Source organism: bacterium (genome assembly GCA_024226335.1).
Classification (GTDB): domain Bacteria; phylum Myxococcota_A; class UBA9160; order SZUA-336; family SZUA-336; genus JAAELY01.
Map to the genome: position 1 here is coordinate 1 of JAAELY010000259.1, position 57,671 is coordinate 57,671.

54 protein-coding genes and 1 pseudogene (1 of these 55 running past the window's edge) are annotated in these 57,671 nt (G+C 60.4%); 29 read left to right on the plus strand and 26 right to left on the minus strand.

Annotated elements, in window-relative coordinates; genetic code table 11:
* Positions 1 to 202: 202 nt before the first annotated feature.
* Together GY725_13165 and GY725_13170 are read right to left on the minus strand one after the other, a co-directional pair.
* Positions 203 to 580 carry a hypothetical protein gene (locus GY725_13165; GenBank protein ID MCP4005138.1) on the minus strand — a complete coding sequence of 126 codons (378 nt, stop codon included), beginning with the start codon at positions 578 to 580 and terminating at the stop codon, positions 203 to 205.
* A 10-nt stretch (positions 581 to 590) separates the two neighbouring features.
* Complete coding sequence (locus GY725_13170; GenBank protein MCP4005139.1) at positions 591 to 1,328, minus strand: HAD family hydrolase; 738 nt, start codon at positions 1,326 to 1,328, stop codon at positions 591 to 593.
* A gap of 66 nt (positions 1,329 to 1,394) precedes the next feature.
* Between GY725_13170 and GY725_13175 the strand changes: the two genes are divergently transcribed.
* Positions 1,395 to 2,669 carry a hypothetical protein gene (locus GY725_13175; protein MCP4005140.1) on the plus strand — a complete coding sequence of 425 codons (1,275 nt, stop codon included), beginning with the start codon at positions 1,395 to 1,397 and terminating at the stop codon, positions 2,667 to 2,669.
* Between the two features lie 12 nt (positions 2,670 to 2,681).
* Here GY725_13175 and GY725_13180 read toward each other — a convergent pair whose 3' ends face one another.
* From GY725_13180 to GY725_13195, 4 genes are all read right to left on the minus strand, one after another.
* Positions 2,682 to 4,793 (minus strand): M3 family metallopeptidase, encoded by a 2,112-nt coding sequence (locus tag GY725_13180; GenBank protein ID MCP4005141.1) that lies wholly within the window; start codon positions 4,791 to 4,793, stop codon positions 2,682 to 2,684.
* A gap of 15 nt (positions 4,794 to 4,808) precedes the next feature.
* Positions 4,809 to 6,395: a hypothetical protein gene (locus GY725_13185; protein MCP4005142.1), complete on the minus strand. Its 1,587-nt coding sequence runs from the start codon at positions 6,393 to 6,395 to the stop codon at positions 4,809 to 4,811.
* 101 nt (positions 6,396 to 6,496) lie between these two features.
* The gene (locus GY725_13190; GenBank protein ID MCP4005143.1) at positions 6,497 to 7,414 is read right to left on the minus strand and encodes an NAD-dependent epimerase/dehydratase family protein; all 918 of its coding nucleotides are present in this window, start codon (positions 7,412 to 7,414) and stop codon (positions 6,497 to 6,499) included.
* A gap of 27 nt (positions 7,415 to 7,441) precedes the next feature.
* Positions 7,442 to 7,819, minus strand: a complete 378-nt coding sequence (locus tag GY725_13195) for a hypothetical protein (GenBank protein ID MCP4005144.1) — start codon at positions 7,817 to 7,819, stop codon at positions 7,442 to 7,444.
* Between the two features lie 26 nt (positions 7,820 to 7,845).
* Here GY725_13195 and GY725_13200 point away from each other — a divergent pair, with 26 nt between their 5' ends.
* The 5 genes from GY725_13200 to GY725_13220 all read left to right on the plus strand — a co-directional run bounded on the left by GY725_13200 (position 7,846) and on the right by GY725_13220 (position 11,741).
* Positions 7,846 to 8,550, plus strand: a complete 705-nt coding sequence (locus GY725_13200; GenBank protein ID MCP4005145.1) for a hypothetical protein — start codon at positions 7,846 to 7,848, stop codon at positions 8,548 to 8,550.
* 128 nt (positions 8,551 to 8,678) lie between these two features.
* Positions 8,679 to 9,062: a hypothetical protein gene (locus tag GY725_13205; GenBank protein ID MCP4005146.1), complete on the plus strand. Its 384-nt coding sequence runs from the start codon at positions 8,679 to 8,681 to the stop codon at positions 9,060 to 9,062.
* 61 nt (positions 9,063 to 9,123) lie between these two features.
* Positions 9,124 to 9,807 (plus strand): MBL fold metallo-hydrolase, encoded by a 684-nt coding sequence (locus tag GY725_13210; GenBank protein MCP4005147.1) that lies wholly within the window; start codon positions 9,124 to 9,126, stop codon positions 9,805 to 9,807.
* A 169-nt stretch (positions 9,808 to 9,976) separates the two neighbouring features.
* Complete coding sequence (locus GY725_13215) at positions 9,977 to 10,753, plus strand: electron transfer flavoprotein subunit beta/FixA family protein (GenBank protein MCP4005148.1); 777 nt, start codon at positions 9,977 to 9,979, stop codon at positions 10,751 to 10,753.
* A gap of 28 nt (positions 10,754 to 10,781) precedes the next feature.
* A complete protein-coding gene (locus GY725_13220) occupies positions 10,782 to 11,741 on the plus strand; it encodes an electron transfer flavoprotein subunit alpha/FixB family protein (GenBank protein ID MCP4005149.1) in 960 nt (319 codons plus the stop codon).
* Positions 11,742 to 11,762: 21 nt separating this feature from the next.
* Here GY725_13220 and GY725_13225 read toward each other — a convergent pair whose 3' ends face one another.
* The 3 genes from GY725_13225 to GY725_13235 all read right to left on the minus strand — a co-directional run bounded on the left by GY725_13225 (position 11,763) and on the right by GY725_13235 (position 14,950).
* Positions 11,763 to 12,656, minus strand: coding sequence for a metallophosphoesterase (locus GY725_13225; GenBank protein MCP4005150.1), 894 nt, complete (start codon positions 12,654 to 12,656; stop codon positions 11,763 to 11,765).
* A 2-nt stretch (positions 12,657 to 12,658) separates the two neighbouring features.
* Positions 12,659 to 13,582 (minus strand): alcohol dehydrogenase catalytic domain-containing protein, encoded by a 924-nt coding sequence (locus GY725_13230; protein MCP4005151.1) that lies wholly within the window; start codon positions 13,580 to 13,582, stop codon positions 12,659 to 12,661.
* Between the two features lie 81 nt (positions 13,583 to 13,663).
* The gene (locus tag GY725_13235; protein MCP4005152.1) at positions 13,664 to 14,950 is read right to left on the minus strand and encodes a citrate synthase; all 1,287 of its coding nucleotides are present in this window, start codon (positions 14,948 to 14,950) and stop codon (positions 13,664 to 13,666) included.
* A 553-nt stretch (positions 14,951 to 15,503) separates the two neighbouring features.
* Between GY725_13235 and GY725_13240 the strand changes: the two are divergent.
* From GY725_13240 to GY725_13260, 5 genes and pseudogenes are all read left to right on the plus strand, one after another.
* Positions 15,504 to 18,131, plus strand: a pseudogene (locus GY725_13240) (hypothetical protein).
* 441 nt (positions 18,132 to 18,572) lie between these two features.
* Positions 18,573 to 18,947 carry a glutaredoxin family protein gene (locus GY725_13245; protein ID MCP4005153.1) on the plus strand — a complete coding sequence of 125 codons (375 nt, stop codon included), beginning with the start codon at positions 18,573 to 18,575 and terminating at the stop codon, positions 18,945 to 18,947.
* A 191-nt stretch (positions 18,948 to 19,138) separates the two neighbouring features.
* Positions 19,139 to 20,947, plus strand: coding sequence for a type II/IV secretion system protein (locus GY725_13250; GenBank protein ID MCP4005154.1), 1,809 nt, complete (start codon positions 19,139 to 19,141; stop codon positions 20,945 to 20,947).
* Between the two features lie 16 nt (positions 20,948 to 20,963).
* Positions 20,964 to 22,424 carry an AAA family ATPase gene (locus GY725_13255; protein ID MCP4005155.1) on the plus strand — a complete coding sequence of 487 codons (1,461 nt, stop codon included), beginning with the start codon at positions 20,964 to 20,966 and terminating at the stop codon, positions 22,422 to 22,424.
* A 7-nt stretch (positions 22,425 to 22,431) separates the two neighbouring features.
* Complete coding sequence (locus GY725_13260) at positions 22,432 to 22,923, plus strand: hypothetical protein (protein ID MCP4005156.1); 492 nt, start codon at positions 22,432 to 22,434, stop codon at positions 22,921 to 22,923.
* On the opposite strand, the gene GY725_13265 is transcribed toward GY725_13260, so the two are convergent.
* From GY725_13265 to GY725_13295, 7 genes are all read right to left on the minus strand, one after another.
* Positions 22,882 to 23,361: a pyridoxamine 5'-phosphate oxidase family protein gene (locus GY725_13265; protein MCP4005157.1), complete on the minus strand. Its 480-nt coding sequence runs from the start codon at positions 23,359 to 23,361 to the stop codon at positions 22,882 to 22,884. The two genes, GY725_13260 and GY725_13265, sit on opposite strands and share 42 nt — an antisense overlap.
* Positions 23,362 to 23,421: 60 nt before the next feature.
* A complete protein-coding gene (locus tag GY725_13270; GenBank protein ID MCP4005158.1) occupies positions 23,422 to 23,952 on the minus strand; it encodes a hypothetical protein in 531 nt (176 codons plus the stop codon).
* An 18-nt stretch (positions 23,953 to 23,970) separates the two neighbouring features.
* Positions 23,971 to 24,489, minus strand: a complete 519-nt coding sequence (locus GY725_13275) for a signal peptidase II (protein MCP4005159.1) — start codon at positions 24,487 to 24,489, stop codon at positions 23,971 to 23,973.
* Between the two features lie 21 nt (positions 24,490 to 24,510).
* Positions 24,511 to 25,155 (minus strand): glutathione S-transferase, encoded by a 645-nt coding sequence (locus GY725_13280; protein MCP4005160.1) that lies wholly within the window; start codon positions 25,153 to 25,155, stop codon positions 24,511 to 24,513.
* Between the two features lie 108 nt (positions 25,156 to 25,263).
* Complete coding sequence (locus GY725_13285) at positions 25,264 to 26,421, minus strand: hypothetical protein (GenBank protein MCP4005161.1); 1,158 nt, start codon at positions 26,419 to 26,421, stop codon at positions 25,264 to 25,266.
* Positions 26,393 to 26,737, minus strand: coding sequence for a hypothetical protein (locus GY725_13290; protein ID MCP4005162.1), 345 nt, complete (start codon positions 26,735 to 26,737; stop codon positions 26,393 to 26,395). The genes GY725_13285 and GY725_13290 overlap by 29 nt, the downstream gene beginning before the upstream one ends.
* A 9-nt stretch (positions 26,738 to 26,746) precedes the next feature.
* Complete coding sequence (locus GY725_13295; protein ID MCP4005163.1) at positions 26,747 to 27,403, minus strand: HAD family hydrolase; 657 nt, start codon at positions 27,401 to 27,403, stop codon at positions 26,747 to 26,749.
* 409 nt (positions 27,404 to 27,812) lie between these two features.
* Between GY725_13295 and GY725_13300 the strand changes: the two genes are divergently transcribed.
* Positions 27,813 to 29,381 carry an amidohydrolase gene (locus GY725_13300; protein ID MCP4005164.1) on the plus strand — a complete coding sequence of 523 codons (1,569 nt, stop codon included), beginning with the start codon at positions 27,813 to 27,815 and terminating at the stop codon, positions 29,379 to 29,381.
* Between the two features lie 103 nt (positions 29,382 to 29,484).
* Here GY725_13300 and GY725_13305 read toward each other — a convergent pair whose 3' ends face one another.
* Both GY725_13305 and GY725_13310 read right to left on the minus strand, forming a co-directional pair.
* Positions 29,485 to 31,383 carry a sodium:proton antiporter gene (locus GY725_13305; GenBank protein ID MCP4005165.1) on the minus strand — a complete coding sequence of 633 codons (1,899 nt, stop codon included), beginning with the start codon at positions 31,381 to 31,383 and terminating at the stop codon, positions 29,485 to 29,487.
* A 6-nt stretch (positions 31,384 to 31,389) separates the two neighbouring features.
* Complete coding sequence (locus GY725_13310) at positions 31,390 to 32,091, minus strand: glycosyltransferase family 2 protein (GenBank protein MCP4005166.1); 702 nt, start codon at positions 32,089 to 32,091, stop codon at positions 31,390 to 31,392.
* 61 nt (positions 32,092 to 32,152) lie between these two features.
* Between GY725_13310 and GY725_13315 the strand changes: the two genes are divergently transcribed.
* On the plus strand, positions 32,153 to 32,845 hold the full coding sequence (locus tag GY725_13315; protein ID MCP4005167.1) for a gamma-glutamyl-gamma-aminobutyrate hydrolase family protein: 693 nt from the start codon (positions 32,153 to 32,155) through the stop codon (positions 32,843 to 32,845).
* A 66-nt stretch (positions 32,846 to 32,911) separates the two neighbouring features.
* On the opposite strand, the gene GY725_13320 is transcribed toward GY725_13315, so the two are convergent.
* The 3 genes from GY725_13320 to GY725_13330 all read right to left on the minus strand — a co-directional run bounded on the left by GY725_13320 (position 32,912) and on the right by GY725_13330 (position 35,253).
* The gene (locus GY725_13320) at positions 32,912 to 33,874 is read right to left on the minus strand and encodes a hypothetical protein (protein MCP4005168.1); all 963 of its coding nucleotides are present in this window, start codon (positions 33,872 to 33,874) and stop codon (positions 32,912 to 32,914) included.
* 18 nt (positions 33,875 to 33,892) lie between these two features.
* Positions 33,893 to 34,888: a protein-methionine-sulfoxide reductase catalytic subunit MsrP gene (gene msrP, locus GY725_13325; protein ID MCP4005169.1), complete on the minus strand. Its 996-nt coding sequence runs from the start codon at positions 34,886 to 34,888 to the stop codon at positions 33,893 to 33,895.
* Positions 34,889 to 35,058: 170 nt separating this feature from the next.
* The gene (locus GY725_13330) at positions 35,059 to 35,253 is read right to left on the minus strand and encodes a hypothetical protein (protein ID MCP4005170.1); all 195 of its coding nucleotides are present in this window, start codon (positions 35,251 to 35,253) and stop codon (positions 35,059 to 35,061) included.
* A 117-nt stretch (positions 35,254 to 35,370) separates the two neighbouring features.
* On the opposite strand from GY725_13330, the gene GY725_13335 reads away from it, so the two are divergent.
* From GY725_13335 to GY725_13410, 16 genes are all read left to right on the plus strand, one after another.
* Positions 35,371 to 36,423: a hypothetical protein gene (locus GY725_13335; protein MCP4005171.1), complete on the plus strand. Its 1,053-nt coding sequence runs from the start codon at positions 35,371 to 35,373 to the stop codon at positions 36,421 to 36,423.
* Entirely contained in the window at positions 36,423 to 37,025 is a 603-nt protein-coding gene (locus tag GY725_13340) for a PilN domain-containing protein (protein ID MCP4005172.1), read from the plus strand. The genes GY725_13335 and GY725_13340 overlap by 1 nt, the downstream gene beginning before the upstream one ends.
* On the plus strand, positions 37,022 to 37,687 hold the full coding sequence (locus GY725_13345) for a hypothetical protein (protein ID MCP4005173.1): 666 nt from the start codon (positions 37,022 to 37,024) through the stop codon (positions 37,685 to 37,687). The genes GY725_13340 and GY725_13345 overlap by 4 nt, the downstream gene beginning before the upstream one ends.
* A complete protein-coding gene (locus tag GY725_13350) occupies positions 37,680 to 38,054 on the plus strand; it encodes a general secretion pathway protein GspB (protein ID MCP4005174.1) in 375 nt (124 codons plus the stop codon). The genes GY725_13345 and GY725_13350 overlap by 8 nt, the downstream gene beginning before the upstream one ends.
* Positions 38,051 to 39,802: a pilus (MSHA type) biogenesis protein MshL gene (mshL, locus tag GY725_13355; GenBank protein ID MCP4005175.1), complete on the plus strand. Its 1,752-nt coding sequence runs from the start codon at positions 38,051 to 38,053 to the stop codon at positions 39,800 to 39,802. Before GY725_13350 ends, mshL begins: the two co-directional genes overlap by 4 nt.
* A 25-nt stretch (positions 39,803 to 39,827) precedes the next feature.
* Entirely contained in the window at positions 39,828 to 40,685 is an 858-nt protein-coding gene (locus GY725_13360; GenBank protein MCP4005176.1) for an AAA family ATPase, read from the plus strand.
* Positions 40,682 to 42,169 (plus strand): hypothetical protein, encoded by a 1,488-nt coding sequence (locus GY725_13365; GenBank protein MCP4005177.1) that lies wholly within the window; start codon positions 40,682 to 40,684, stop codon positions 42,167 to 42,169. Before GY725_13360 ends, GY725_13365 begins: the two co-directional genes overlap by 4 nt.
* Positions 42,169 to 43,962 carry a type II/IV secretion system protein gene (locus GY725_13370; GenBank protein MCP4005178.1) on the plus strand — a complete coding sequence of 598 codons (1,794 nt, stop codon included), beginning with the start codon at positions 42,169 to 42,171 and terminating at the stop codon, positions 43,960 to 43,962. Before GY725_13365 ends, GY725_13370 begins: the two co-directional genes overlap by 1 nt.
* A gap of 5 nt (positions 43,963 to 43,967) precedes the next feature.
* Positions 43,968 to 45,197 (plus strand): type II secretion system F family protein, encoded by a 1,230-nt coding sequence (locus GY725_13375; GenBank protein MCP4005179.1) that lies wholly within the window; start codon positions 43,968 to 43,970, stop codon positions 45,195 to 45,197.
* A 205-nt stretch (positions 45,198 to 45,402) separates the two neighbouring features.
* Complete coding sequence (locus GY725_13380) at positions 45,403 to 45,858, plus strand: prepilin-type N-terminal cleavage/methylation domain-containing protein (GenBank protein ID MCP4005180.1); 456 nt, start codon at positions 45,403 to 45,405, stop codon at positions 45,856 to 45,858.
* 25 nt (positions 45,859 to 45,883) lie between these two features.
* Entirely contained in the window at positions 45,884 to 46,396 is a 513-nt protein-coding gene (locus GY725_13385; protein ID MCP4005181.1) for a prepilin-type cleavage/methylation domain-containing protein, read from the plus strand.
* Positions 46,380 to 46,889, plus strand: coding sequence for a type II secretion system protein (locus GY725_13390; GenBank protein MCP4005182.1), 510 nt, complete (start codon positions 46,380 to 46,382; stop codon positions 46,887 to 46,889). The genes GY725_13385 and GY725_13390 overlap by 17 nt, the downstream gene beginning before the upstream one ends.
* Entirely contained in the window at positions 46,889 to 47,791 is a 903-nt protein-coding gene (locus tag GY725_13395; GenBank protein ID MCP4005183.1) for a prepilin-type N-terminal cleavage/methylation domain-containing protein, read from the plus strand. The genes GY725_13390 and GY725_13395 overlap by 1 nt, the downstream gene beginning before the upstream one ends.
* Positions 47,788 to 48,198 carry a pilus assembly protein MshP gene (locus GY725_13400; GenBank protein ID MCP4005184.1) on the plus strand — a complete coding sequence of 137 codons (411 nt, stop codon included), beginning with the start codon at positions 47,788 to 47,790 and terminating at the stop codon, positions 48,196 to 48,198. The genes GY725_13395 and GY725_13400 overlap by 4 nt, the downstream gene beginning before the upstream one ends.
* Positions 48,188 to 52,516 (plus strand): DUF2341 domain-containing protein, encoded by a 4,329-nt coding sequence (locus GY725_13405; GenBank protein ID MCP4005185.1) that lies wholly within the window; start codon positions 48,188 to 48,190, stop codon positions 52,514 to 52,516. The genes GY725_13400 and GY725_13405 overlap by 11 nt, the downstream gene beginning before the upstream one ends.
* A gap of 83 nt (positions 52,517 to 52,599) precedes the next feature.
* Positions 52,600 to 53,730, plus strand: coding sequence for an MBL fold metallo-hydrolase (locus GY725_13410; GenBank protein ID MCP4005186.1), 1,131 nt, complete (start codon positions 52,600 to 52,602; stop codon positions 53,728 to 53,730).
* Here GY725_13410 and msrB read toward each other — a convergent pair.
* From msrB to GY725_13435, 5 genes are all read right to left on the minus strand, one after another.
* Positions 53,727 to 54,125, minus strand: a complete 399-nt coding sequence (msrB, locus tag GY725_13415; GenBank protein MCP4005187.1) for a peptide-methionine (R)-S-oxide reductase MsrB — start codon at positions 54,123 to 54,125, stop codon at positions 53,727 to 53,729. The genes GY725_13410 and msrB overlap by 4 nt on opposite strands.
* A gap of 51 nt (positions 54,126 to 54,176) precedes the next feature.
* The gene (locus GY725_13420; GenBank protein ID MCP4005188.1) at positions 54,177 to 54,875 is read right to left on the minus strand and encodes an FKBP-type peptidyl-prolyl cis-trans isomerase; all 699 of its coding nucleotides are present in this window, start codon (positions 54,873 to 54,875) and stop codon (positions 54,177 to 54,179) included.
* A gap of 21 nt (positions 54,876 to 54,896) precedes the next feature.
* Positions 54,897 to 55,781, minus strand: coding sequence for an MBL fold metallo-hydrolase (locus tag GY725_13425; protein ID MCP4005189.1), 885 nt, complete (start codon positions 55,779 to 55,781; stop codon positions 54,897 to 54,899).
* A gap of 9 nt (positions 55,782 to 55,790) precedes the next feature.
* Entirely contained in the window at positions 55,791 to 56,984 is a 1,194-nt protein-coding gene (locus GY725_13430) for a CoA transferase (GenBank protein MCP4005190.1), read from the minus strand.
* A 215-nt stretch (positions 56,985 to 57,199) separates the two neighbouring features.
* Positions 57,200 to 57,671 carry the 3' portion of a hypothetical protein gene (locus GY725_13435; protein ID MCP4005191.1) on the minus strand. Its footprint extends 425 nt past the window's final position, so 472 of the gene's 897 nt are visible here — the last part of the coding sequence; the start codon falls outside the window, past its right edge; it ends in the stop codon at positions 57,200 to 57,202.

Genomic DNA, 57,671 nt, shown 5'->3' on the forward strand with positions numbered 1-57,671 from the left:
GAGGATTCGAGCGAGAAGCGGGAGTCGCCGCCTGAGCAAGAAGCGTGATCCGATCGCAGATCCGTAGATCTGCAGAGGGTCGCGCGACGCAGCGCAGGCGGATGCATCGAGCTTCGCAGCCGCAGCCTCCCTGTGCAGAGGTTCCCTAGCCCGATACTGGAGCAACCATGCGGACCCATCGTCCGGCCGAAACCCAGAGGGCTTAGCCGCCCGTAGCCTCGATTTTCAGAAACTCGGCGCAGGCCGGACAGCGCAGGGTCACAGGCAGGCTCAGCTCCGCGTCGGCGGGAAAACTCTGCTCTTTCTGGCACGCCGGGCATTCGCCGGTCAGCGAATCCACACTTTCGTGCTGGCGAAGCCGCCGAATGCTGAAAAAGACGGACGCGGCCAGGAAGCCGGGTATACCGAGTACATGACCGATGGCGGGAATGAAAAGGCTGATGAAAGCCCCGCCCAGTAACGGCAACCCGATCCGCGCGGCCCGACCGATACGCTCGCCGCGCTCGTATTCGATCACCCGCAAGAGGATCCGCGTGGGTTCCTTGCCGTAGGTAGAGGCATTCAAGATACGTTCAGCCACGGACGTTCCCTCAGCTTTCGAGAATCGAAAGGATCTCCCCGAGCGCCTCGATCACGTGATGGGGCTCGGCGCTGTCTCCCACACCGTGACCCGGAGGACTCGCACCGGCTTCGCGAATCAATGCGGTCCGCATGCCGACACCCAGCGCTCCGGCGATGTCCTGTTCCGGTGAGTCGCCGACGAAGAGCACCTGATCCGCCGTACAGCCCGCCTTCTCGCACGCGTAGTGATAGAAACCGGGATCGGGCTTGCAGGAGCGTGCCTCTTCAGAACTGGACCAGTGGTCCAGGAATTTTCCCAGCCCGGCCCGCTCGATCATCGGAATCAGATAGTCGTCATCGATGTTGGAGACGATCGAAAGCACCCGACCGCGCTCCCGCAGCGCTTTCAGCGTCGCCAGACAGTCCTCGCGCAGCTCGAAAGTCGTGGTCACCAGTTCGCGCTGGGCTTCGTGGAACCAGTCCAGAAGCTCCGGGGTCACGACGCCGCCGAGCGCCTGCGCGTAGCGCCGAAAAGTGTCCTCGAAAAGGTCGCGATGCAGGAAATAGGGTCGTGGCAGGATTGCGGAATACGCGTCCTTGCTCGCGCGACGATATTGGAGCCCGATCTCCCTGGGCGCAGCCTCGATGCCCAGACGACGAGCGGCCTCGAGCAGGAGATTGAAGGTACCGCCGCCAATATCGTTGTAGCTGAACAGCGTCCCCCCGAAATCGAAGAACACGTGCGAGATTTCAGCTGATGCTCCCATGGGCGCGCAGGCTATGAGAACCGCCTCGGTGTGTCAAAAGCTGAAGCTGCGGTAGAATCGGCCTCGATGGCTGAAGACAGAGTTTTCGCAGTGGCGATCGTCGGGGGTGCTACGGCAGGGGCCGAAGCAGCCGATATCTTCGCCGGTCACGGCATTCTCACGGTGGTGTTCGAACAGAACCCGCGCCCGTACGGGAAAGTCGAAGACGGACTGCCCAGATGGCACGTTGGATTGCGACGCAAGGAATACGATTCCATCGACCGCAAACTGAACCAGGAAGATATCCGCTTCGTACCGTTGACGGCATTGAGCCGCGACGTGTCGCTTCCCGAACTCGCCAATGAATGGGGTTTTCACGCGGTCGTGCTGGCTCACGGTGCCTGGCGCGACCGCCCGTTGCCGATTGAAGGGGCAGACGAGTTCGTCCGCAAAGGCCTCGTCTATCAGAACCCGTTCATCCTGTGGTTCAACCACCGCCACGAGAAAAACTTCGCGGGTGAGGTTTTCGAAGCCTTGAACGACACGATCGTGGTCGGCGGTGGATTGGCCTCGATCGACGTGGCCAAGGCCTTGAACCTGGAACTCACGCTCGCCGCGCTACGCGAACGCGGCATCGAAGAAGACCTGGTAGAACTCGAAGTGAAGGGCATTCCCAGGGTCCTGGAAAGCCACGACCTGACATGGAAGGAGCTGGGCATCCAGCCCGCCACGATCTTCTATCGCAGACGCCCCGAAGACATGCCCTTGGTGAACATGCCGGACGGAGCCGATGACAAGATGCGCGAGAAGATCGAGAAGAGTCGCGCGCGCGTCCTCGCCAAGTCACAGGAAAAGTACCTGTTCGAGATTGAGCCCTTGCGCGCACCCGTCGATCTGATCGTCGAGAACGAACGGCTCACCGGACTCGTATTCGCAAGGACCCGACTCGAGGCAGGCCGTGTCTTGATCAGCGACGAAACCGTCGAGGTGCGCGGTTCGCAGATCATCAGTTCCATCGGCAGTATTCCGGAAGAGATCGCGGACATTCCCATGAAGGGTGAGCTCTACGCGTACGAGGACTGGGACCTCGGTCGCCTGCCCGGATTCCCCACGGTCTTCTCCGCCGGCAACGTCGTGACGGGCAAGGGGAATATCGTCGACTCTCGCAAGCACGCGCGACGGATCGGCACCCATGTCAGCGAGCAATACCTTCGCATCGCCGACGAAGTGAAGAAGCTGAAGCCCTTGGCCGAAGCCGAGCGAAACAGCCTGCTAGCGCGCGTGCGCGAACGGCAGGAAAAGATCGGTTACAAGGACTACACCAGTTGGATCGAAGCTTCCTGCCCACCGGAATTCATCTAGCAGGAAATTCGTCTAGCAGGCTGCAGAAGAACACTGGATCGCCAGACCCGAATGCCGTAGCAACGCCTCGGTCTTCGGTTCGCGACCGCGGAATTCGATGAACACCTCCATGGCTCGACGGCTTCCGCCGAGGGCCAACACGGTTTCGCGGTAACGCGCACCGATTTCGGCAATCGCCGCGTCATCCTGGAGGCCAGCTTCTTCAAACGCCGAGAACGCGTCAGCACTCAGCACTTCGGCCCACTTGTACGAGAAATACCCCGCGGCATAGCCACCTGCGAAGATATGGGAAAATGAGCATAGAAAGCGGTCCTCGGGCAGTGGTTCGAGAACCATCGTCGCCCGAGCGACACGTCGCTCAACGTCCAGATAAGTCTCCGTCCCACCGGGCACATAGCAGTCGTGCAACTCCAGATCCGTCGAGGAAAAGAAGATCTGACGCAGCATGGCACTACCCGCGCGGAAAGTCCGAGAAGCGCAGATCTTCTGGAACAGATCCTCAGGCAGTACCTCTTCGGTGTCGAAGTGTTTCGCGATTCCCAGGAGAGTCTCACGGTGATAGCACCAGTTCTCCATGAACTGGCTGGCGAGTTCAACTGCATCCCACTCGACGTTGCGGATTCCGGAGGCGAGCCCATAGTCGACTCGCGTCAGGACGTGCTGCAACCCGTGACCGAACTCGTGAAACAGTGTTTCGACTTCATTGAAAGTCATCAGCGACGGCTTGTCTCCGACCGGCGGAGTCTGATTACACACCAGATAGGCGACCGGTAGGCGCACGCCGGATTCCTGCGCGACGCTGCTGCGTCCTACGCATTCGTCCATCCAGGCGCCACCACGCTTTTCCGACGGGCGGCTATAGGGATCCAGATAAAACGCGGCGATCGGATCGCCGCCATCGGTGAGCACTCGAAAAAACCGCACGTCTTCGTGCCAGACGGGGACCCCTCCATCGGCGGGTTGTATCGTCACGCCGAACAGGCGACGAGCCAGCGCGAACAGGCCATCGAGCACCCGCGGAAGCGGAAAGTAGGGACGCAGTTCATCTTCGCTGTACGCGTAGAGTTCCTCGCGTTGCCGTTCCGCCCAGAAACTGATGTCCCATTGTCGAAGATCGCTCGCCTCAGGAGCGCTTCTACTCGCGGCGAACTCTGCAAGCTCTGCGTGTTCCCGGTGGGCCGCTTCATGCGAGGCCGCGCGCAACTCTTCCAGCAGTTGCCGGACGGCGGCGACGTTCGTCGCCATCTTGGGTACGAGACTCACCTCTGCAAAGCTCGAGAAGCCGAGCAGCTTGGCTTCTTCGAGACGAAGCTCGAGAATTCGTTCGATCACGGGTCCGTTGTCCAGATTGCCGCTGCTCGCACGCGTGATGTTCGATCGGTACAGTGTTTCGCGCAGATCGCGTCGCCGACTGTGCTGCAAGAACGGCAATAAGGAGGGATAGTCGAGCGTTACGCGCCAGGGCCCTTCGTCGGCGTTCGCACCCTCTTCGCCCGCTTCGAGCGCCAACTGGGCAGCGAACTGGAGCCAGCTTTCAGGAAGACCGGCTACCTCGTCCTTGTCTCGCAGGACGAGCGCGAACTCGCGGGTCGCATCCATTACGTGGTTGTCGAAGCGGGTGGCGAGCTCGGCGAGTTCCTGCTGGATCTCGTTGAAAGCGTCGCGCTCGGAGCCGTCCAAGCCCACGCCGGATAGCTCGGCATCGCGGATCGAGACTTCGACGATCCGCTGCTGTGCCGCATCGAGCTGCGCGAACACCGGCCCATCGCGCAGCGCGAGGAGTCCGTCGTAGATGCGCCGGCTCTGACCCATGCGAACGGATAGCGCGATCACCTCCGGTTGCATGGCCTTGTGCGCGGCCCGTAGCTCGTCGGAATTCCGAACACCCATCAGATGGCCAACAATGCCCCAGCTGAAGCCGAGTCGGTCGCCAATGCGCTCGATCGGCTCGACGAGTCCAGACCAGGTCGGTTCGAGGGAGTTCTCGAGAGCCTCGAAATCAGCCTCGGCCTGCCTGAGCAACGCGCGCATCCCGGGCTCGACGTGCTCGACGGCAATTGCGTCGAAACGCGGCAGTCCGCTCTGGTCCAGTAGCGGGTTGTCTCTAGTTTCGTCGACGGCCATCCGGGCCTCCCGTTCTCAGAAGGTAAGCGTGTAGGAAACTTCCTGTCCGGGGTCGAGGCGCTGGGCAACCAACTCCACCCAGCTGCGATCCGAAGCAACTCGCAGTGTATTGCGCGGTCCAAAGAGCAGCGAGGGTTCCATCGGACGAGTGCGCGTGGAGCCTGGTGGCAAGTAGACTCGCACCGTGACACCGCGTACCGTCGTGCCGCCGTCATTGCGCAGTGAAAGAGACGCGATTCCGGGTTGATCGAGCGCGAGATCCACGCGGATCTTTCGGCGGCTCAACCACCATCTCGCCAGCTCATCACCGCTCGCAAACCAGACCTCGTGCGCCGCGAGCTCTCCAATCAGTCGCTCGATTACTTCGACACCGTCGGGATCGGCGATCCAGGCGGGATCATAGGTGAGTGAATACAGGCCACCGAGGCGCTCGACGCGAAGATACTCGTTGAGCTCGCGGCGAATCAGCGAACGCGGATCGGAAACGTCCTCATCATCCGCAGTGCTTTCGAGCAGCGGCAGCAAGACGACTTTGGACCCGAGGATGGCCGGAATTTCCGGAGCAGAACTGCGCGCGGATTGCGACGCGACAAAGAGACAGCCGCGCAGTGAGAGTTCGTTTACGACCTCTTCATCGTCCAGGCCCTCAGCGCTACAACCGCGCAGCTTCGAAGCATCGACCAGCGGAACCTCATGCGTCCGGTGAATTTGGCGGATGAGAAGTGCAGTTCTTTTGTCCGTTGCAGGTTCGCTGGAGATCAGGGCGGCCGCAGCCCGACCTTTTGGCCAGGTCTGTAACTCCACCAACGGTCTGCGCGCTGTATAGACGAGCGCGTTCCGCAGTAGCACCCGGGACAGGTTTCCATCCTCGATCGTCTCGGGCGCAAGTCCCAGCCAGACCACCGGCGCGTGCAGGTGATGACCGTGCAGCAATGGCACATCGGGTGGTTCGCCAGCATCGCTCGACCAGAACAGGGCACCCCTGTCCCCGCGGGCCACTAACGCGCGATGTGCGGGTTCTACCTGGAAAAACCGCCCGGGCGCGAGATTTGCCACAAGTGGCCCCCGCAATCCCACCTGCAAAGTGGGCCGGGTCTTCGGCACGATCTCGAAGCGATAACCGGGAAAGAAGCGTTCGTGGGGCGGAATCAGACGCAGTTCACCGTGGTCGTCGACCGTCCCCGCGTTCCCGCTCAGAACGACTCCTCCGCCACTGGCGAGGAACGCATCGAGCGCGTCGAGATCCTCGTCTGAAAGCACCGTTTGCCTGGGCAGGACCCAGCTGCCAAAACGTTCGCGCAGAATCTCGGAAAGAGCCTGGACTTCGACGTCTTCAGAGTCCAGATGGGCCAGGCGCGCGGCTTCGTGCCATAGCTCGTGTTCTGGCCCGATATTTCGATTGATGCGGCCATTGGCGGAAAGTGCGATCACTGCCACACGCGCTGGTCTGTGCGGCGCGAGAGTCTCGTAGGAAAGACCATCGGGGTCCAACGGAATCACGGCCAACAGACCCAACCCGAGAACCGAGAGCAGGACTACGCCGATAGTCGCCAGCAGGCGCACGCCGGTCTTCGAACTTTCTGATCGATTGGGATCGCGCATCGGGAGACTCCGAGGATCTCCCTGCTTATCGGTCGCGCAGCTTCCGCCCTACAGCCCCGAGAACATTGGCCCGGACGCTTCGCGAGCACGCGGGTCCGAAATCAGCGTCGAAGGCTGCGGAAGCTCTCCTTCAGGCCGAAAAGGGGCCTGAAGCCAGTACTGTTCGCGAATCGCTCGCCATCGATGGTGCACGGGTACTTGATGTAGTCGATGGCGCCGGTGGGTACACCAAACAGCCCCAGACGAAACATCCGATCCAGGACGGGACGCGCCAGGGGTTCTGGGAGCGATAGCGCAGTGGCGCCGGTTTCCTGGATCGCGATGCGCAGCGGCACCTCCCCCGGACCGCACACGTTGTACACGCCGCGCAGATTCCGCTCGACCGTCAACGCGATGGCCTCCGAGAGGTCCTCTTCGTGCATGAATTGCAGCATGGGGTTGAACCCCATCATCACCACCACCCTGCGCTGTCGCAGGTAATTCACGATCGAGTTTTCCACGTAGTACCCGAGCGTAGGAACCGGACGCAGAATCGAAGTCTGGACGTCGGGGTACCGCCACATGAACGCGCTGGAGATTGTGTCGACTTCGACCAGATCGCGAATCTCGGGATAATTGCGACCCGCGAGCAGCGGGTAGTCCTCGTCCATGAAATTCGGGTTCTCCGGCAGAGCTCCGTAGACGTAGCTCGTCGAGAGCACCGAGATTCTCTTCACGCCGTGGTTTCGGCAGTGGTCGAGCAGCTTCCGCGTGCCTCGCACGTTCACATCGTGCCGCTGATCGGGCTTGTCGCGGAAGTGACGCACGAAGCCCAGGTGCACGACCGTGTCGGGTTGTTCCTTGCGCAGTACGTCTTCAAAGCCGCGCGTCCGCACATCGACGCGATAAAACGGGGTCTCGGCGGGGCGCCGACTCCAGTTCTCGGTATCGACGCCCACCACTTTGTGGTTGCGCGACAGACGGCGGGCCAGGAGACGACCCTGGCCTCGAGCAACCCCCACGATCAGAACCTTCTGCACGTCCCTACCTCGTCATCGCCCGAAACCTCACCGCCGGGAAGCCGGCCAGTTCGGTTTGCGGTCTTTGAGCTGTGTGCTCTTGCGGGCGATGTATTCACTATCGATCGCTTTCGGGCCCCGGTACAAGTCGGCGTACACCCGGCCGTCCGCCTCGGCGTACCAGAACGAGACCCAGGGGGTTCCATCGGCTCCGTGATACGTACCGCTGATCACCGCCTCGTCATCATCGAAGCTCAGGACCCAATAGCCCAGCTTCCGCTCGGCGAGGGCATGATTTTCGATCTCGCGGGTGGGTGCATTTTCATTGTAGCTCCACACCCCAAAGTACCGAACTGTATTGGCAAACGAGTCCGGGGCGATCAACAGGACGACCAGGGTGCAGATGAGAGTCCAAGAGCGTGACATGAGCTTTATGGTATAAGAAGCCGCCTATGAGCACGAACGTGAAGCTCGACGCGATCCAGATCCAAGTGACCCCTGAGATCAGCGTCACAGGTAATGTGGGTACCCCTGAATGGTGGCCCAGCGGGCAGCGTGTGGGCCTGATCCTGGCGCATGACACCGTCGGAGGCATGGATCTGCCCGAACTGATGAGCCTCCAGCGCTCGATGGCCGAGCGGGGCCTCCTGACCCTGCGCTTCAACTTTCCCTTCGCGGAACTGTCGAAAAAGCGTCCGGATGCCGCCGAAATCCTCGAACGCACCTTCCGAGTCGCACTCAGTTCGTTGATGCTCGACCCGGAGAACGCGCCTGCGCGGCTCGTGGTGGGGGGCATCGGCCTGGGCGCGCGGGTCGCGGCGAATGTGGTTTCTCAGGGCCTCAAGGTCGACGGCCTGGCCTGCCTCGGGTTTCCCCTGCATCCGGCCGGCAAGCCGAACCAGCAGAAAGTCGATTCCCTGTACCGGATCATCTGTCCGATGCTCTTCGTCCAGGGATCGCGCGACACCCATTGCCGTGTAGATCGACTCGAAACACTCCTGCGCAAGATCGGCGCCCCGACGCGACTCCACGTCGTTTCCGATGCGGGTCAGGGTCTGTCGCTGATCAAACGGACCCACCGGACGCACGAGGAAGTGCTGGGTGAAGTCACCGGGGTCCTGGATACCTTCATCCAGACGGTGATGGGGAACCTCTGAGCCTATTTCCCGATTTATTCGCTCCGGAACGGCGCTTCATCGAGCGCCTGCGCGGCATCGCACGCCTGGATCCGGACGTCTACTCCGAGATCGCTCGCGACCCGCACAGCATCCCACAGGCCTTTGCGGTGGTCATCGGTGCATCGGTGCTCGCCGGGCTGGGACAGAGTTCGCTTTCTCTGATCTTTCTGTGGATCGCGCTCGCGATCATCCAGTGGATCGGCGTGAGCGGGCTGATCTGGATCGCCGGGCTGTTTACCGTGGAAGGCGACGTCGACTATGCGCGTCTGTGGCGCTGCACGGGCTTCGCATACGCCTGGTCCGGGCTGCAGGTGGCCTCCGGGCTGCCGCTGATCGGGGGCCTGGTCGCATGGGCGGGAACCGCGCTCTTCCTGTTCTCGATCGTACTGGCCACGCGCGAGGTCTACGGCAGTACGACGCTGAAGGCCGCTCTGATCTGCATCGTCGCGTTTGCGCTGCCCGCGATCCTGTTCAGCCAGCTCTTCGGTTGACACTGATTTCGCCGCGGAGTATCCGGAACCTCCGCCCAGGCGCCCCAAGGGGAGAATGAAAATGTCCGAACCCGACGATCTGTTCATCGAGCAACTCGCGTGCGGCCCCATGCAGAACTTCGTCTACCTGGTCGGTTCGAACCGAACCCGCGAGGTGGTGATCGTCGATCCGGCCTGGAGCATCGCCGGACTTCTAGAACACATCGACAATCAGGGTCTGACGCCAATCGCGGCCCTGGTCACGCACTACCACCCGGATCACATCGGCGGCGCGATCTTCAACCAGGAGATCGAAGGGCTACCGGAGTTGATGACGCAGCGACCGATGAAGATCTACGCGAACAAGCTCGAAGCCGAAGGCGTGTGTCGCGTGACCGGCCTTTCGGACAACGACATGGTGAAGGTCGACTCGGGCGACAAGATGACAGTCGGCGACGTCGAGATCGAGTTCCTGCACACGCCTGGCCACACTCCGGGGTCGCAGTGCTTCAAGGCGCGCAACGCCCTGGTTTCGGGCGACACGCTGTTCATCCAGGGCTGCGGCCGGGTCGATCTTCCGGGAGCCAATCCGGACGATATGTATCGCAGCATCTGCCAACTGGCAGACCTGCCCGACGACACGATCCTGTTCCCGGGCCACGATTACGGCGGCGGTGCGAACCGCAGCATGGCCGAGACGAAGAAGGTGAATCCCTATTTGCGGATTCCGGATCTCGAGACCTGGCGCCAGATGATGGGCGGTTGATCCGGGGCGAAAGTCGCTCTCCACCACTGCAGCACTTTGTGGCACCTGGAACTGACGGCCGCACGCGCTTGAAAAGGGGCAAGGCTTCCCGTATCGTGCCCGCCGGTTCCCCCTTGCGCGCCAGTTTGCGCGCCTTCCCTTTTCACGTTTTTCAACGGAGATCCACCCCATGAAGATCCTCGTTTGCCTAAAACAGGTCCCGCACAAAGATGCGCGCCTGGAGATAGCAGCGGACGGCAAATGGATTTCGGACTCGAGTATCAAGTTCGAAATCAACGAGTACGACAGCTACGCACTGGAAGAAGCTCTTCGCATCAAAGATGCCGGCGACAGCGAAGTGATCGTTGCCAGTGTCGGCCCCGATCGCGTAGTGCAGTCCTTGCGCACGGCCCTGGGTATGGGCGCCGACCGCGCGATCCACGTCTGGGACGACGCGCTGGAAGAAGCGGACGCTCTAGGTGTTGCAAAGGTGCTTGCCGCAGTGGCCAAGGCCGAAGGCGCCGAACTCGTGCTCCTGGGCATGATGTCGGACGACTCGAACTTCGGCTGCATCGGACCGATGGTCGCCGAATTGCTCGACATCGCGCACGCCACCGCAATCGTGAAGGCGACCATCAACAATGGCGCCATCGAGGTCGAGCGCGAGCTCGAAGGCGGTGCGCTCGAGGTGGTATCCGTTCCCCGTCCATGTGTTCTCACCGCACAAACCGGGATGAACGAAGTCCGCTACGCGTCGCTGAAGGGAATCATGCAGGCCAAGAAGAAGCCCCTCGACAAAAAGTCGCTCGGTGATCTTGGACTGGATGCGGGAGCCATCGCTCCAAAGGTGACGATGGAAAAGATCTACGCACCGGTGAAGGGCGAAGGCGCAGAGATCCTCGAAGGATCCGCCGCCGAAGTCGCCGACAAGCTCACCGCCAAGATCAAGGAACTCGGCCTGCTCTAACGAGCCGCGCCTTTAGGAGCACATCGAAATGCCGAAGACACTCATCGTCGGTGAAATTCAGAACGGCGGCCTGCGTGAAAGCACGCTGGAACTCGTCGCACTCGCACGCAAGCTCGGCGGAGACGTCTCGTCCGTCGTCATCGGAAGCGGAATTGGCGGGGTCGCCGAAGAGCTTTCCTCGAAGGGCGGCGGCAAGGTCCTGGCCGCCGACGACGGATCGCTCGAGAACTACACTTCCGACGCTTTCTGCGCGGTCATCCAGAAGGCCATCGCGCAGGAAAGCCCGGAACTGATCCTGCTCTCCAACACGCCGATCGGCTGGGATGTGGCGGGCAAGCTCGCCGCCGCACTCGATGCAGGACTGGCCACCGACGTCTTCAACATCGAAGAAGACGGCGGAGACCTGGTCTTCCTGCGCCGCATGTTCAATGCGAAATTCGACGCTCGGATGCGAATCGCCGGTTCGCCGCGTATCGCGACTGTGCAGCCCGGTGCCTGTGAAGGCTACGAAGGCAGCGATGCGGGCTCCGTCGAAAGCCTCGATGCGAGTGGCACGACCGCGCGCACGAGCTTCGTAGAAACTCGTACGGCCGCATCGGGCGGTCACGATCTGACCAAGGCCGAGATCATCATCTCCGGCGGTCGCGGCCTGCAGAAGCCGGAGAACTTCGATGAGGTCCTCAAGCCCCTGGTCGAAGCCGTCGGCGGGCAGATGGGCGCATCGCGGCCGGTGGTCGACGCCGGTTGGCTCCCGCACGAATACCAGGTCGGAAGCTCGGGCCAGGTCGTCTCGCCGAAACTGTACATCGCAGTGGGCATCTCAGGTGCGATCCAACACCTGGTCGGGATGAAGGGTTCGAACTACATCATCGCGATCAACAAGGATCCCGATGCCCCGATCTTCGAGGTCGCGGACATCGGTGTGGTCGCGGACCTGTTCGAGGTGGTCCCGGCGCTGGCGAGTTCCCTGGCGGCCGCCAAGGGCTAGCGGATCGCGCTGCAGAGGCGCTCAGTTCCTCTGCAACTCCACAACGGCAATCTCTCCCGGTGCGCCCAGGCGTACCGGGAGAAAGCCGACTCCTGCTCCGCGCCCGACGTAGAGCTGTGAGCCTCCCGGGGCTTCGAAGCGCCCGGACCAGTAGCCCAGCTTGGTGTGACCGGTGAGCGCGCGACCGAAGGGCAGAATCTGCCCGCCGTGTGTGTGACCCGAGAGCATCAGGTCGACATCGGCAAGACAGGCTTCGCGAAAGAAGTCCGGGTGATGCGACAGGAGCAGGATCGGCTCGTCTCCCTTACGCCCCTCTACCGCTTGCTCCAGGTCGGGATGGCCTTCTGTGTAGTCATCGACGCCGGCGATCCAGAGCGTGGCGGCCCCCCGCTGCACGCGTTCTCCGCGATTGATCAGGATGTTCACACCCATGTCCTGGAGCACGGAACGCCAGACGAGCAGACTCGACTCGGCGTGATATTCGTGGTTTCCGGGAACCGCGAATACCCCGAGCGGCGGACTCAGCAACGAGACCGCTTTGCGCAGCATCAACGCCTGGTGGTCGTAGTGATCAACCAGATCACCGCCCAGACACACCAGGTCGGGTTCCTGCTCGGCGACCTTCGCGAAGACGCGAGTCAGATCCTGTTCGTCCATGAAGCTGCCCGCGTGCACGTCGGACACAAAGGCAATGCGCAGACCGTGGAGTTCCTCGTGACCGCGCCGCAAGCGGATCTGCGGGCGCGTGAAGGTGCGGTTCCGATCCAGGAATCGGCTGATCTCGCGTTTGAAGGCACCCCGGTATGTGCTGTTCGTGAGGTTGGAGATGAAGCGCGAAAGCGCCACCTGCCGCTCTCGCATGGGCGAATGCAACTTGGGCAGATAGGGCTCGGACTTGCCTTCGGAATCGCTCACGCTCAGGGCTTGGGCTCCAGGGTCACCTTGATTGCACCACTGCTCTTGTCTTCGGCACAAGCAAATGCGTCCTCAAGTCGTTCGAGTCCGAAACTGTGCGTCTGCAGCCTGGCGATTTCCGCGGCGAAACTGGGCAGAAGTGAGACCGCGTCCCCGAAATCCGAACGATTGGCATCCGCGCCATACGTATTGGACCCGATCAGGCTGACTTCATTCAGCGTCAGGACGGTTGCATTGATACTCGGCGCATACGAGAAGACACCGAGCACGACCACGCGGCCTCCCGGTCGGCACAGGAAGATCGCGTTGTTGAGCGTATCGCTGCTGCCCCCGACAGATTCCAGGATCACATTGGGCCGGTGCTCCCGCGCCCATGCCGGTGCATCGCCTTCCTCGAGAACCTGGAGACCAAGTTGCTTGGCGGCATCGCGCTGGTGCGGATGGCGCGCGGTGATCGCGACTTCCTCGACGCGATCGCGGGCCAGCATACCGCTCAGGAGACCGATCGTTCCCGCACCCAGAACCAGAACGCGATCGTTCGGAGCGAGCGTGGCGCGGCGCAGCCCGCGCACACACACGGCCAGGGGTTCGGAAATAGCCGCGACACGGGAGTCCACGGAGGCGTCGACACGATGAACCGCCGTCAGGGGAACATCGACGAAGTCGGCAATCCCACCGGGTCGCTGGATGCCGAAGAGTTCCCCCGTCTGGCACAACTGCCGCTCTCCTTCGGCGCAGGACGGACAGGTGCCACACCAGATGCGCGGCTCGACCGCGTAGATCGCATCTGCGATACCGGCCGGTCCATCGAGAGGCACACCTGCAATCTCGTGTCCGGGAACGCCACCGGGAACTACGGGAAGCTCGCGGCGCAGCAGGTGCAAATCGGTTCCACATATCCCGCAAGCCGAAACCGCCAGCCTCACCCAGCTTTCCGGGAGAGGTGGCGGTTCGACATCTACGAGGGCGATCGACTTCTCAGTCCATCGAGCCTGTCGCATTTCCGACTAACGCTTGTCTTTGGGAACGTAGCTGCGCTCAGTCGGACCGGTGTAGATCTGACGCGGGCGGCCGATTGCCTGGCCTTCTTCGTGCAGTTCCATCCACTGGCAGATCCAGCCGGGTAGACGTCCCATCGCGAACAGCACAGTGAAGCTGCTGATGGGAATACCGAGCGCCTTGAAGATGATTCCGGAGTAGAAATCCACATTGGGATACAGGCGGCGCGTCACGAAGTAGTCGTCCTCGAGCGCGATCTTCTCGAGATCGACGGCGATCTCGAGCAACTTGTTATTGACCCCCAACTGGTCGAGCACGCTCCACGCGGCCTTCTTGATGATCTTCGCGCGAGGATCGTAGTTGCGGTACACGCGATGGCCGAAGCCCATGAGGCGCGAGGTGTCATCTCGGCTCTTCGCGCGATCCACGAACTCCTGCGCCGTGAGACCCTCGTCCGCGATAGCCTCGAGCATCTGGATGACCTTCTGATTGGCGCCGCCGTGGCGCGGTCCCCAGAGCGCATTGATTCCGGCCGAGATCGCGGCAAACAGATTCACGTGCGAGCTACCCACCAGGCGTACGGTGCTCGTCGAGCAGTTCTGTTCGTGATCGGCGTGCAGGATCAGCAGCGTATCGATCGCGCGAGCCACCACCGGATTGTGTGCGTACTCCTCGCATGGCGTACCGAACATCATGCGCAAGAAGTTCTCGACGTAAGTGAGGTTGTTGTCCGGATACAGAACCGGGTGCCCGATCGAGTGCTTGTGCGCGTAGGCGGCAATCGTCGGGAACTTCGCGATCAGTCGCTTGATCGATTCCTGGATCTGGTCTGGACTCTCAGGGTCGAGATACTCCGGGTAGAACGTCGAAAGCGCCGCGACCACCGCCGAGCTCACAGCCATGGGATGGGCATCTTTGGGGAAGGCCTCGAAGAAGGCCTTCAGATCTTCGTGGAGCATCGTGTGATAGACGATCTCTTTGCTCCACTGGTCATACTGCGGCGCGGCCGGTAGCTCCCCGTTGATCAACAGGTAGGCCACCTCGAGAAAATCACTCTTTTCGGCCAGCTCCTCGATCGGATAGCCGCGGTAGCGCAAGATGCCCTGCTCGCCGTCGATGAAGGTGATCTCGCTGAGACAGCTACCGGTGTTCTTGTAGCCGCGATCCAGAGTGATCAGGCCGGTCTGGCTACGCAAGTCTGATATGTCGATGCCGCGTTCACCCTCGGACCCGGTTATCACCGGGAATTCGTGTGCCTTGCCGTCAATTTCCAGTCTCGCCATTTCGTCTTCCATCACTCTCTCCTCGGCCTTCGCTCCTTGCGACCGGGTGATTACCAACCGGATTTTCGATGCCCTACTTCCGGACTCTTTTGCTTGCCGTGTACCGATCTGCCACCCGAGCCGAAACATCGGGATCTGCGAATGATTCACCGAGCCGAGATCACGATGACGGTCTTCGGGCGTTGGAAGATCGAAACAGGGCTGCTTAGCCCGGATGCGCGATAGTCATAACGGCGAAAAGCCCAGGATGCAGCGCTGACGCTGTCGGCACCGCCGTTAGGATCATTGTACACCTTCCGGAAGACACACGCCCCGCCTGGGCCGATGCGAGCCGGGAGGCTCCCCGGCAGGCCGGAAGCAGTACCGGCGCAGAAAAGGGTTCCCAGTCTGGGGGCAGATGTGCATAATTTCCCCTGCCCCTCAGGGAACGGAACTCGGCACATCTACCGGGGTCCGTGGGCGAAGAGGTTGGAATGGAAGAAGGGCTCTCCGCGCCCTTCTGGGATGCTGCGGTACGATCATGGCTCGAATTCGTGACTTTTTGTCTGCCCTTCTCTTGGCGAGCATGGCAGCGTTGGTTTCAACTGGTGCACAGGCCAAGGACTTCTGGTTTTTCGAAACCGGGCAAGTTCGGCCGCTCGCGCTTTCGCCCGACGGCGACCGCCTGTTTGCCCTCAATACCCCGGACAATCGGCTGGAAATTTTCAGCATCGGGCCGGGTGGTCTGAGCTTCGAGTACTCCGTTCCCGTGGGCCTGGAGCCGATCTCCGTGGCCGCGCGCAGCAACGCCGAAGTCTGGGTCGTCAATCATCTTTCCGACAGCATCAGCATTGTGGACGTCAGCAGCGACCCGCCCAGCGTCACGCGTACCTTGTTGGTCGGTGACGAACCGCGCGACATCGTTTTCGCAGGTACGCCTCCCGATCCGAATCAGCCCTTCCCGCGCGCGTTCATCTCGGCCGCCCATCGCGGGCAGGTTCATCCGGCGGATCCCAACGGCGAAAAGTACGGCGACTTCTTCACCCCGAGTGTGGGACGCGCGGATCTGTGGATTTTCGATGCCAACAGTCTTGGATCGGCGTTGGGCGGAACCCCGGAAACCATACTGACGCTGTTTGGGGATACTCCACGTGCTCTGGCCGCAACGCCGAGTGGTGACAAGGTCTACCTGAGCGTATTTCACTCGGGCAATCGCACGACCGCGATTCCGAATCGAATCCTACCGATCGAACCGGGCTCGATCGATATCGGTGCGATCGCAGCATTCAATGGCTCGACCTGGACCGCGCGTGGCGGGATCGATGTGAGTTCGTACATCAAACTGGAATTGCCCGACTACGATGTCTTCTCGATCGATGCCGACGCAGTGACGCCGGTCGAACTCGACCGCTTCTCCGGCGTAGGAACAATCCTGTTTGACATGCTCGTCGATCCGAATACCGGCGTGTTGTACGTGAGCAATACTGAGGCGAACAACGCGCAGCGCTTCGAATCCGAGGTCAAGAGCAAGATTCACCAGGCACGAATCACATTGATCGACGATCCGAACGTGGAGACGCGCCATCTGAACACGCACATCGACTACGAAGTCGTGCCTTCTCCTGCGGGCATCGCGGAGAAGAGTCTGGCAACCCCCATGGGCATGGCTATCTCGGGCGACACCCTGTACGTGGCGGCCTTCGGATCGAGCAAGGTTGGCGTGTTTTCGACCAGTGAACTGATCGCAGATGGCTTCACTCCAGATCCGAACAATCAGATATCTGTGAGCGGCGGCGGACCTACGAGCGTCGTGGTCGACGAGATCAACGACCGACTGTATGTGCTGACGCGTTTCGACAATTCGATCTCGGTCATCGACAAGTCCGCCGAGAGCGAAATCGATCACATCGCTTTGCACAATCCCGAACCGGCGGATGTACTGGCGGGCCGGCCATTCCTCTACGACGCGATTGCGACCTCGAGCAATGGCGAAGCTTCGTGTTCGGCGTGCCACGTTTTTGGCGACCTCGACAGCCTGTCCTGGGACCTGGGCGATCCCAATGGCTCGATCATCCCCCAGAACAATCTCTTTGAACTCGGCTTCGGTACGTCGGTCCATCCCCAGAAAGGGCCGATGACTACACAGACCTTCCGCGGGATGGCGAACCACGGTCCGATGCACTGGCGCGGTGACAAGACCGGCGCGGACGACCCCAATGTGGGTACGCAGTTCGACGAGGAAGCAGCGTTCAAGGCCTTCAACCCCGCCTTTGTCGGCTTGCTGGGACGATCGTCACAATTGAACGCGATCGAGATACAGGCTTTCGCCGACTACGCACTGCAGATCGTTTCCCCGCCGAACCCGATCGCCAATCTCGACAATTCGCTGAGCGCGGCAGAAGCCCACGGCCTCGTGGTCTTCAACACGCCATTCACCGATCAGGCGTCGAAATCGTGCATCCAGTGTCACGGCCTCGATTCGAGCCAGGGCTTCTTTGGTACCAAGGGCTTCCTGTCGATCCTGCCGGGCGCCGAGCCTCAGGACTTCAAGATCCCGCAGTTGCGCAATCTCTATTCGAAAGTGGGCATGTTCGGCGGCGTGTCGAACTCACTTTTTCCGAGATTGGGCGATCCGAACCAACCGCAGATACGCGGCTTCGGTTACTCGCACGACGGCTCGATCGACAGCGTGCTCAGCTTCGTCAATACCTTCATCTTCCAGCTCCCCATCGATCCCAACGATCCCAACGGGATGCCGGGCGAGGTTTCGCGCCAGGACACCGCGCGCTTGCTGATGGCCTTCCCTTCCGAACTCGCTCCGATCGTCGGTCAGCAGATCACTTTGACCGCAGCCAATCAGGTCGCAGCGGGTGCGCGAATCGATCTGATGATCGCGCGCGCTCTCGTGTCCTATCCGAGCCCTGAAGATCCCAACCAGGTGGAATGCGATATCGTTGTGAAGGGCTCGGTAGCGGGCGAGGATCGAGGCTGGACCATGAATGCCGCGCAACTCTTCGTACCAGATCGCGCCAGCGAATCAGTGCTAAATGACGCGAGCTTGCGGGCCGTGGCGACGGGCGGTGGCGACCCGTTGACCTACACCTGTGTGCCACCGGGCTCGGGTGTGCGCATCGGTATCGATCGCGACCGGGACCTGCTGCTCGACGCGGATGAGAAGTACTTCTGGTACAGCGATCCGGGCGATCCCGACAGCGACGACGACACGTTGCTGGACTCCGCAGACAACTGCCCGAAGTTCGCCAACCTGGGGCAGGCCGATACCGGCGGCGTCGCCTCGCTGGCGGACCCCAATGGTGCATTGCCCGACGGTTTCGGCGACGCCTGTCAGTGCGGTGATACCAGCGACAACGGACGCGTCACCGATCTGGATGTAACAGAGTTACGCGACCATCTGGCCTGGATCGGACCGGCACTGAGTTCGGGAGGCCTGGGCAAGTGCGATACGCTCGCACCGGCAGGTTCCTGTGACGTTGGGGACTGGGTCGTTCTGGCCCGTGAACTCGCGCAACTCGGACCGGGTATCGAGCACGTGTGCGCTCCTGTCGTCCCCTGATCGCAACCCAGGGTAGAATCAACCGCCGGCGTGGGTCGTCCGATGCAGGGACAACGCCCTTCCGCGTCCAGGAGACACGAATTGAAGTCCCTCCCCCTGATTCTCTTTGCGCTCGCCGCCACCGCTGCGCTGGTCTGGGAAAAGGGTGGCGTGCGCGAATGGTCGGACGAGAACGCGCCCCGGGCACAGCTGGCCGCACAGGCGGAACCCACGGCCGCCAAAGTCACCCTGTACACGATGGTCGGCTGCCCGTACTGCAGGGCGGCCGTGAGCTATCTGGACGACATCGGCCAGCCCTATGTGAACCGCGACGTTCAACAGGATCCCGACGCCTACGCGGAGTACATGCGAAAGACCGGTGGCAACCCGGGTGTTCCAGTGATCGATGTGAATGGCCAGATCATGCAGGGATGGGACTCCCGTCAATTCGAGTCGATGTTGGTTTCGAACCGCTAAAGCCCGCGAAATTTCGTAATACCCTTTATTATCAAATAGATAGTCACCGAGTTGCACTCTGCTAAGTGCTTGCGGGTCGCGTCTGTTGCCTGTTGGGTTTTCCCATCGCATCGCCGATAGGCTCCAACATGACGGACGAATGCGACGTTGCCGCAGATCTGCACAACCCTGAGCGCAGTAGCGCCAGTGAAATGCGCCCCCCACTCACGCTCTCCGAACTCCTGGAGATGTTGACCCGGCGCGAACTGCTCACCGCCCAGCAGGCCAAGGATGTGGAATCTCGCTCCACCACCTTGCACAGCCGAGTGCTCAAGGAGCGGGTCGGCTCGGTACGTTCGGCGGCCGCAGCACGATACGAGGTATCCCCAGCCGAGACCGTTGCGGCCGCGGCCTTTCCTCATGCGAGCAAAGCGCATCGACGACTCGACGAGGATGCGATTGCGGAGGCGATCGCGTCCGAGAACGATCTGCCCTATCTGAAGATCGACCCGTTGCGGCTAGACAACGATCTGATCACCAAGACGTTCTCCCGACCTTTCGTGCGCCGTCACGTGGTCATCCCGTTGAGCGACGAAGGCGAGAGCATGCGCCTCGCCGTCTCCGATCCCTACGATTCGACGCTGCGCCAGACGATGCAGGACCTGGTTCACAAGCGGGTGGAATTCACGATCGCGTCCAAACGCGACATCCTGGGCGTGGCCGACCGCGTCTTCGGCTTCCGCACCAGCGTCAAGGCCGCGGTCGACGAGCTTGGCGACCAGAATTCGAACAGTGCATTGGCCGAACTGGTAGAGCTTCGATCGAACGAAGAACTGGCCACGAATAGCGATGCCCATGTGATTGCGGCCGTCGACTTCCTGCTGAACTACGCCTTCGAGCAGCGCGCATCCGATATCCACCTGGAGCCGCGCGCCGGCGATTGCGTCGTTCGCTTCCGGATCGACGGCATCCTGCACGACATCGAGGCTCTGCCGTCCTCAGTCCATGCTGCGATCGTATCGCGCATCAAGGTCATGGCTCGTATGGACATCGCCGAGCGCCGTCGCCCCCAGGACGGTCGTATCAAGACCGCTCGCGGCGACAAGGAAGTCGAACTGCGCGTTTCGAGTCTGTTCAGCGCCTTCGGTGAGAAAGTCGTGATTCGAGTACTCGATCCGGGCATCCTGATGTCGGATCTGCAGGAACTCGGTTTCAATTCACTCGAGCGCGAACAATACGAGCGCTGGATCACGGCGCCCAATGGATTGATCCTGGTTACCGGCCCCACCGGCTCGGGCAAGACGACTTCGTTGTACTCGACACTGCGCTACCTGGCGGGCCCTGAGATCAATATCACCACGGTCGAGGATCCGATCGAGATGATCGATCCGCGCTTCGTGCAGGTGCAGGTGCAGCCACAGATCGACGTGACCTTCGCGAACGCGCTGCGTTCGATCCTACGTCAGGATCCGGACATCATCATGGTCGGTGAGATCCGTGATCCAGAGACCGCGCAGATGGCAGTGCAGGCCGCACTCACGGGACACCTGGTCTTTTCGACTGTGCATACGCGTGATGCTGCCGGAGCTATCACACGCCTGATCGAACTCAACGTCGAGCGCTTCCTGCTGTCCAGCGTGCTGCGCGGCGTGCTCGCCCAGCGACTCCTGCGCAAGATCTGTCCGCATTGCGCAGTCGACGGTTACCTGACGCCCGAGCAGGTGGCTGCGCTCGGTCTCAAGGTGCCCGTCGAGCGACGAGAGCGTCTGGGCGTGCGCTGGGGAGAGGGCTGCGTGGATTGCCGGCACACGGGCTTGTACGGAAGAGCGGGTGTGTTCGAGATGCTCGACGTCGGACGGCGTCTGCGCGAGATCATCAAGAAGGGCGGAGACGCCAATGAACTCGCCCATGCCGCGCGGGTCGAAGGTATGGAAATGCTGCGCGAAAGTGCTCTTCGGCGCCTGGCCGACGGCATGACCACATTTGAAGAGGTGGTCCGCCTGACTGCCGAGATAGATTGATCGGGACGGAGAAGCGATGGCCAAGGAGTCTGCGCGCGAACTCGCGCTGATGATCAAGGCGGGCTGGCGGCTCGTCGCATTCGAGAGCTTCGAGGAAGAGCGCGCCTTGCGCACCATCGAAGCGGCCGCCACTGCGTGTGAGCGTTCCGTCATCAACTGGTCGGTGGCCTCGGGCCTGTCGAACACCAATCAAGGTGCAGGCTCCTTCGATGAAGGCGTTCGGGCGATTGCTGCAGTATCGGAGCCCGCACTCTTCGTCATCCTGGATGCCCATCGCGTGATCGACGACCTGGTAGCCGTACGCCGCCTGCGCGACATGCTTCAAATGCTGGCCGAGCGCAAACAGATTGTCGTCTTGTTGGGACCGACCATCGAGGTTCCCGCAGAACTGGCACGCGAGGTCGCACACATCGAGCTGGCTCTGCCACGCGCCCCCGAACTCGAATCCCTCTTCAAGCGGGCCATCGAGTCCGCTCCAGCAGATCTGATTGACGACGCGGTCAAGGCTGCGTTGGGATTGACTTCCGGGGAAGCCATGCGGGTACTGCGCAAGTCGTGCACGGCGGCCGACGGACTCAACACTTCCGCCATCTCGTTGATGATTCGCGAAAAGCGCCAGGCGTTGAGGCGTACACCATCACTCGCCTTTCATGAACAGGAAGCGGGACTCGCCGACATCGGCGGGCTCGATGAACTCAAGCGTTGGCTCGCTGAACGACGTCGTGCGTTCGGCGGAGAGGCGCGCAGCTTCGGCCTGCCTATGCCACGGGGCCTTTTGCTCCTGGGTGTGCAGGGCTGCGGAAAGTCGCTCTCCGCGAAAGCCGTAGCACAGGAATGGCAGTTCCCTTTGCTACGGCTCGATCTTGCAGCTGCTTTCGGCGGCGGTGGGCAATCCCCCGAAGCTGCCATCCGCGAAGCGACTTCGGTCGCAGAATCCATCGCACCCGCAGTATTGTGGATCGACGAGATTGAAAAAGGCTTTGCAGCATCTGGGCAAGACGGGCATTCGAGTCGAGTCTTCGGTTCGTTCCTGACCTGGTTGTCGGAGAAGAAATCACCGGTCTTCGTGGTAGCCACTGCGAATGACGTCACCCAGTTGCCGCCAGAACTCCTTCGACGCGGGCGTTTCGACGAACTGTTCTTCGTGGATCTGCCGAGTCACGGCGAGCGAATGGAGATATTGTCGATCCACCTTCGAAAGCGCGGCCGGGATCCGCTCCAGTTCGATCTCGACGATCTGGCATCCCAGGCCAATCGACTGTCCGGTGCGGAACTCGAGCAGGTCGTAGCCGCGGCCTTGTATACGGCATTCGCAGAACAGCGCGACGTGAGCTACAACGATCTTTCAAATGCAATCACCGAGACCGTACCGCTGTACGAAACATACGAAGAGAAGATCAAGGAACTGCGAGACTGGGCGCGCACGCGGGCGCGTTCGGCAACCATCGATGCGAAAGCCGTGAACCTCTTCTCTTAGTATCGAGATGAAAAGCCCGCACGCGAACGCGCTCCTCTGCTGGCTCGCTCTCTTTTGCTTAGCCATGTTTCCAGGCTGCGCATCGATCCCACTCGATCCAGTACCCAGCGACGGCTGTGCGGACGCACCGGCCCCCGGTGGACGCTACCCCGACCCCGAGTACTGCGGACAGCGTCACCTGGTCGTCGGCCTGTTTCCGACGGTCGGCGAGCATCACCTGAATGACCTCTCGACCAAAGGGATGCCTCTGACCCCGATGCGCCGCGCGATTGACTACACGGTCTTCCCGGTGGTGATTTCGATCCTCAACCTGACCGGGTTTGGACTGCCGTCTCTGTACGCACTGATCTACGAAGGCTTCGAGGAATACCATCCCTCCCCTGGTGCCTGCTCGATGTCCTTGCTCGGTTTCTGCAAAGCACAGAAATCACATCCCAGGCCGGAGAGCAACGCGCAATCAACTCTGCCAGGTGAGAACTTCACCGCCGGTCCCCAGTAAGACACCCCCGGGGAAAACACGTAGTCGCCAGGGATCGAGTCGCAGAGCCGCAAAGCTGTCGTCCGTGGGATGTTCCCACACGGGGATCATTGCCGGATCGTAGCCCACGGGTGCGGGTGCATTCTTGTACGAATCCCAGACCATCGTGCAGGTATCGTCGTCGAATGCCCACGTTGCCTTGCATTCGGCGACGCAAGTATCCTGTGAAGGGGTCCAGTAGTTCAACGAGACATAGGGACTGGCGGCGATGTGCTCGCGCTTGGTCGGTGTGGGTCCGGTACCGATCCAGCCGACCAGCCGTCCGCCCTCCCATTTCCAGATTGGATGCAGAACCCGCGAGCGAGGGCGACCCTTCGCATCGACGGTGGCGGCCGTGCACCACACGATGCTGTGCGCCATCTCTACGAAGGCCGGTGCGATCTTGATCAGCTCGGTCATGAAATCCTCCTGGTGGGTGACTGGTGAGAAGACACCTGATCCCATCTTCCAGAAAGCATATCACCGCCCGGAATCCGACTCCTCCGCGTTCCACTGCACTGCGAGCGCCAGTAGAACGGCACCCACCGCGTCCTTGTGTTCGAGCATCAATAGACGCGCCACTTGATCGGGGCCGAAAAGCACCCGACCGAGTACGTCTTGATCAACGGACAGGCGAAGAGCCAGAATTCGCGGGCCGTGTCTGCGCAGAAGTGACTCGACGCTGCGATAAAAGCGTTCGGCAGCATCGTCCGCCAGTACCAGGAGTCTGGAAACACGCACACCTCGGGCGACCCCGGTGCGTCGATCGACACTCTTCAGTCCGCGCTCCTCGGCCGCCAGGGCCTGCTGAGCGTTCTCCAGGCCGCGAACGATACGACCCGCTGAATAGGCACTCTTCAACGCTGCTTCGACGGCGGGTCCGAGGTTGGCTTGCGGCACACCCAGGTCGGCCTCCGCCCAAAGGGGCCGGGAATGCGACTCGAGTCTATCCACAAGACGTTCAGCGGTTGCCGCGGCTTCGACGCTTCGGGGCAGACGTAGCGCATCCATTCCCTTTTCCACGGCTCGCTAGTCCGGCTCGGGATCGGGATCGGGATCGTTGATCCGATGCAGACCCAGAAGGAACAGACCGACTCCGGCAAAGACGGCGACATCTGCCACATTGAAGATCCCCGTGTGCAGCGGACCAATACCGAGGCGTACGAAGTCGGTGACGGTACCGTCCTGGAGCAGGCGATCGATCCAGTTCCCTATTCCTCCGGCGGCGATCAGGGCGAGTCCGAGCGCCTGGAGCTTGGATAGTGCGGGGTCGCGCAGGTTCACGACGCATAGAGCCAGCAAGAGAACGGGCACGCCGACCTGGAAGATGAGTACTCGTGCGATCTCCGGTAGAGCCGACCCGAGGCTCAGGAAAGCTCCGGAATTCTGCACGAGGCGGAGTTCTACGGTTCCGAAGGCGAGCTGAATCGGCGCGAGCCCGCTCAGCTGGCTGCGGGCGATTTCCTTGGAAATCTGGTCGCAGCCCAGACACCCGAATGCGGCGACTGCGAACACGATCCACGTGGCTGTGCGTTCCAGGATGCTCAAAGCCGAGCGATTATACCGAACTCAGAAACTCGTGCGCCCGCGCAATTCTTCGAACGAGACCATCACGTTCTCTCGGTAGGGCGGACGCGAGGTCAAGCGATCAAACCAACTCTCGAGGAAGGGCAATACCGGGGTTTCGAGTCCCATTTCATAATAGCGATACAGAGAAGTCGCGATCGGAATATCGCCCATGCTGAAGACATCACCCGCGAGGAATCGGTGGCTCGCGAGATGCTTATCGACGATGCGGAGATGAGCTTCGACTCGTTTGCGTGTCGATTCAATCAGGTGCTCGTTTCGCTGTTCCTTCGGAGTCCTGAAGTAGCCCCAGAACAGGACCATGAAGTCCGGCTGATAAGTGGCCAGCTCCCAGTCCATCCATCGATCGGCCAACGAGCGATCGATGGGCGATTCAGACCAGAGAGTGCCGGTGCCGTATTTCGCGGCCAGATACCGCACGATACTGTTCGATTCCCAGATCGTGTGCCCTTCGTCCACGAGCACGGGAACCCGGCGGTGTGGATTAACCGTCTGGAATTCACGCGAGTCCAGACCTCCGGCACTACCCCCCGCATCGATGTGCTCGTGCTCCAGCGAAAGTTCGCCGAGAGCCCATAGGACCTTCTGTACGTTGTGCGCGCTGCGGCGCCCCCATATCTGGATCACTGATCGAACCCTCTTCGCTACAGAGAACCTACAGCGGATCGGTTTGCGAAGCCTATCCGTCCGACTCGGCCGTAGACATCGAGGCCCGTAGTGATCGCCTTCGCCACATCAGTGGCCCCCCGGGCGAACTCGTTGCCGGAGAACCTTCTCCCGAAATTCCCTTACGACCGGAAGGCGACTGATCCACGCCGTAGCATCGGCTCGCGCAGGATCGACATCGCTGGGACGGCCGGCAAAACCCTGGGGAATCTGACTGTGAAGCTCGGGCGGATCGTAGGTCTGATCCAGATAGTGGTATTCGAAACCCGGAACGCAAAGGTCGTCGTCGACGTGGACATCGATCGTGCGCACTCCGTAGCGCATGATCTCTGTCGTCAACGCCTGCGGGGGAACGATCCAGACCCGCCGCGGACCCGTGATGAACTGGTACTGGATGGTGCGGTTCTTCGAAAGGATGCGGAACTTCCGGATATTGCCTTTGTACAAGCGACTGCGCGATCGGCTCATCTCCAGTACGCCGCGCGTAAAGTCGGGCTCGTAGCCTCTGACGAAGCGCAACGACTCCGGATCATTGTCGCGTGTGAAGAACGCCACTTTGCGAGCGCCGTTGACCAGATTGCGTTTGTCCGAACTCGCGCGCCTTCGCGGACCTTCGAAGTCCTCATAGGGCCGCAGCCGGTTGTCCGGTGCGTTGTGCAGGATGAGCGGTACCGCCTGCGTGTCGCGTCGGGGCCTGGATGCAATGCGGCTGAGTCCATCGAGCGCGGCTTGAATCTCGAAAGGCAGGTCCGTCGTTTCTTCCGCGCTCGAAAAGACCTGCTCGCCGTCCTCGATGTACGGCTTCAACGCACCCTTTCCGACCCAGTTCTCCTCTTCCGTGCGGATTACATGCGAGGCGGAGCGCCAGACCAGAGAGATATCCTTGTAGAAAATCTGCGGATAGAGTTCACGACGGGGTCCGCGCGATCCGGATCGGCCGGGTTGAACGTAGGCGATGAAGAAACCCAGATCGTCATCGACGCGAGGGTCCGTCAGATAGTAGACCGTGTCGAACAGGCGGAGTTCGTACCTGGGCGTGTATCCGCGATCCAGCAGGATCTGCGGATTGTCCCTGGCCAGACCGGTTGGTTTGAGTTTGAAACCTTCCCGCAACCGCTTGCGAAACTCAGCTGCGACCTTTCGCGTCGTCTTTTCTTCGGGCGCGATTCCGGTGACGATCTCGGTCTGGAGCAAAGCGCTACCCCGATCGGTTGAGGAATTCGGCATCTCGTTGCGTTGCAGCCAACTGTCCCCCGAAACAAGCGGCCGCCACTCCCAACGCTAGCGAGAACAGAAACTCGGGATCCTGAAGTGCCTTGGCAACTGGTTCCTGCAGGCCGATGACCAGGAAGCTGAGGCAAGCAGAACAAGCTCCGAAGACGAATGCATGTTCGACTTCGGCCCGTCGTGCGATCCGACCCGCGGCAAAACCGGCCAGAATCGGCCCGGTGCACAGTCGACCCGCAGACTCGACCGCGGGCACACCCAGGTAGGCCTGTGGGGGCGAATAACGCGGATCCGACTTCTGTGCGGGGCTCGACATCTTGCAGGGTCAGACTATCACGCCGGATCGGGTGAGGTCCGCCGCACCCTCGAGAATCAGCTCGGCACCGGCCTGCTGCAGCGCAGCCCGGCTCGTACCTCCTGATAGCACTCCAACACAGTACATCCCGAGCTGGACACCGGCCATCATGTCCAGCCGACCGTCTCCGACCATCATCGAAGCCTTCGCGCTGCAGTTCAATTGCTCGAGTGCGAGTGTCAGGTGACGAGGATCGGGCTTGAGGTGCACGACCCGATCTCGCGTCAACAAGGCGGCGCAGAACTCGTCCACATCATCGAACATGATGCGAACCGCAGCTTCACAGTTGCGAGTGACAATCCCGATCGCAACGCCGCGGGCTCGAATCTGGCTGAGTAGCTCACGCATACCGGGAAAGAGCTGTGTGGTGCGCGCAGCCTCGAGTTCAAACTCGAGAATCAGCTGGTCGGCGCGCAACCTGTAGGCTCGAGCTTCATCCGGATTGCTCACCGATAGCCAGTTCTCCGCGTGCTCGGCCAACTCGACGATCAGGCGACCTTCGACCTCGGGCTGCGGAACACCGGACTCGAGCGTCATTTCGATCAACTGGCGCTTCATTTCAGGCAGGTCCAGATTGGGCGCGAGAGTGCCATCGAAGTCGAACAGAATGCCCTCGGGACGCTCCATCGCGTTTCAGGAGTGCCGGTCGGCCAGGACGAAGTCGATTCGAATCGCGATGGCACCGCGGTCATCGAGGTCACGTCGTCCGACGAGGACTGCGATCAGTTTCCGCGAGCAGGTCCAGGCATTAGGGAACGCGGCTTCGAGCTCTCGGCTCGGGGTTTCCCAGTGGTCAAACCGCTGCTTCGAAATTCGTGCGAGAAAATTCCAGATCAAGAAACAATCATAGATCTGTTGCCTGTCGGAATCTACCGATCTTGGGGAGCGAACGAGTCGGCGTCGGCGATCTCGCGCTGTCTCAGTACCGCGTTCAAGTCGTGTCCCCAGGGCCCAACATCAGACTTCCCGAACTTCTGTAGTGTATTCTCCGGGTGTGAAGCTGGATACCCTGTACACGAACGCCACGATTCTGACCATGGACTCCGACGATCGCCGGGTAGACGCAGTCGGTGTATCTGGCGATCGCATCGCAGCACTCGGCTCGCTCGATGAGGTGCGCGAACACGCCACTCCCGAGACGCGCGAGATCGACCTGGCGGACCGGACCTTGATCCCCGGATTCATCGACTCGCACAGCCATCTGGCTATGGCGGGAGACGTGGAACTGCGCAATGCGAACCTCAATTCGCCACCCATCGGTGACGTGAAAACCATGGACGAACTGGTCGAGCGCCTGCGCAATCGCGCCGATCACACTCCCCAGGACGACTGGATCCTGGGCATGGGTTACGACGACACACTGCTGGCGGAAAAGACTCACCCGACACGCCGGGACCTGGATCGAGTCTCGACGACACGACCGGTCATCGCTCGCCATGTCTCTGGCCACATCGCTGCGGCGAACGGGCGAGCACTGAATCTCTGTGGGATCACACGCGATACACCCGATCCCGTTGGCGGCGTGATCCGTCGCGAAGCCTCGGGCGAACCAAACGGTGTGCTCGAAGAATCCGCGATGTTCGCGTTAATGGGCAAGCTGCCGCAGACCAGCGAGGAACAGGCCATCCGCGCGATCGAACACGCAGCCCGAAGCTACAGCGCCCGGGGTGTGACTACGGCGCAGAACGGCTTTACGAGTTCTCGCGAGTTGCAGCACTTCGATGCCGCATTCTCCTCTGGACGCGTCCCTATTCGCGTCGTAGCGTGGCCCGGACTCGGCACCATGGGAAGGTTGGTCAACGGTTCGCTGAAACTCGAAACTCCCGATGAGTTTCTGACAGTGGGCGCGATCAAGCTATTCGCAGACGGATCGATCCAGGGCTACACCGGTCATCTGAGCCAGCCATACCATGTGCCGTTCAACGATCAGCCGGAATACCGTGGCTACGCAATGGTGCCGCGCGAAATGCTCGCAGATCAGATCGCCCAGATCTATGCGGCGGGCTATCAGGTAGCGGTACACACGAACGGTGACGCGGCGATCGACGACTTCCTTCACGGTGTCGAAAAGGCCAATGCGGCCTACCCGCGCCCGGATGCGCGCCCCATCGCCGTACATGCACAGATGTCGCGCGAGGACCAGCTGGAAAAGATGCGCGAACTCGGCGTGGTGCCTTCTTTCTTCTGCCTGCACACCTATTACTGGGGAGATCGACATCGCGATATCTTTCTTGGACCTGATCGCGCCAGTCGCATCAGTCCGCTGCGATCGGCCGCAAAGCTCGGGATACGCTTCACCATCCACACCGATTCACCGGTCGTCCCCATGGATCAGCTACTGCTGATGTGGTCAGCGGTGAATCGACGGACGACTTCTGGTCGGATACTGGGCGAAGAACAGTGCCTGACTCCGCTCGAAGCATTGCGCGCGACGACGATCGATTCGGCCTGGCAGATGCACCTGGAACAAAGCAGAGGATCGATTGAAATCGGCAAACTTGCGGACTTCGCGGTACTCGACCGCAATCCGCTCGACGATCCCGAAGCGATACGTGAGATCCAGGTCGAAGCGACAATCGTCGCTGGGCGAGAACTGAGCTCGTAGACGCACTCACGAGTTTGAGCGTCACGCCAGCCCGAGCGGAACGGACCAGAAGCGTGCGAGAGCCGCAAGACAGATCGCGATGGCGCCGAAGCTTCCCCGGGAATCAGGATTCCGGAGTCTCTGGGCTCTGTGACGTCTCCGGTTCCTTGGGCATCCAGCCGAGTTTGCGCAGAAGCAGGTCGACCTCTTCAAACTCGGGACAGTGGATTGCCACGGCTGCAACATCTCTGGCCTGGATCTTGAAGCCGCTATGCATCGGTCGGATCTTGTCACCGCGCTGGATCGTCAAGATCACATAGTCTTCACCGGTGGCGCTCTTTGCGGGCTCCACTCCCCCGTCAGACTCCTCGGCTTCAGCAGGCGGCTCCCAGACTCGGTACTCGATCGCCATTTCGTCGTGTCGGGAACGCACGTCCCAGCGTTCGATATCCTGTAGATCGTCGAAGAGCAGATGTGACTGCTGCCCCTCGAGAATCTCCTTCGTCACTCCGGATTCTGTATTGACCAGGGCGACGTATCCGTTGGGTACGTGAAAACTATTGCGCGCGCGGTCCACGAAGAGACCGTTCAAGGCTTCGTTTGGTGTGGCACCGATCGCGGTTCCCACGGACTCAAAACGAGCCCGTTGCATCGTGCGATCTTGCAAGGCATTTCCAAATACGACGGGCAGATCCATTTCCTGCGCTTTCCGTGCATTCGTCGGATTGGAGTCGAGCATCACGACAGGTACTCCGCCCTTGCGGATTTCCTTGGCGAGGGCCAGGCCCAACCCGTGTGCTCCGAGGATCGCCACGGTCTGGCGACCCGGCAGTCGTTGACCGAGCAGGGCCGCCACCGGCAGAGCAGTTACTCCGGCCAGAACGACCGTTCCGGTGATCGTCAGAAAGACGAGCGCGCGAAGTTCGACACCGCCGGGGTAGTTGTGAGTTTCGAGAGCAGCCGCGACGAGCGAAGCGATCGCAGCCGCAACGATTCCGCGGGGTGCGATCCAGCCGATCAATATGCGTTCACGCCAGTTCAGACTACTGTTCATCGTCGACAGCCATACGTTCAAAGGCCGGACTGCCAGGACCAACGTCGCCACGACGGCGATGCCACGCCATCCCAGGCCCTGGACATCGGCGGCGCGCACGTCAGCGGCCAGGAGTACGAACAACAATCCAATCAACAAAACAGTCAGCTGGTCCTTGAACTCACGCAGGTCGCGATCGACTCGGGTCCCCAGGTTTCCAACCGCTACCCCGGCGAGAGTGACCGCCAGAATGCCGCTGTCTTCGACGTATGCCTCACAGCCCTGAAAAAGGAGCAATACGAAGACCAGTGCAAAGACATTGCCGAAACCCTCGGGAATCAGAGAGGGCAAGCGCAGGAGCATGCCGAGGATCAGTCCACTGACGATTCCCATACTCGCACCGAAGCCAATGCCAGTGGCCAGATGCAAGGCGCTTTCCGCAAGCGCGTCGGCGTCGGGTTCGAGCACGATACGCAGCATGAGAACTGCGAGAATCGCTCCGATCGGATCGATCAGAACTCCTTCCGCTTCGAGGACGGTCGAAACCTTCGGGCGCAGACGCAACTCGGCGACCAGCGGTCCGATCACCGTTGGACCCGTCACCACGACGAGCGAACCGTACAGGAGCGCGAGGCGCCAGTCCCAATCCAGCCAAGCAAATGCAGCCCAGGCACCACCGATCAAGGTGATGATTGCACCGGAGGAGATCAGTCTGCGGATCGCTGTTTGCGCGCGCAGGAGCCGCGAACGCTCCAGGTTCAAGCCACCTTCAAAAAGAATGACTGCAACCGCCAGATCGACGATCGCGAACAGGCCTTCTTCACCGAGGGCGCGTGGTCGAATCCAATCGAAGCCATCGGGACCCAGACCAACCCCGAAGACCAACAGGAGCATGATGCCAGGCAGACGCAGGTGGCGAGCCATCGACTGGGCCAGGACGCCAGCGGCCAACGCCAGCACGAGAATCAGGGCCGGGTTGTCTGCTCCCAAGGCTCCTCAGCGGCGCAGGAGATTGTATTTGATCAGACAGAGCAGAGCCTGGAAGCCGTCGCGCCAGCCGATCTTCTTGCCTTCCTCGTAGGTACGCCCGTAGTACGAGATCGGAACCTCATAGATCCGCCAGTTTCCCCGCGCCACTTTGGCAGTGACCTCGGGTTCGAAGCCGAAACGATCTTCTTCGAGAGTGATCGATTCGATGACTTCTCGGCGAAATGCCTTATAGCAGACTTCCATATCCGTCAGGTTCAAATTGGTTAACAGATTGGACAGGAAGGTCAGCCCTTTGTTCGCGATCGAATTCCAGAAATACAAAACTCGGTGCGGACCGATCGAAAGAAAACGACTGCCGTAGACCACGTCAGCGATGTCGCGTTGAATCAAATCAATCAGCCGCGGAATTTCCTCTGGATCGTACTCGAGGTCGGCGTCCTGCACGATCATCATGTCGCCCGTCGCTTCCTGAAAGCCGCGTCGAACTGCAGCGCCCTTGCCCCTATTCTCGGGTTGTAGCACTGCACGAACGTTCTCGTGTCCCGCTTCGATCTCTTCGATCAGGTCAATCGACCCATCTGTGGATCCATCGTCCACGAGAACCAGTTCGACATCGCAGCCGTAGTCCACGGCCAATGCGCGGCGCACCAGTTCCTCGAGCGTGTGTCGCTCGTTATAGACCGGGATCACGACCGAGAGCTTCTTCATCGAGAGGATTCTAACCCGCATTTCCCGCCACGGCGCGTCAGCTGTCGCTATACTGGCGGGCTTGGCGCCAACTGTCGGAATTCCTCTCTGTCTGGACGCGATCGGACGCTGGCGTGCGGGCCGCGTCTACCAGTACATAGACACGAAGTACGCCCGAGCCGTGGAGGCCGCCGGGGGAGTACCGGTATACCTGCCGCTGCAATCGGACGCCACTCGTTTGATTCAACAGGTGGATGCGCTTCTGCTCCCCGGGGGTGATGATTTCCCGCCGCCCGAACCCTACCCGGAAGGCGTGGAGTTTGAACTGGTTCCTCCTGAACAACTGGTTTTCGACCGCGAGCTTCTGGGAGTAGCTCTCGAAAGAGGAATCCCCGTTCTCGGTATCTGCTATGGCATGCAACTGATCGCGTTGCACTACGGCGGGAGTCTGCACTACGACCTGTCGACTGACCGGCCATCCGCAAACGAACACCGCCTCGAAGAAACGTCAGGACGTCATGAAGTGAAGCTCGTTGGCGGGAGCAGGCTCGCGTCCGTACTCGGAGTACCCCACGTTCAGGCGAATAGCCTGCACCATCAGGCAGTCGCTGAACTCGGAACGAAACTCCGTGCTTGCGGCCATACAGAGGACGGTGTGATCGAGGCCATCGAACGGGACACCGGATTTTGCATCGGCGTACAGTGGCATCCGGAGAAACTGCCTGGCGCTGAAGAAGATGCGCTGTTTCGCGCACTGGTAGATGCGGCGAGCTAGCCGACTGGCGGAAGTGCCTCGCTCATTGGCGAGACCACTGGGCCGATCGAAGACAACCTCCGATCTTCAATCGAGATTCTCCGCACCCCGCGAAGAATCGTCCAGGCGCAGCCAGGCGAGCGTCGCACCCCAGCCACCGCGTTGGGGTGGCGCGTCTTCGTAGCGTTTCACGCGTGGATGCGCGGCGAGAATTCCCTGAACTCGCTCGCGTTGTATCCCCTTACCTTTGCCGTGGATGAGCCGCACCTCGGCAAAGCCTGCATCAGCGGCGGCCTCGAGGTATGCCTCGACTACCTTGGGGATCTCTCGTGGGCGAAACGTATGCAGATCGATCGCCTGTTCGATTGGCATCTCGACGGGTTCATCTTCCACCCAATCGTCTTCTTCTCCGTCCGGTTCCGATTCGGTTGAGTCCTTCGCGGGGCGATCAGACTCTTGGCGTCGGAAGCGGCCAAAACGAGTCGCGAACAAGCCTGCGAGAATACCGGTGTAGATCAACGGTACGAAATTGTCGGCCTTCACGAGCCATAGGTAATGGGCAGCAGCGGCGGCGCCCGCGACATAGGCCAGTCGGTGCAGAATCTCCCAGCGCCGACCCAGGTATCTGATCCACGCGCGCGTCGATGTGATTGCGAGAGGGAGCATGCAGAGAAATGCGGTGAATCCGGCCAGAACGAATCTCCGCTCCAGCACGTCTTCGATCAAGGCATCCCATTCAAAGAAGAGATCCAGGCCGACATAGGTGCTCAGGTGCAGAGACGCGTAGAAGAAGGCGAATAGGCCAAACGTCCGACGGTACGGCGCCAGATACTGCCAGGCCAGGATCACCCGAATCGGCGTGATTGCGAGCACCAACCAGAGGAAGCGTAGTGCCCAATCGCCAGTTTCATGAGTGATCTCTTCGATCGGGTTGGCGCCGAGTTCATCAAAGGATGCGCGGACCGCGAGAACGAGGAGCGGAAGCAGGCCGAAGAAAACCACGGCCGCGTGAACTGGAGAAACTCGCTTTCGTCTAGTGGTCTGGCTCACGAGTTTCCAGTACGGGGGTCAGTAGAACCTCGAAAGGTTCATACCGCTGTACAGATGTGCGACCTGCTCTCCGTATCCATTGAACGGAAGGGTCTTTCGCTTGCGGAACTCACCAATTCGACGCTCCCGCTTCTGGCTCCAGCGGGGATGATCAACTTCGGGATTTACGTTTGAGTAGAAACCGTACTCCTTCGGCGAAGACACGTTCCAGGAGGTCTGGGGTTGAGTCTCCATCAGCTTGATGCTGACGATCGACTTGATGCTCTTGAAGCCGTACTTCCAGGGAACGACCAGACGCAGTGGAGCGCCATTTTGATTGGGTAGTTCGCGCCCAAACATCCCCACCGCCAGGAATGCGAGCGGATTCATGGCTTCGTCGATACGAAGACCTTCGCGGTAGGGCCAGTCGAGCACCTTGCGACTCAAGGCTGGCATCTGTTCGGGATCACTGAGGGTACGAAACTCGACGAATCGGGCTTCGGGAGCGGGTTCGAGTCGCTTCAAGACCTCGGCCAGCGGAATACCCACCCATGGAATGACCATCGACCAGGCTTCCACACAGCGCAGACGATAGGTCCTTTCCTCCAACGCGTGTGGTTTCAGAAGGTCTTCGAGCGGAATCGACCCTGGCTTCTTGAGCATTCCTTCGATGCTCACCGACCAGGGCCTGGTGAGCATCCCTCCGGCGTATTGGACGGGATCAGCCTTCTCGCTGCCGAACTCGTAGTAGTTGTTGTAGCTGCTCGCGTCCTGGAAATCGGTGAGTTCCTCTTCCGTTCCAAAGACACCCTTCGGCAGGTCCCCGTAGACTGCCGTGGAGGCGGTGTCTTTCCCGGCAGGAGATGAAGCATCTTCCGCTGCGCTACATCCGGGTAGCCATGTGATGCCCGCGAGCATGCCGGTAGCGGCGGCGCCCCTTTTCAGGAAATCTCGGCGACGCAGGTAGAGAGCTTCGTCGGTGATCTCACCCGAGGGAAGTTCCCAAGGGCGACGAAATCGAACTACTACGGACATTGGGCCTTCCTGTACCGGTTCCATCCCGGCTATATGGGGTCTCCCGGGCAAGTCTGCAGACTCGAGCATGGAGTTTGTGACCCGCCCACGTCCCCAGCGATGCACGTGTCGCTCGAGAACGACGAGTGTACCCCAGTTGCAAGTGCGTGACCGGCGGGAACCGACAACTCCTACGGCTTGAAGCCAGTAGAGAACCTTCCCGTGCAACTGGCGAGCTGAACAAAACCCTCCTCCGTTTGTGCTCGTGCAAACAACGATTGGAGCTCTTCAATGACGACATGCGACAGATCGTCCGCCTTACCGTCGGCAATACGAAGCACCGCAATCTCATGATCGAATTCACCGGACAGCGCCTTTGTTGGCATTAGTCTGACTCCTTCACGTATTGAAGGCAGCACGCGCGCAGCTTGATCGGAAACGTGTGCTCCACACCTCGGTCTTTCTCAAGTCCTGCAGTCGGCAGGTCGAATTTCGAGATACAAATGGCCTCCAATTTCGCGTCGACTACGACAGCGCGTGTGCTACGACACGCGCGCTTGTTCGCGCAGAAGCACTCGTTGCCGCTGTTCAGGCAGAAGCACCAAGAGCAGAGCGTGACTGGTGTTTGCCTTTTCAGCGATGGATTCGGAATCGCACGTGTATCTCGTGATGAAGACGGGGTACCCATTCTCGAGGCCTGCGAGTATCGGGAACATCAGAATCCAGATGAGATCCCAAATGCTCTGAGCGAGGTCGTGGGCGAACTCGGCCTGCGAGGCAGCGAGTGCGTGTGTATTCCCAAGCCAGGCACCTATACAGTTCGCCAGATTGAACGACCCAAGGTGGAGCCGGCAGAACTGCGGGATGCAGCTCGTTGGGCGATCGCCGATTTGATCGACTTCAACGCCGCGGACGCCGTAATTGATACGTTTGACATCCCGGCGTGCGAAACTCGCAAAAACGCTCCAGAGCGCTTGTACGTCGTAGCGGCTCGCAAGATGGACATCGACTCGGCGGCGACCACGATTCGGCGTGCTGGACTCGAACTCAAAGCGATTGACATCACCGAACTCGCGTTGAACAACGTCGCCGCCCTTCTCCCAGAAGACGAACCCGGAGTCGCGCTGATGTACCTGTCAACAGATCCCGGACTGATCGGTGTGACGCGAAATGGCGCGCTGCTGCTCACGCGGAGCATCGAAGCCGATCCACTGGCCATCGAGGATCTTTCCACCCACGAACTCGACGAAATCAAGGCAGACCCATCAGCGGAAGGCCAGCAGGTCCTGGAGGGCTTCCTCCTGGAAGCTCAGCGATCTCTTGACTACGTCGAGCACCAGCTCGGCCAGCCGGTGATTCCCAATCTGGCGATCGCACCTCTCGAGTGGCCGACACCGGCTCTGCCCGAATTCCTGTCTCAAAACCTATTCTCGACCGAGGTGAGCTGCCTGGACGTAAACGACCTGCTCACATGTCGGAATAAGGTCGGACCTACCGCACAGGCGCGCAGCCTACCCGCCATCGGAGCGGCCCTGCGCGTAGATGAGGACGGGTGATGCAGCAAGTCAACCTGTTTCAAGCCTCGTATCGCTGGGAAGAAGACGCACTTCCTTCCGAACAGATTCTCAAGATCGTCGGCACTGCAGCCGCGTTGGCGCTCCTTTTGTACGGGGTAGCCTGGCTGCGTTCCTCGGGATTCACCGGGGAACTCGGGGCACAGCTGGAGCACATGCGCCAGCTGAATTCGCAGATGATCGATTCTTCAGAAAGAGTTGCGAGCCGCGTAGAAGACAGGACGCTATCGGGCCGCGTGGCAGAACTGCGGGAACGCTTGAACGCCAAGAAACGCCTGCTCTCGGCGTTGTCTGGCCGAGGCGAGGGCAACTCCGAGGGATTCTCCTCGTATCTTGCCGGTCTGGCTCATCGCAAGGTCGACGGTGTCTGGTTGCGCTCGATCCATCTTGGGAAAGGTGGCGATAGCCTCAAGGTAGTCGGGAGCGCGCTCGCTCCGGAAGGCGTTGCCGAACTACTCGATCAACTCGGCAATGAGCGTTCCTTTGATGGTCGTCAATTCCGAACCTTCAAGATGAAGACCTCGGACGAGCGCCTCGGTGCGATCGACTTCGTGATCGCGACAGAAGCGGAGAACCCATCATGATCGATCGAGTACGGGAGTTCATGGCTCTGCTCGATGAACGTTCGTCTCGTGAACGCTTCATGATCTGCCTGACTTTGCTGGCGACTGTCTTCGTGGTCTGGAACTCGTTCTTGATGAACCCACTCGAACAGCGGAAATCCGACGCTGCCGAGAAACTCGAAGCCAACAAGGAGACAGTCGCGCGACTCGAGGAAGAGGCCGCGGCGATCGAGTCCAAGCTCAAACTCGATCCAAACGAGCTCAATCGGGTGGCGAAGACGAACCTCGAGCGGGAAATCCGGCGAGCCGACGAAGAGATCAGCGATGAAACGGCTGACCTGATTCCTCCCAATGAGATGGTGCAGGCCCTGCGCGCACTACTTGATGGAAGGAAGGATCTGGAACTCGTGCGAATGGAGGCACTCACTCCAGCTCCGCTGTACAGCCGCTCCGAAAAGACCAAGAAGGCGGTGGATGTACAGGCCCAGGTATGGCTGCACTCTGTCGAACTCGAATTCGAAGGCAGCTACTTGAGTGCGCTCCGCTATGTGCGTGCGATCGAATCGATGGAATGGAACCTGCTCTGGGACCGGCTCGAGTACACGGTAATCGAGTACCCGCGTGGCCGCATCAGCCTGCGCGTTCAGTCCGTGAGCACGGAGGAGGGCTGGATCGGTGCGTAAACTCTACGTGACCCGCATTGCAAGTGGGTTTTTCCTGATGTTCATATTCTGCGGAAGCGAGTTCGCACGCGCCGCGGAAGAACTGATCGATCCGACGCGCCCACCGCTGTACTCAGCGAAGCCCGGTTATGACGAAATTGAGGATTCCGATGCGCTGTTTCTGAGCGCGATCCTGATCTCGGAAGAGAGGCGAATCGCGATCATCAACGGCAAAGTGGTCCGCAAGGGTGACCTGATTGCCGGATCGCGCATCCTCACTATTGGACCTTGGGGTGTAACTCTCGATGGTGTCGACGGCCAGCCGCTCGAACTCCGCTTGAGTCGGCGGATCATGATGTCCGCTGGCCCCCCTCCGGAGAAACCATGATTCTGCGCAAGACTACTGCAGCTGCCGCTTCTGGCCTGTTGTTTCTGGCCGGTTGCATGACCTCATCTGATCCGGTCAATGGACCGGCTCCAGTTTCGGCTGCATCGGACACCAGCGAATCTGATGATGCGATCAGCCGCGCCTTGTGGGACGCCATCTCGGCAGCAGATCAGGCGATGCAGTTGGATTCGGCGGATGAGTCGAAGCAAGAGACCGGCGAAATGTCTGTAAACCCGTCGAATCGGAGTTCGCAACAGCGCTTCGACATCGCCGTAAATGACATACCCGCCCATGACTTCTTTCTGGGACTGGTCGAGGGAACCAACTACAACGTGATCGTTCACCCGGCGGTCGATGGCACAATCTCCCTCGCTCTGCGCAACGTCACGATCGAAGACGTCCTCGACGCGACTCACGACGCGTACGGTTACTCGTATAGCAAGACCGACTACGGCTACCACATCCGCCCGCGAGGGCTTCAGACACGCATCTACCAGGTGAACTACCTGGATGTGAAGCGCACCGGCCAGTCGCAGACGCGCGTCAGTTCGGGTCAGATGAGTGAGGGGGGTGGCTCTGACTCGAGTAGCTCAGGGACGGGTTCGTCGAGTGGGTCGAGTTCGCCTACTTCCGGAAGTAGCGTATCGACAGATACGCTCGCCGATTTCTGGAATAGCATATCGGCGAGCATCAAGAGCCTTGTTGGTTCGGCTGAAGGTCGAAGCGTCGTCACGAACCCGAATACGGGTCTGGTGATCGTACACGCCCTCCCAGAAGAACATCGTACCGTTGCCGATTTCATCGAGCGAGTCGAAGGGAACCTACACCGCCAGGTGATCCTCGAAGCCAAGATTCTCGAGGTTTCACTGACCGACGGCTTCCAGTCGGGAATCAACTGGTCCTATCTGCTCAGACTGCGCGGTGCCAACTCTGCAATCGCCAGCCAGATCGGCGGAGGTTCGATCCTGAGCGGAACCGCATCCGGGATCAGCGGAAACTCGGGCACGCTCGACCCGACCGCCCTGAGTCCAATCACAGGCAGCGAGGCACAAGCTTTCGGAGGCGTGTTCTCTCTGGGCGTTGATCTGGAAGACTTTGCAGCTTTCATCGAACTGCTGGAGACACAAGGCGACGTGCGCACGCTGTCGAGTCCTCGCGTCTCGACTGTCAACAACCAGAAAGCGGTCATCAAGGTCGGTTCTGATGAGTTCTTCGTAACCGATGTATCGAGCACGACCGTCACCGGTACGACGACGACCACGACCCCTGACATCACACTCACACCGTTCTTCTCCGGGATCGCACTCGATGTGACGCCGCAGATCAGCGAGCAAAACGAGATCATCTTGCACATTCATCCGTCGATCAGCGAAGTCACTGATCAGACCAAGAACATCACCGTGGGCGGAGTAAGCCAGTCGCTTCCCATGGCGCTGAGCACGATCCGCGAGTCAGACAGCATCGTGCGAGCGCAGAGCGGTCAGGTGATCGTGATCGGCGGTCTGATGCAAGACATCGCCAGACACGACCACGCAGGCACTCCTTGGATTTCGCGAATCCCGTTGCTCGGATTCTTGTTCCGGCATCAGGAGGAACTCGACAAGAAGACCGAGCTCGTGATCCTCCTGCGCGTATCGACCGTCGGTACCGGCACGTGGAAGCAGGAACTCGAATCCACCCGGTCTCGCATTGGCTCGATAAGCCCCGACCACATCCCACATGAACCAGTGATGGAGCCGGCGAACTGACGCTCCGGTTTCCGAGGACTCCCGCATGTATCTGGAACACTTCGGCCTGAAGCAACTGCCATTCGCACTCACTCCCAATACGGGATTCATGTGGAAGGATGGCGGGCACCGCGAAGCCTTGAACGTGATGATGGTCGCACTGCGCAGCGGTGAAGGCTTCGTCAAGATCGTAGGCGAAGTCGGCACCGGCAAGAGCCTTCTGTGTCGCGCGCTGCTCAACCAGCTGGGAGACGACTTCGTAACGGCCTATATCCCCGATCCCTTCTTGACTCCCCTTGGCGTGCGCCTCGCCGTTGCAGAGGAACTCGGCTTGAAACCGAAGCCCGACGCAAAAGGCCACCTTCTGATGAAGGCGATTACCCGGCGCTTGCTCAGCCTGCGCGGTGCCGGAAAGCGGGTCGTGATCGTCGTCGACGAAGCACAGGCCCTGCCGATGGAGAGCCTGGAGGCGCTTCGCTTGTTGACAAACATCGAGACGGAGACGACCAAGCTGCTACAGGTGGTTCTCCTCGGTCAGCCGGAACTCGACGAACTTCTGAATCGAAAGGAATTGCGCCAGCTCAAGCAGCGCATCGCCTTCTCTCACCGCCTCACCCCGGTGGACCCTCTTGGACTGAAGGCCTACGTCGGGCATCGCCTGCGCGCTGCAGGGCGCAACGCGCCCGGTCTTTTCGAACCCACCGCTCTTGTGGAACTCCATCGCGCAACCGGGGGAGTACCGCGTCTGGTCAACATCCTGTGCCATAAGGCGCTGATGCTCGCGTATGGACGCGGCGAAAACCGCGTTTCGCGCGCACACGTGCGTCTGGCTGCGAACGACACAGAGGGTACGCGTCGTACCTGGCTTCAGAGCCTCGGCACATTGAGGGGCCGACGCGCATGAGCGTGATCAACGACATGCTTCGCGATCTGGAGAATCGGCGCGAAGAGATTCGGCCGATGGATCCGGGCGTTCTCGAAGGTCTGCGTTCGACGACCCCGCGCGAGAGTGAGCCCACTGGCGGATCGCACTGGATGTCCGTGTTGTCGACCATCTGCATCGTCGGTACGACGATCCTTGGATTTGCACTCCTCGAACGGCGCATCGGCGACTCAGCGATCATCTGGCAGTCCGCAGGCTCTCTACCCGCCGCCGCCGCAGAACCGAGCACGATACTGGTCAGGGAAGCAGCCTTGGCCCTGCTCGATGTCCCGCATCCAGAGCCTCATATGCAGGGGAGCTCCGGGACGATCCGGCCGAACATGAGCACGGCGATGCCACCCGCTCCCTGGGAAGAGGTTCGCCTGGTTGGAACTCACCTGGAGCAAAGCGAAGAAAGAACGCAGCTCACATTCGAACTCTCCGCTGAAACCACGCATGTGGTCGAACGGGACGATGCAGACGACATCGAACTGGTACTGCTCGATACTCGGCTCACCGACGCACCTGCCCAGCTAAAACTGGGTGGCACCCTTTTGCGTTCCGTGCATGTTTCAGGCGGGACAGAGGACGTGCGAATCCTGCTCGAGCCAGCAGTTCCTGTGCGGGTACAGAGCACAATGGTTGCCGAGGCTGGTGCGGCACGACTCGTGCTGACCTTTGAGCCGTCACTGGAACAAGAAGCGGATGGCTTTCGCTCGCGAGACCCACTGGCTCGTTTCGAAATGGGCTACGAATCCTACGATGATGGCGAGTACGTGTCTGACGATGATTCGCCATCGAGCAGACCGGAAACCTCGCAAAATCGATCGAATGAGGGAGTTCCAGCTTCTGACGGTTTCCGCAAGACAGCAGTCGCTATAGCGGAGCCTTCTCCGGCGGAACGCGCGTTTCTTCGAGCGGCCAAGCTGATCGCAGCGGGGATCGACGGCATCGGCGTTGAGAGTCTGCGCGAAGCGGCAGCCTACGACCCTATGCACATCGGAGCACGAAATCTCTTGATCTCCACGCTGATCCGGCTCGACCGACTCGAAGAGGCCTCGGTGGAAATCGAGAAGGGGCGCGCGATCGCACCCGGGGATCCGAGCTTCGCAAAGCTCGAAGCTCGCTTGCTGATCGAGAGAGACGAACCCAGCAAGGCTCTTGCGGTCCTCGTCACATCACCGCCCGCCATCCTGAAAGATCCCGAGTATCACGCCATGATCGCGGCTCTGTATCAGCGCGCTGGAGACCACGTGCGTGCCGCGAATAGCTTCCGAAAGCTCCTTTCGTTGCGTGCAGATCGCGCACCGTGGTGGATGGGTCTCGGGATCTCGCTCGAAGGAGCGGGGCAGCCGAATGAGGCTCTGATCGCCTATCGCAACGCCGTGCGCCTTGGCAGCATGGGTGAGGAGTCTCTTGATTTCACGCGCGGGCGCATCGCGATGCTCGGCGAAGGGACTGGCTAGTGCGCAAGAAGATCCGAATCGGCGAGTTGCTTGTCGCAAATGGCATCATCACCCAGGAAAACCTGGACGATGCACTCGCACAGCACAAGAAGCTGGGCAAGCGCCTCGGGCGCACTCTTGTCGACCTGGGTTTCGTCGAAGAGCAGAAATTCCTGACTTTCCTCGCTAGCCAGCTTTCGATCCAATACGTGAACCTCAAAGAGTTCAAGGTCGATCGTGAACTGGTCCTGAAGCTGCCGGAAACCCACGCCCGACGACTGCGGGCGATCGTGCTCGAAGACCACAGCAAGAACTACCTGGTGGGCATGGCGGATCCGACGGATCTGTTCGCTTTCGATGAGCTTCAGGGCCTCTTGCGACGTTCCGTCGAAGTCGCCGTCGTTCGCGAGGCCGACCTGGTTCGAAGTATCGATCTGAGCTACGGCCGCACCGAAGAGATCGAACAGCTTGCAGGAGAGCTGCACGAAGAACTGGCCGATCGCGATTTCGACGCCGAGCAACTCGAGATCGCTGACGATCCGACCGACGCACCGGTTGCGCGTCTGCTCCAGACCGTCTTCGAAGAGGCCGTTCGCCTTGGCGCGTCCGACGTGCACATCGAGCCCGACGAGAACGTGCTGCGAATTCGTCATCGCGTAGACGGCGTACTGCAGGAGCAGATCGTAAACGAAAAGCGTATCGCAAATGCGCTCGTGCTCCGGCTCAAGCTCATGTCGAACCTCGACATCTCGGAAAAGCGACTTCCACAGGATGGTCGTTTCAATATTCGTGTGCGGGGGAGCAGCATCGACGTACGTCTATCGACCATGCCCGTGCAGTACGGTGAATCGGTCGTCATGCGTCTTCTGGACCAATCCAACGAAATGGAGAGCCTGGAGCAGCTCGGAGTTCCCAAGCACATCTTGTCTCGTTTGATGAACCTGATCCATCGACCACATGGATTGATCCTGGTGACCGGCCCGACAGGAAGCGGAAAGACCACCACACTTTACGCGTGTCTGCGCGAACTAAATAGGCCACAGCGCAAGATGATCACCGTCGAAGATCCGATCGAGTATCGGCTTCCGCGAATCCAACAGGTTCAGGTTCACGCCCGCATCGGTCTGAGCTTCGCGAGTGTACTGCGCTCCGCACTGCGGCAGGACCCCGATGTACTCATGGTCGGCGAAATGCGGGATCAGGAAACTGTAGAGATCGGACTTCGTGCGGCCATCACCGGTCATCTGGTGTTCTCGACCCTGCATACCAACGATGCAATCACGACCGCCAATCGACTGGTCGACATGGGTGCGGCGAGCTATCTGGTTGCCTCGGCCTTGCGAGCGGTGATCGCGCAGAGACTCGTGCGTCGCATCTGTGTCAAGTGCCGCGAACGCTATCAGCCTGGCGATCAGGAGCGGATTTGGCTGGCTTCGATTGCGGGGCCGGCAGCGGCGAAGCTCGAGCTCTATCACGGTAAGGGCTGCAATCGTTGCGGCGAGACGGGTTTCCGCGGTCGCATCGGTGTCTACGAGATGCTCGAGATCGATACCGCGTGTGCGGACGCTCTCCGTCGCGGCGATCAGGCGGCATTCGCGGCGGCTGCGCGCAGGAGCAAGGGGTACCGACCACTCACTCTCTGTGCGCTCGGATATGCGAGTCAGGGAATCACCAGCCTGAGTGAAGTCTTTCGCGTCGCTGAAACCCTCGAAGATGGTGTGCTTGCATCACCTGCGACCAGTAAAGCACTCGCGACACAGGCAGCCCCCACTCCAGCGACTACGGCGGGAACGCCGGCCACTAGCAACGGCTAGAGCCGATGACTGTCTTTGCCTACCGCGCCCGAGGTCAGAACGGGCAGATGATTCGTGCGGAGATGGACGCGACTTCCGAAGCCGCGGTCGCATCCCGACTTCTGGAAGTCGGCGCGACTCCTCTGAATATCACAGCGATCCTGGAGTCGACTGATCCTCTCGAGAAATTCGTCAAGCGTTGGCGTCCAGCCAAGGTGAAGACCGAAGATCTGATCGTTTTCAGTCGACAGATGTTTCGCCTGGTCAAGTCCGGTATTCCGATCGCCAACGCGATTGTCGGACTGGCCGAAACGACGAAGCAGCCTGCACTTGCAACGGCGTTGCGAGATGTATCCGATGGACTGCGTTCCGGGCGGGAACTCTCGTCCGCGCTGGCGATGCATCGGAACATCTTCCCCGATATCGTGATCAACGTCGTGCGGGTCGGCGAGGAGACCGGTCACCTCGAAGCAGCTTTCGATCGCGTCAGTTCCTACTTGGAGCTTGAGGTACAGACTCGACGACGCATCAAGAGCGCTACGCGTTATCCAATGATGGTGTTAGCGGCAATCGTGATGGCCATGCTGGTGATCAACGCGTTCGTAGTTCCAGCATTCGCCCAGGTTTTCGAGGGATTTGGAGCCGAGCTACCCTGGGCAACTCGAACATTGATCGCGAGTTCGGACTTTCTGATCGCTTACTGGTACTTGCTGCTCGGTCTTGCGATGGCTTCGGTCATCGGCGTTCGCATGTGGCTCGACACACCAGACGGCCGACTGACATGGGATCGCTGGAAGCTGAGCATTCCTGCGGTCGGAAACATCCTGGAACGGGCGACCATTGCCCGCTATGCGCGCGCCTTCGAGATGACCTTCAGCGCCGGTGTACCGGTAATCCAGACCATGCAGACGGTGGCGCTGGCGGTTGAAAACTCCTACGTCACGAAGAAAGTCCGCGAGATGAGCGGGAACATCGAGCGAGGCGAAACGTTCAGCAAAGCGGCGGCGTCTTGTGGTCTGTTTGATCCAATCGCCCTCCAGATGTTGAGCGTAGGTGAAGAGAGCGGTGAACTCGCCGAGATGCACCGCGAGATTGCAGAAACCTACGAGGCCGAGGTCGATTACGATCTGCGCCGACTCAGCGATCTGATCGAGCCGATGCTGATCGTGGCGATCGGCGGGATCGTGCTGGTGCTTGCACTCGGTGTGTACCTGCCCATGTGGGACTTCTCTTCCGCCATCAAAGGCGGCGGCTGAATCGGGAACCGGCAGCCAGGCCATCCGGGCCTGTGTTCAGTCGGATCTTTTCCGACCTCGACGCTGTCCTGATCCCCTGGAGATATTCAAGATTTCGCTGTGTGAGCCGACTACATCAATAACGGATTTTTCCTAGAGAGACGGAACCCGGCATCCCCCTGCCCACAGACGGCAGCGACCGGTGGATCGGAAGGAGACGAGAGCCATGAGCAACCAAAAGCAGCAGGGTTTTACGATCATCGAACTGGTGGTCGTCATCGCGCTTCTCGGCCTTCTGGCCGCGGTGGCGTTGCCCAAATTTGCAGACATGACCACTGAGGCGCGCACAGCTGCCTTCGAAGGAGTCAAGGGCGGTTTCGCGAGTTCCGTCCAGATCGTTCACGCCAAGTGGCTTGCACAGGGCGGAGGCAGCACGGTCGCAGTTTCGGGAGCGACCATCGAGGTCAATTCGACGACCGGCTGGCCGACCATCGACACGACCAATGCAACTCAGGACACGGGTTCGGAACTTTACGGAGTCCTGATGTCGGGTCCGCTTCCCTCCACCTGGGGCGCAACGCAGGTGGCCACAAGTGGTACCGACGTGGGAACGGCGACCTTTACCCTCACGGCCAGCGGTTCGGCCTTCACCTACAACGCCGCGACCGGCATATCGAACTGACCGGCGTCCTGATCAGGGGATACTCTTGACTCTCCGGCGCAGCCTGATTGCAAGCGGTGCGAAGCTTGCGCGCTGCGACGGAACGACCCTGGTCGAACTGATCGTCGCCGTGCTCTTGCTCGGCCTTTTCGCAGCGGTCGCAGGACCGCGCTTCTTCGGCGCGCTCGCCGGAGATATGGGCGATGGCCTCTTCACACAAGAGGTCGTCACCGCTGTGCGTTACGGACAGAAGCTGGCAGTGACAAGCGGTTGCAGAGTTCAACTCGACTTCACTTCGTCGAGCTACGCGGTGACACAAGAATCAGGCTGTAGTGGTGGATCGTTCAGTCTCGCGGTGCGCAATCCCGGAACGGGAAGTTCTCCCTACTCGGGAACTGCGGGAACAGGCATCACGCTGGCCAGTACAGTGGATCCGCTGCTATTCGACGCACTCGGTCGAGCAACCACTTCCGCCGGTGTCGTCAGCGATGCAACTCTGACGATTGGCAGCAAGACCATCAATGTTTCGGGAGAAACGGGCCTTGCCTGGACTCCTTAGTCGAGGACATCGCGCCTGCTTGAATCGCGAAGCCGGCGTCACATTGATCGAGCTGGTGCTAGCCGTCTCGATCATCGGCATCGCCTTGAGCGGAACTCTGGCGGTCATGCAACGTACGGTCATGGGGAGCGCAGATCCGATGCTCTCGGAACAGGCACTCGCGATCGGGGAGGCCTATCTGGAAGAAGTACTGGCGAAGCCGTTCTACGATCCCGATCTCGGTTCGGGCGGTGGAGTCTGCCCCACGGCTGAAGCCTCACGGACGCTGTACGACAACATCTGTGACTTCTCCGGTCTGGACGATAGCGGAGCCCGCAATCAAGCAGGAACTCTGATCACCGGCCTGGGAACCTATCGCGTGCGCATTGCCGTGGATACGAGTTCGAATCTGGGGGCGTTAACCGGATCGAGCACTGTCATTCGCGTAGACGTCCGAGTCACGTTCACCAACCAGGTCGATCAAACCCTCAGCGGCTACCGGACGCAGTTCTGATGCACGTCATACGAGCATCTCGAGCGCGCGACGAATCCGGTTTTACCCTGATCGAACTGGTGCTCGTCATGGTGATCAGCGCGATCCTCTCCGGATTGCTCGGCAGCTTCGTCAGCCGACCGATGGAAGGCTATCGCGACCTGACCCTGCGAGCCGCGCTGGTCGACGAGGCCGAAGTCGCAATCCGACGAGTGGCGCGCGATGTACGCGCGGCGGTCCCCAATAGCCTGCGCGTGTCCACAGACGGCTTGAAGCTGGAACTCCTGCACGCGGTGGACGGTGCGCGCTATCGCGCGGGCCCCGGTACGAACCCGTCCACCTCAGTGGTTCACACCGCAGCCAGTGACCTGCTCAGCCTCACTGGAGACACCCAGTTCAACGTGACGGGTCGTCTCAACAACCTCAGTTATACCTACGGGTCGGCACTGGCGTCGGGCCATCGGCTCGCGATCTACAGCGCCGGTAGCTGGGTCTGGTCGGATGCGGCGACCAGCGCAAATCCCGGAGTCATCACGCCATCTGCGACGACCATCACGGTGCAAGACGACAGCGATGAAGACCAGTTCCTGCTCGACAGCTCGTTCACATTCCGCTTCGGATCGCCTCGGCAGCGCGTCTTCGTGGTCGATACACCCCTCAGCCTGATCTGCAACACGACGGCGGAAACACTCACCCGTTACACCAGCTATGCGATTGCCTCCACGCAACCCGAGAACCCGGCGCTGGCTCCGCTTTCTACGGCAAGCTCGGCCCCGCTTTCGCGCGACATCAGCGCATGCTCTTTCCTCTACGACCCCGGCACGCCTTCACGGGCCGGTCTGCTCACGATTTCCTTGACCCTGACACGCTCCGGGGAACAGGTCCGCCTGCTCCACCAGGTGCACGTGAACAACGCGCCATGACACGCGAGGGAAGACAGGACGGATTCGGGCTCGTGCAGGCGATCTTCATACTTGTGGTGATGGCCTCGGTCGGTGCGCTGATGGTGACGATCAGCGGCGCGCAACGCAACACCGGATCGATGGGCATCCTGGGCGCCCGCGCGTACCAGGCGGGTGCCAGCGGTGTTCAGTGGGGCATCTACCAGGCTCTCACAGGAGGTTCCTGCCCCGCGACCACAACCCTCAGTCTGACCGAAGGCGGTCTGGCCGGGTTCTCCGTCGGTGTGAGCTGCGCCAGCACTCAGCATCAAGAGAGCGGCACGACGCTGACCGTCTACGAACTCGTGGCCACCGCCAGTTACGGAAGTCTCGGAGATCAGGACTATGCGAGGCGGGTGCTTCGAGGGAGTGTGACCAATGCTCCGTAGCCTGATCGCGCTGATCGTCGTCCTGGCGGCACTCCTGGCTCCAGCCGTCGTTCAGGCGGCCTGCGGATTGATCCCTGCGGATTATCCGATCTTCGGTGGGAACGAGGTCGATATCAATAGCAATCCGGATATGAACGGGACCCAGATCTCATCCGGCTCGACCTACGGAGATCAGGTCGTCGCCATCGACGCAACGCGGAGCACACAAGCGCTCGCCTTTCCCAATCTGGAGCCGGCCACATTCCCGACTAATTCGTCGAGCCTGGATCAGAACGAGAATGATAGCCCCTTCACTTCCTCGACTGACGTCTACTACGACAAGATCACGATCAACAACAACAACTCCGCCACGTTCTCAGGCGGCGGCCCGTTTCACATCAATGAACTGGAAATCCACAGGAACGCCACCGCGAACCTCGAAGCCGGAATCTACTACATCGGCATACTCGACATGCACCGATCTAATGCCACGCTGAACGTGGTTTCAGACACGGTCATCATCCACATCGGCAACACAGTTGATGCACATGCCCAACGGGCCAGCATCAACTCAGGCGGTTCAGTCACAGGATTGCAGATCTTCATGCATTCCGGCACATCAGGAATGCATGGCGAGAATAGTGATTTCACGGGAATCATCTACGGGTTCACCAACGCCAAGTACGAGATCAAACAAGACAGCACATTCCACGGCGTCTTGTTGGTTGAGGATGAAGCAGAAGTCGATGGCAACGTGGACTGGACCTACACCACCGCGGACAAAGCGCTGGTTGCGGCCGTCAGCACCTGCCAGGCTGGCCCAGCTGATCACTTCGATATCGCGCACGACGGGACGGCTGAAGACTGTGTACCGGAGTCGATCACGATCCGCGCCGAGGATTCCGGCGGCAATACGGTCGCCGGCTATACCGGCGCGGTCACGCTCAATACCTCCACTGCAAACGGAGACTGGCAGAAGGGTTCAGGCGGCGCTCTGGGAACCTTGACCGCAGGTGCATCCGATTCCGGGAACGCGACCTATACCTTTGTGGCCGGTGACAACGGCGTGGTCGTGCTGGACCTGGCCAATACCAACCAGGAGACCCTCAGCATCAACCTAAACGCGTCGGGAGTCACCGAGTCCGGAGGTCTCGACCCGAGTCTCACGGTCGGCGCGTGCGCGACGATACTCATGTCGTGTTCAACCTGGGACGACTCTAGCTGGACCTATCGGAAACCGATCATCATCGACGCCTCGAAGGTGCCGAGTGACCAGACCGGCTTCCCCGTCCTGGTCTCGACCGTCGACTCTCATTTGGCTGCGAACGCACAGTCGGACGGAGATGACATCTACTTCACCGATAGCGACGGAACGACCAAGCTCGACCACGAGATCGAGTACTGGAGTTCCAGCACCGGTGAACTGGTTGCCTGGGTCGAGGTCCCCACCCTGACCTCGTCTTCCAATGACGTGCTCTATATGTACTACGGCAACGGAACCGCGGTGGATCAGTCCAATGCGGCTGGCGTCTGGGATTCGAACTACAGCGGTGTCTGGCACCTTAGCGAGAGCGGAACCGGAAACAGAGCAGATTCTACTTCGAATAACAACCATGCAACAACCAGCGGATATGAAGGTGACGAGGCGACTTCCAGTGGAATGATCGCCGGTGCCGATCATTTCGATGGAACTGACGACTATCTGGAAACGACGAACAACATCGGCATCACCGGAGGCTCCGCTCGCACGATCACCTACTGGGCTTATCTGGACAACACTATTGATCGGCAGCCGATGGTCATCTGGGGCGTCGACGGCAACAACAATCGCTTTGGAACAGACGGCCGAGGCAGTAATTGGTATCTGTGGGGCTGGAGTAGTTCAGCCGACTGGGACACTGGGGTCACAGTCTCCACCGGGAGTTGGGTACATCATGCGGTCCGCAACGACGGAACTCTCTCGCGATGGTTCGTCAATGGCACCGAGCTGGGTACGGGTTCGACCCACACTTACAACACGACCGATTCGCACGCCCGGTTTGGATACCAGTTGGACATCTCGAATTCAAGCTACTACGACGGGTTGATTGACGAAGTCAGGATCTCGGACATCTCTCGCTCTCCCGACTGGTTCACGACCGAGTACAACAACCAATTGAACCCCAGCACCTTCCACACGATCGGCAATGCCGTCACAGCCTGCGGCGCTGACCACTACGCGATCAGCCACGATGGAACGGGAATCAATTGTCAGGCAGAGACGGTCACGATCACAGCCCACGATACTTCCCACTCTGCGTTCACCGATACCTCGACGATCACACTTTCCACAAGCACCAGCCACGGCGACTGGACGAAGATCACCGGCGCCGGAACCCTGGTGAATTCGGGAAGTGGAGCGGGAACCTACACTTTCGATTCATCCGATGCGGGTGTCGTCGTCCTGGGACTGCGAGACACCTATGCCGAAACCACCAATATCAACATCACCAACGGCACCAATAGCGAGTCCGCAAGTGAGGACTCGAATCTGGTCTACGCTGCGGCGGGCTTCAACTTCCTCGCCGACTCCACGAAGAGCGCGATCGGCACCCAGATCGGCGGCAAGGCGTCCAACATCGCGCCTGGCTCGCAGACCCTCGAACTCCAGGCCGTGAGGACCAGTGATGACACGGGCCAGTGCGAGTCCTTCCTCACCGGATCCAATACCATTCAACTCGCCTTCGAGTGCGAGAACCCGACGACGTGTACGACGAACGACGTGACCATCAATGGCACGGCGATCCAGGACAATGGTAACGGCGCGTCGCTGACCTATACCGATGTGAGCCTTGACTTCGGAACGACCAGCGACACGACCGCGACCCTGGTCTTCTCCTATCCCGATGTCGGCCAGCTGCAACTCCACTCCAAGCTGACCCTCTCTCCCTCCGGCGAGAACCTTCTGGGATCGAGCAATTCATTCGTCTCTCGGCCTTTCGGATTGCGGATTGCGGCGACCGGAAACACAGGCACGACGACCGCAGCCGGAACGATCTATCGCAGCGCGGGAAGCGACTTTCCGGTGTCGGTGGGAGCCGTTCTGTGGCAGAGCGCGGATGACTCGAACTCAGATGGCATACCCGACGGGCACAACGACACGACCGCCACGAACAACGCGACGCTATCGGACAACACCGCCGCGCTGAATTTCGGTCAGGAGACGACCGCGGAAGGCGTGGCCGTCTCGGCGACACTGCTCGCTCCCAGTTCGGGAAACAACCCCGGACTCGGCGGAGGCACGACGATCTCCAGCTTCACCAGCGGAGTCGGCAGCAACTCGAACATCTACTGGGATGAGGTCGGACTGATCGAGATCACCGGCACCCCGGCCGACGGAAACTATCTGGGCATTGGAACGACCGAGACCGCGAAGATCGTCGGTGCGTCCGGTTACGTGGGCCGCTTCACACCCTACGACTTCGCGATGTCCTATAACACCCCCCAGTTCGCGACGACCTGCAATGCGGGCGGATTCTCCTATCTCGGTGCGAGTTTCGGCTACACGACCGATCCGGTCCTGACGGTCACGGCGCAGAGCCTGCACTCCACCACAACGCAAAACTACACGGGTTCCTGGTTCAAACTAACGGGTGGGGCCCTGACCGGATTGAGCTACGCCGCAGGAAGCGGCACGCTACTGGGCGGAAACCCGAACACACCGACCATCGCCGACGCGGGATCCGGTGTCGGCACTCTGACTTTCGACAACGGGCCCTCTCTGAGTTTCCAGCGTGGGTCTCCGATCACACCGTTCAACGCCGAGATCAGTCTGTCGTTGAATGTGATCGACAGCGATTCCGTGGCCTTCAGTAGCAACCCCGCGCGCTTTTCAAACACGACGACCGGCATGGCTTTCGACGCCGGTAAAGAGATGCGCTTCGGGATTCTGATACTGGAAAATTCACACGAATCCGAACTCGTCGCCCAACAGGTTCCGTTCCAGAGTCAGTACTTCAATGGGTCGTATTTCCTTTCGAACACCAGCGATAGCTGCACGACTGTATCGACGGCGAATCTGAGTCAAACTCCCAGCCCCGGCACACTTTCCAGCACTCCCAGCATCGCGAACAGCCCGCTCCTTTCAGGAAATGCGGGTCTTCAGATGAGCGCACCGGGAGTGGGCGTCACCGGCTACACCGATCTCGTGTTCGACCTCTCGGTGACGGGAGCCGATATGAGCTGGCTAGCCATCGACAGCGACGGTGACGGCACCTACGCGGAAAACCCCGGCTCGCGCGTCACCTTTGGCGTGTACCGGGGATCCGACTCCATCATCTACGTGCGCGAGATCTACTGACGCACGGTATTCCAGATTTTCTGCGAAACCACGTAGCTCCCCCGGACGTGTAGAATCCTCGGACTCAGAGTCTGGAGGATGAGTTGGCGAGAAGACAGGAACAGGAAACAGCACGGGGTGAGGTCACGGAAGTCGACCGCAACATCTTGCGGATGGAACTTCCGATTCAATTGCCCGGCCTGGGTCATGTGAACTGTTATGCCATCGTGGATTCAGAAGGTGCGGCCATTGTGGATCCGGGCCTTCCGGGTCCATCATCGTGGCGCGCGCTACAGGATCGCTTGAAGCAGGCGGGCCTGGCGACGCGCAATATCCACTCGGTGATCATCACGCATTCACACCCGGATCACTTCGGTGGAGCGGCGCGCTTTGCGAAGGAGGCCGGCGCACAGGTGATCGCGCATCGGCAGTTTTCTTTCGGTCCCATGGCAGCCGCCGAGCAGAAGCCGGAAGTCTCGGTCGAAGATGTGACCGCACAGAGCGAGGCCCGGGAGCAGGACGTCGAGAACGACGAAGACAGCGATACCCGCGATCTCCCTTCGACACCTCACTCCCATTCGCACTCCGGTGGATCCACGATGCAATGGAGTGAAAAGACGCCCTGGGGTGGCGTGCGTCCGCGTCCACCCCTCAAGACCCGTCTGCGCTGGCGAGTACTGAAGGCGTTCGGTCGCACATCCATCGTTCCGAATATCTCCCATCCGGTCGATCACGGCGACGTCGTGCACCTGGGCGGGCGTGAATGGTTCGTGGTGCACACACCCGGCCATACGCCGGATCACTTCTGCCTGCACGATCCGGTCGACGGTGTGTTCCTGGCCGGGGACCACGTCCTGCCGACCATCACACCCCATATCTCGGGCCTCGGTGGATCGGAAGACAATCTCAGTTCGTTCTTCTACTCGCTGGACCGCGTCAGCGAACTGTCCCATGTCCAAAAGGTTCTTCCGGCACACGGCCACCCGTTCTCGGATCTGCGCGAGCGCAGTCTGGCCATCAAGCGCCACCACTTCGATCGGCTCGACAAGATCAAGGAGATCGCTCGCGAGATCGGCCCGGGTACCGTCGAAGCCTTCTCCAAGCAGTTGTTCAAGGAGCGAAGCTGGGGCCCCATGGCGGAAAGCGAAACCTTCGCGCACCTGGAGCATCTGCGAATCGCCGGGGAAGCGGAGCGCCATAGCGATGAGGAAGGCTGCTACGTGTATGTAATCTAGCCCTCTTGCTTCAGCAGAAGAGCTGCGGAATTCATGCAGTAGCGCATCCCCGTCGGCTGGGGGCCATCGGGAAAGACATGCCCCAGGTGGGCTTCGCAGCGCTTGCATTTTACTTCGATGCGTACGATTCCGCGGCTATGGTCTTCGTGTTCCGCGACGCATCCCGGCTCAATCGGCTCGAAGAAGCTGGGCCATCCCGTTCCAGAGTCGTACTTCGCTTCCGAACTGAACAACTCGGCACGGCAGCCCACGCACTCGTAGGTTCCCGGAATCTTGCAGTCGTGGTACTTGCCCGTGAAAGCCTGTTCGGTTCCCTGCTGGCGCGTGACTTCGTACTGGTCTGGAGTCAATTCAGCACGCCACTCTGTATCCGACTTTTCGACTTTGTCTGCCATGTAGATAACCTCCAATCACATTCGCGTCAGAAACTCGCACATCGGAATCCGCTAGAAAGTGATCGTTCTTACGACCTCGAACTCATAGATCAGGGCGGCCCCACCGGGTACGAGCGGCGGCTTCCCTACGTCCCCGTGGGCGAGGTCCGCTGGGCAAAACAGCTTGTACTTGCCTCCAACGCGCGTTCCCGGAAGGCCGTAGGTCCAGCAGGGGATCGCGGTCTCCAGATTGATCGTAGTGATCCCGTCGACTCCCCTGCCCTGACTCGTATCGATTCGCTTGCCGGTTCGAAGCGTGCCTTCGTAGACGACGGACACGATGTCCTGTTTGCGGATCACTGACCCGGTACCCTCTTTGACCGTCTGACGGACCCAGCCTTCATCCCCTTTGATGGAACTCGGATCCGATGCGCGCAGCGACAAGAACACCGCCGAGCGTTTGCGCTCTTCGGCTGCCGCCGTCGCCCTTCTCTTCTTGAGCATCGCATTCAGTTTTCCGCCGTACCCTTCCCCGGATACGACGGGCTCTTTGCCCAGAGTTCCATCGCGAAAACCCATTTCAACGAGGGGAAGCTCTTCTTCGGTCAGATCGAACTGAGAAAACGTCTGGGCAATATGCAGTCCGAGTGCGTAGAAGGTCTTCTCCTCATCGGTCGTAGGCGACTGTGTTACAGGCTGAGGCGAACAGGCCCCGCATGCGAGAACCGCCGCAAGGAGGATCCGGGAGTTGATGGTTCGAGGTTGACTCATTTCGGCTCTCCTGCAATCGGACTATGCGTCGAGTCGGTAGGCACGGCCGTCACGCACGATCCGCCCTGCGGTAGGCGTGGCGAAATGCGTACCGACGATCAGAACCGAGCCATCCGCGTAGCGCTCCAGAAACTTGAGGCGCGTCTTCCTGGCCTCCTCGGCGTCGTAATCGAAAGCACATGCCCAATCGGGGCGGGCCATCTGACAGGGATGGTGAATCATATCGCCGGTGATAACCGCTTGTTCGCCACGCGATGAGATACCGACGCTGACGTGTCCCGCCGTGTGTCCCGGAGTCGGCACGAGCCGGACTTCGTCGGTGAGGACGTGATCCGCTTGCACGAGGTCGACGAGTCCCGCGTCGAAGACGGGTCGCACCGAGTCGGCCATGATCTCCTGGAATTCCTCGCCTTGTTCCTTGTCCCAGTACTCCCACTCCTTTTCCCCGATCAAATAGCGGGCATTCGGGAAGGTCGGCACCCACTTCCCATCGAGCATCATGGTATTCCAACCCACGTGATCGACATGAAGATGAGTACAGACGACCCGGTCGATGCTCTCCCGAGCGTGACCGGCCGCCGCAAGATCCTGAAGAAAGGGACCCGTGCGCATGTTCCAGTCGCGCACCCCGCGCTTCTTGTCGTTTCCCAGGCAGGTGTCTACGAGGATTCGCTTCCCCTGGCTCTCTACGATGAGAGCATGGATGCTCATGATGAGCTTGCCGTCGGCATCCAGAAAATTCGGTTTCAACCAATCGATCTTCTGCACGCTTTCGGGAACGGCATCGGGTAGCACGAATGAACCGATGCTGGCGGTCTCGAGTTCGATCACCCGCGTGATCGTCACGTCGCCGATTCTCCACTGGTTCAATTCAGACTCCTTTGGCCGGTTGGGAAGCGCCGGCATGATACGCCTTCAGACCGGGTCCGGGGGGCTCAGTACACCGCGCTCTTCGAGCTCGCGAACGGTCTCGCTATCGTAACCGAGCCACTCGGAAAGAACGGATTCGTTGTGCTCGCCGCGCCGTGGAGCCGGTCCACGCACTCGATTCTCGGCGGCCGAAAAGCGCGCCGGTGGCCGCACGACGGGTCGTGTGCCTCCCCGGCGATCGTCGACCTCGACGAGCAATTGGCGTTCTTTCGCGAGGCTTCCGGTCGCCGCATCGACGAGCGAGACGACGGGGGCACAGGCAATGCCCGATTCGGCGAGACGCTGCAGCGCACTCTCGCGTGAGGGCCGGCGCGTCATCCACGCCTCGATGGCCTGGTGGCGAACACGCACCTTGGTTTCGAGATCCGCACCCTCCGGAGTCGGGTCCTCGAGATCCGGCTGTGCATCGGCGAGCAGCCGCCACACGTGTTGCACCGATCCGGCAGTTGCAATCGCTCCGTGAGCACCCGCGTCGTAGATCGGATTCATGATGCGATCCTCGGGCGGATCCAGAAATGCGTTCGCCAGGGAGTTGTAGGTGCTCAACACCGCATCGAACATCGGCACCTCGACGCGCTGACCGACCCCAGTCGCCTCGGCCGTCCGAAGGGCAGCGAGAGCAGCAACCGCGGCGTGCAATGACGCGATCGTATCGGCGTGCGCCTCGTTGCGCTGCACGACGGGCTGACCAGAGAACCGACTCTGATCGTCGAGGATCCCGGACACCGCGTGAACGATCGGCGCATACGCTCGCCGATTCGCCCAGGCCGAGTCGCTTCCAAAACCGTTGATCGAAACGAGCACCGCACGGGGATTGGCCGTGTGGATCTCGTCCCAGCCGAGTCCGAGTCGTTCCAGCACACCGGGGCGGAAGTTTTCGCACACCAGTTGAGAGCTCGCGATCAGGTCGAGCACGATCTGCGAAGCGCCCGGTTTTTGGAGATCGATCGAGAGCGAACGCTTGCCGACATTGGCAAAGGTCCAGAGGCCGGAGTCTCCGCGGTCGTGCTTCGGCGCAATCTGCCGTACTTCATCGCCGTCGGGCGGCTCGATTTTCAGGACTTCGGCACCCATGTCGCTGAACAGTCGACCGACATACGGCCCCGCGATCACACGGGACAGGTCGACGATTCGGACACCGGAAAGAGGCCCGGGTTCCAACTCCACCACATCTGTCATCGCGTAGATTCTACCCGACCGGAGCGGAGGGTTTTCAACTCACACGGCCGACCTATCCGACGGCACTCGAGTGGAAAACACAGGAGAGGGCCAGAAACGTTCGCAGTTAGCATTTCAGGGGGGGTACCACTGAGCTCCAGGGCGACGGTTCTGACCCTCTACTCCTTAAGTGTCGCCACAGGGGTTTTCGTGACCCGGATTTGTTCAGAACTTGCTCAGCACTCAGCGCAGGTCTGACCGTCGCCTGTGCAGCGGGCGCACTCACCCGGGCGCTCACTGCAGTCAGTCCCTTCGGGAGCGGGACCAAACTCCGTGAAACACTTCGAATTCGCCGCGACGCAAAGGCCCTTTCCGTCGCAATAACCACTACCGTCGCTACACATCGTCCAGAGTGGCGCAGGGTACACCGTATTGAGTCCATCGTAGAGCCGCTTGATGTCTTCGTACAAACACTGGGTCGTACCTTCAATCGTCTGTGCTGCACGACGATAGGCCTTGCACTGGAAGTCGACCGCAATCCGCATGCCGCGGCACCCGTCGGCGAGCTTCCCGTAACTCATCAACTGACACGGCGCGCCCCCGCGCACGTCGAGATGCTGCAACCCGGCCATGTGTCCGTGTTCATGGGCGAGTGCCCATCCTGCGCTAGTTGAGAGTCGACTCCAGCGCCTTTTAACCCAGACGTAG

Excerpts from the sequence above, each read along its gene's own strand:
- GY725_13180 (MCP4005141.1), bottom strand. The coding sequence starts at position 4,793 with ATGGCCGTCGACGAAACTAGAGACAACCCGCTACTGGACCAGAGCGGA.
- GY725_13215 (MCP4005148.1), top strand. The coding sequence starts at position 9,977 with ATGAAGATCCTCGTTTGCCTAAAACAGGTCCCGCACAAAGATGCGCGC.
- GY725_13345 (MCP4005173.1), top strand. The coding sequence starts at position 37,022 with ATGATCGATCGAGTACGGGAGTTCATGGCTCTGCTCGATGAACGTTCG.
- GY725_13250 (MCP4005154.1), top strand. The coding sequence starts at position 19,139 with ATGCGCCCCCCACTCACGCTCTCCGAACTCCTGGAGATGTTGACCCGG.
- msrP (MCP4005169.1), bottom strand. The coding sequence starts at position 34,888 with ATGTCCGTAGTAGTTCGATTTCGTCGCCCTTGGGAACTTCCCTCGGGT.
- GY725_13360 (MCP4005176.1), top strand. The coding sequence starts at position 39,828 with ATGTATCTGGAACACTTCGGCCTGAAGCAACTGCCATTCGCACTCACT.
- GY725_13335 (MCP4005171.1), top strand. The coding sequence starts at position 35,371 with ATGGCCTCCAATTTCGCGTCGACTACGACAGCGCGTGTGCTACGACAC.
- GY725_13395 (MCP4005183.1), top strand. The coding sequence starts at position 46,889 with ATGCACGTCATACGAGCATCTCGAGCGCGCGACGAATCCGGTTTTACC.
- GY725_13400 (MCP4005184.1), top strand. The coding sequence starts at position 47,788 with ATGACACGCGAGGGAAGACAGGACGGATTCGGGCTCGTGCAGGCGATC.
- GY725_13285 (MCP4005161.1), bottom strand. The coding sequence starts at position 26,421 with ATGCCGAATTCCTCAACCGATCGGGGTAGCGCTTTGCTCCAGACCGAG.
- GY725_13290 (MCP4005162.1), bottom strand. The coding sequence starts at position 26,737 with ATGTCGAGCCCCGCACAGAAGTCGGATCCGCGTTATTCGCCCCCACAG.
- GY725_13195 (MCP4005144.1), bottom strand. The coding sequence starts at position 7,819 with ATGTCACGCTCTTGGACTCTCATCTGCACCCTGGTCGTCCTGTTGATC.
- GY725_13405 (MCP4005185.1), top strand. The coding sequence starts at position 48,188 with ATGCTCCGTAGCCTGATCGCGCTGATCGTCGTCCTGGCGGCACTCCTG.
- GY725_13380 (MCP4005180.1), top strand. The coding sequence starts at position 45,403 with ATGAGCAACCAAAAGCAGCAGGGTTTTACGATCATCGAACTGGTGGTC.
- GY725_13265 (MCP4005157.1), bottom strand. The coding sequence starts at position 23,361 with ATGACCGAGCTGATCAAGATCGCACCGGCCTTCGTAGAGATGGCGCAC.
- GY725_13425 (MCP4005189.1), bottom strand. The coding sequence starts at position 55,781 with ATGCCGGCGCTTCCCAACCGGCCAAAGGAGTCTGAATTGAACCAGTGG.
- GY725_13220 (MCP4005149.1), top strand. The coding sequence starts at position 10,782 with ATGCCGAAGACACTCATCGTCGGTGAAATTCAGAACGGCGGCCTGCGT.
- GY725_13170 (MCP4005139.1), bottom strand. The coding sequence starts at position 1,328 with ATGGGAGCATCAGCTGAAATCTCGCACGTGTTCTTCGATTTCGGGGGG.
- GY725_13270 (MCP4005158.1), bottom strand. The coding sequence starts at position 23,952 with ATGGATGCGCTACGTCTGCCCCGAAGCGTCGAAGCCGCGGCAACCGCT.
- GY725_13330 (MCP4005170.1), bottom strand. The coding sequence starts at position 35,253 with ATGCCAACAAAGGCGCTGTCCGGTGAATTCGATCATGAGATTGCGGTG.
- GY725_13185 (MCP4005142.1), bottom strand. The coding sequence starts at position 6,395 with ATGCGCGATCCCAATCGATCAGAAAGTTCGAAGACCGGCGTGCGCCTG.
- GY725_13420 (MCP4005188.1), bottom strand. The coding sequence starts at position 54,875 with ATGAGTCAACCTCGAACCATCAACTCCCGGATCCTCCTTGCGGCGGTT.
- GY725_13310 (MCP4005166.1), bottom strand. The coding sequence starts at position 32,091 with ATGAAGAAGCTCTCGGTCGTGATCCCGGTCTATAACGAGCGACACACG.
- GY725_13295 (MCP4005163.1), bottom strand. The coding sequence starts at position 27,403 with ATGGAGCGTCCCGAGGGCATTCTGTTCGACTTCGATGGCACTCTCGCG.
- GY725_13235 (MCP4005152.1), bottom strand. The coding sequence starts at position 14,950 with ATGGAAGACGAAATGGCGAGACTGGAAATTGACGGCAAGGCACACGAA.
- GY725_13300 (MCP4005164.1), top strand. The coding sequence starts at position 27,813 with ATGGACTCCGACGATCGCCGGGTAGACGCAGTCGGTGTATCTGGCGAT.
- GY725_13365 (MCP4005177.1), top strand. The coding sequence starts at position 40,682 with ATGAGCGTGATCAACGACATGCTTCGCGATCTGGAGAATCGGCGCGAA.
- GY725_13210 (MCP4005147.1), top strand. The coding sequence starts at position 9,124 with ATGTCCGAACCCGACGATCTGTTCATCGAGCAACTCGCGTGCGGCCCC.
- GY725_13430 (MCP4005190.1), bottom strand. The coding sequence starts at position 56,984 with ATGACAGATGTGGTGGAGTTGGAACCCGGGCCTCTTTCCGGTGTCCGA.
- GY725_13175 (MCP4005140.1), top strand. The coding sequence starts at position 1,395 with ATGGCTGAAGACAGAGTTTTCGCAGTGGCGATCGTCGGGGGTGCTACG.
- GY725_13255 (MCP4005155.1), top strand. The coding sequence starts at position 20,964 with ATGGCCAAGGAGTCTGCGCGCGAACTCGCGCTGATGATCAAGGCGGGC.
- GY725_13375 (MCP4005179.1), top strand. The coding sequence starts at position 43,968 with ATGACTGTCTTTGCCTACCGCGCCCGAGGTCAGAACGGGCAGATGATT.
- msrB (MCP4005187.1), bottom strand. The coding sequence starts at position 54,125 with ATGGCAGACAAAGTCGAAAAGTCGGATACAGAGTGGCGTGCTGAATTG.
- GY725_13340 (MCP4005172.1), top strand. The coding sequence starts at position 36,423 with ATGCAGCAAGTCAACCTGTTTCAAGCCTCGTATCGCTGGGAAGAAGAC.
- GY725_13260 (MCP4005156.1), top strand. The coding sequence starts at position 22,432 with ATGAAAAGCCCGCACGCGAACGCGCTCCTCTGCTGGCTCGCTCTCTTT.
- GY725_13200 (MCP4005145.1), top strand. The coding sequence starts at position 7,846 with ATGAGCACGAACGTGAAGCTCGACGCGATCCAGATCCAAGTGACCCCT.
- mshL (MCP4005175.1), top strand. The coding sequence starts at position 38,051 with ATGATTCTGCGCAAGACTACTGCAGCTGCCGCTTCTGGCCTGTTGTTT.